Source organism: Natronosalvus rutilus (genome assembly GCF_024204665.1).
In the GTDB taxonomy this organism is placed as follows: domain Archaea; phylum Halobacteriota; class Halobacteria; order Halobacteriales; family Natrialbaceae; genus Natronosalvus; species Natronosalvus rutilus.
The window spans coordinates 1-56656 of the sequence record NZ_CP100357.1; the positions used below are offsets into that span (position 1 = coordinate 1).

Genomic DNA, 56656 nt, shown 5'->3' on the forward strand with positions numbered 1-56656 from the left:
GAACTCATCCACGACTTTTGACGTATTAAGCCTAGTCTTGAGTTGGTATGTTCATGAGTATCTGCGTGTGCATTGGGAACCACACTGGACAGTATGACCAATCAGCAACACTGGTCAGTATTACTGAACTGTCTGACTAGTATTTATATACTAATAGACCATCTGGATAGTCTGTATGATTCCGTACACGGTGTGGTCTGAGGCTGGTGGCGTCGGGAAGACGACGTTTACCGTCAACCTCGCTCGAGCACACGTCGAACAGGGAAACCGCGTTCTGGCGATCGACATGGACCCCCAGGATGGCGGGCTTACGCATCACTTCGGCGTCGACGACGACAAAGCCAACAGCGAGGTCGACAATCTCGTACTCCATATGATCGGTAGGCCGCGCGGCCCGTTCGAGGAGATCGTGCGCACCTCCGAAGGCGTCGATATCGTTCCGAGTCACAATATGCTCGGTACGCTCGACGAGCTCCTGACGAAAGCTGCCGATCTCGAGGAGGACACAAACCCAGATCCAAATTACGTCTTTGAGAAAGAGAAACAACTCCGACGCGTGCTCATCGACGCTGGCGTTCCGACCGAGTACGACGTAATTCTCATCGATCCGCCGGCATCGGAGGGGCAGCATCTCTACAACGCAGTTTATGCAACGTCGAACCTTCTCATCCCGTTCGAGCCGTCGCCGAAAGGCGAGAAAAGCGTCGATGGACTGCGTGACGTCATCAAGGGCCTCGAGGCGGAACTCGAGGATATCGACGTTGGCGTTCTCGGCGCCGTCCCGAACAAGGTGAAAGGGACGAACGTCAATCAGAAGTATATCGCTTTACTCGAAGAGGAGGATATCCCGATCGCCCCGGTCACGATCGGCGAGCGTGGCTCGATGCTCGGCGACGCGTGGGACAACCAAGTCAGTGTCTACGAACTCGACGCGAACGATGACTACCGTGACCTCCGTGACTACGAGCGACCGACGCTCGAGAAGTTCGATGAGCTCGCAGCATACCTCGAGAAACAGTTCGAGACCACCGAGGTGAAAGCATGAAAACTGGTGCTACTGATCCGTTTGCTGACGACGACCAGGACGACGAACCAGACGAACTGGCCAGTATGACTGAGCAGTCTGACCCGAAGCCGGAGACAGAAAACCCGGAGCCGTCTGCGAGTAATACCAGTCAGTTTGACCGGTCAGACCTACCACTCATACTGACCCGTGATTCTGTGAAGGATGACCGTGATGACGTCCACCAGCTATTCGTCTACGAGCAGACCTCCGAGAAAGAGAAGTCAGCCCGGCGGGCGCTCGAGGATCGGATCGGCGATGACCTCTACAAGCTCGACGTTCGCGAAGCCATCTACCTCGCCGGGATGCAGAATCTCGATGACGCCGAATCCATCCTTCGTGAGTGGGGCGCAGATATCTAGCCCGACTTATGGAAGCACATTGAACGGCCAATCTTGGTGATACATCATAGGACAACTTTCTCGCGGTTGAGACACTCAAGGTATCTCCTTGTGGTGGTCAAGGTCAAATCAGAAACAGCACGAAGAGTCTCTCTCGCGTACAACCTGGCCGTTAGAATAATATCGGACCAAGCGAGACTGTCGCTTGCACGGAGAGGGGGACATCGCTAGCCCAGGTGTTGCTGGGGATCCTCCAATCACTAACCATCATTTTCCCGCGTTTGACACACCGACTGGTGACACCAACGTCTCCAGCCATTGAGGCCGATTTTGAAAACACTACCTCAGTCCACTGTAGCACTGATTACTCGATACCGACATCAACGACATCGGCACACGCACTCACTAACTCACGAACATCGTCAGCAGCCCCCGCATCAATCGCAGCAGCAATTCCTTGGGTTTCGCCGACGACGAAATGTAGCTCTGTTGCATCTTCGAAAAATCGTGTGGTTGCGAGTAATCTCCCATGAGCATATAGCGATTCTTGGTGTGGCGTATCGAGCGCTTCTAATCGGTTATCGCGGAAGACTCGCTGGAGGTCGCCACAGTCATATGCTGACTCAACATCATCTCGAGTGAACAGGAACTCGCTCTCTTCGGGCGTATAGTATCCAACGCTCCGCAGATCGTCGTCGAACTCCTCCTCCAAGTAGCCATGGAGTTCGCCCGCCGCTTCTCGTACCATATCAAATAAATTGATAGCCTTTGATAATAAGAATGTAGGCTACCCCTGAGTGATGCCTCTACCCTTTTGAAGGCTGAACCTACAAGAAATCGCATATCACTACCTCATGAATTGGTCGACATATGCGATGGCAAATATTCCACTCAGCCAAAACATTTGGGAATGATCGGTATCCCCAGCGGGCACATTGCTGAAAGTAGGATTGTGACGAATAACGTTCTACAGCGAGATTTTCGTAAATATGATGTCCTTCTCATTGAGCCTGACCCTGGTAGCGTTTCACGGTTCATCGACTCGTTCGAGGCAACAGAGGTCACTAATAACGTAACTGTTGTCTCGACGGGCAACGAAGCGCTCGAGTTTCTGAATCGAAAGGGCGACTATTCGGACGCGCCCCGCCCCGATCTCGTACTCCTCGATCTCCAATTGTCTGGACCGAGCGGAACCGAGATTCTTGCCGAGCTCAAAAACAGACCTGTGTTACGTCAGATTCCTGTGCTCGTTCTAACCACGTCGGATGCAACAGAAGATATCGTTCAGTCGTACGATCTCTATGCGAACGCATACCTGCAAAAACCCGATTCATCAGATGAACTTGATCAACTTGCACAGGTGATTGAAGATTTCTGGCTAAGGACTGTCCGGTTGCCTCCGAAAGAAAACTAAGAGGTGTCTCTATGGATCGGTTGAATTGGTAGTTGCTATGGTTTCGGGAGTTAAGTTTGTGACAATATTGATTAAGGGTTCTACAATTGTGAGTGAGATGATGGCCTCTGTTTAGGTTTCGTCTGCCTCTTCTGGTTCTTCGATTATCATTGCAATAGTGAGAACGGCGTCAAACTCCTCGGGGGAACCCTGGGCCTGAATAACCCCTTGTTCTTTGTCGTACTGGATGAACTCCACTTCAGCAGATTTTGGAAGGTGTACATGTTTCAAATCGAGAGCAATTTTTTCGAACCGATCTATATCCTCATCTGTCCCCGGTGGGTCGTCTTCCCACGTCTCTATTTTTTCCACCAGTTCAGAAACGGCTACTGGTCCGTCCTTTTCGTAGAGACAATACAAAACATATCGCCGTCTCTGGTCCTTCAACAATTCAAAGACTTCGTCCAATGTGACCATATTCAATAGTTGCCGTATTAGCATTTAACGCTCTCTACCGCCACTCCCTTACGTAATTCTCGCACAATTACGGGAATGCAAGGAGAAATCCCCGCCCTTCAGGGCGGGGAGGATGTCAAATGCAATCAATCCACCCCTGCTAAACCGTCTATTTGTCAGGCGTCGAACGATCAAAGAGAAGCAATAGGGGGTTATTCATCACTGACTACTACCTCATTTCCTTCAATCTGGACTTCGTAATCGTCGACAGAGAAGGCGACCGAAACATGGTCAGAAGAGAAGACCAGTGTATCGAGAGCATCTGGATCGACTTGATCATACAATGTCATATCGAGAGTGTCCGAAACGTCAGTTATTTCAACGTCTTCAGCATGCGCAACAGCGTTGATTACGGCGATGCTCGGTCTCGTAGCCGACCAATCGTATTCATCTCGTATCGAACTGCTGTCGTCATTGTTACCCCCCATACACCTCCTTACAATTTGAGAGGGAAATATTTGCTGTAAAACGACAGATATCATGACTCTCAGCCAGTCTACTACGCATTTTCTCTACAGCACAACTACTACAGACAGTCAACTATCTGTGTTCCCGCTATTGGGAATCTGGTCTGTAGGTTCCCGGTAGTGTTCGAGGAATGTCTCAAAAGTGTTCAACCGCCCCAGTCAACCACCAGAGGTAGGTGATGTCGGCAGCTGCGTGAAATCACCAGGCCCGGGGAATATCGTTCAACCGGGATATAGCTAGTCGTCACCGGTCACCCCAAGCTAGCACCGTACCTCGAGAAACAGTTCGAGACCACAAAGGTGAAAGTATGGAAACCGGTGCTACCGATTCGTTTGCTGACAACGAACCAGACGAACCGGCCAGTGTGTCTAAGGATTCTGAGCAGCCAGTACCCGACGAAAATCCAGTGCAGTCTATGGGTAATACTGACCAGTTTGACCAGTCAGACTTACTGATCATACTGGCCCGTGATTCTGTCAAAGACGACCGCAACGATGTCCATCAGCTATTCGTCTACGAGGAACCCCCTGAGAAAGAGAAGGTGGCTCGGTGTGCGCTAGAGCGTCGAATCGGTGACAACCTCTATAAGCACGACGTTCGCGAAGCGATCTGCATTGTCGGATGCAGAACCTCGACGATGCAGAAGACGTCCTTCGCGAATGGGTGCGAACATCTAATCCGACCCTTTTTAACCGAATACGCGGCCAACGCCGGCGATGCACTCACAGGACGACCTGCTCATCGTCGAGGCGCTGATCAAATGCGCACGCGAATGCGACCTCCATGACCCCGACCGAAGCGGTCGGGCGCTGACACTCGCCGAAAGCGTGGCTGGCGAGCACGGGCCGGGGCTCGAGGACGCACTGTTCCAGATTGAATGACGTGCTAGGCATATACTGTCAGAAATATAATCAAAACCAAGGTATATAAACAAACGACAAAGAGTCAAGTTACTCAAAAACGGGTTTCTCGCCACAGCGGTCGGAATCACATACATATTGCTTGTTTTTCTATTGAAAGACCCACAATACGAGATTCTTGCTAGCCGATCCGGAAGAATTGGTATGATAGTTTTGGCAGCCGTGGCGGCCGTGGCTGTGGCCATGACGATAATAGATTGAACAACCGTATACCCCTCCCTTTCCTATCCGAGTGCTAACAGGCGTCAGACGTTGATATCTGGACGATTCGTATATAGGACTGGGGGTCGGAATTTCCATACATCGATAATTGGTTTACAACGGTTCTTAATGAATTGGTGGCCTGTGTTACTTATCTCGGTTGTCTCATCCAGACAAAGATCTTAGCGGTAGTTTTACGTGATTGTCAGTTGTGGCGAAACGTACGAGAATGAGAGATTTAGAATTCACCAGGGCCACAGGAAACGGCATTCTCGAGCGGGTGAGGCGATGAGCCAGAGCGATACCATCAACTGGTCGCGGATGTCTCTCGAGGAACTCCAGCACTACTGGAACGCCTACATCGAGCCCGACCTCGCACGGGACGGCCTCGACCTCTCGACGCGGCCGACCTACGAGGAGATCAGCGAGTCTGGCTACTCCGGAATCGCATACGCGCTTCGCGAACATCACGAGCTCACGTTGAGCCAGTTCCTCGCGACGGTCGGCTATCCAGAGCCCAATTCTGAGAACTCCTACACCTGGGGTATTGACGACGAAACCACCACGCAGGAACTCGAGTTGTACCTGACGACTTACCTCCGCCGGAAAGGAACGTCAGAACAGACGGTCGCCTCCAAGCGTTCACGGCTCGCTCGCTACGTCCGTACCTACGCGGATCACTACGACAGCGCCGATATTGTCGTACGGGTCCGGGAGGACACCGTCGTTCGTCGAGACGAACGCCAGCGCGTACGTGGGGTCTTCGACTCGTTCGACGTCGACCTCTCGAGCGCGGAATCGAAACATAAGCACTTGACTGACGTGGTGTCGTTTTACGCGTGGCTCGAGGGCGATCGGGACGCCAAATACAACCCGGCACTCGGTGCCCCGCACGACTACCGCTGGAAGAACGAGACGCCCGACGCTGAAGAGCGCAACCCGTCAGCGCTCGAGGCACACCATGTCCGGGCGCTCGCAGATGCGTGTGAATCGCTCTCCGATCGACTCCTGGTCGTCGCGACCTGTGGATGGGGGCTTCGACGCGGTGAGGTGGCAGCCCTCTCGACGAGCCAGACGGAAATCGACGACGGCGACCCCCGAATCGTCTTCGGAAACGAACGCAAGAACGGCCCGGGGACGGTGACAATACACTACGGCCTCGAGACGCTCGAGGATCGCTGGCTCCAGCTCGACGAGCGCGACAGCTGGAACGGCCACCTCTTCCCATCGACGAGAGCCGCAAGCGGCCACGTCGCTCCGGATACGATCACGTCTCGATTCAAGCGCCTCGCTGAGCGCGCAGACGTGACCGTACGCGGCGAGGTACCGACGCCCCAGTATGGGCGACGATTCTGGTACCGAGCGTATCTCGAGGCGGTCCAGCGCCTCTCGAAGGAGGTCTCAGCGATTGCGAGCGAGCAGGGGAGCAAGGACGCGTCGGTCGTCGTCTCGAATTACCTCGGCGAAGAGGAAGCCCGTCGACGTCGACGAGAGTTCATGAAAGAGCAGCTAGCGGATGCGTTCGAACGGTGATTCAAAATGGCAACGATAGAATCTGAGAGGGACTTTCAAGAGCAGTTTGTAGAACGCCTGGAGCGATACCACTGGGACGTACGGACAGAAGTGCGGTCGGACAGTGGGGACTGTAGGGCCGACGTGATCGCAGAGCATCGGTCCATTGGAAAATCGGTTTTGAGCTAAAACTAATGCATGGAAGCACCGGGAGCCCGGCGGCCGAGGCCGTAAAACAGCTGTCGAAATATCAAACCTCCAAATTTAACGGCGAGGCAATTGGTCTGTGGGCATTAGCAGTACATACGTCAAACTCAGTAACCGAATGGGAGAAACGGCTACTCCAATCGTTATTCAACGACCTCGGGTTTGGATTCGCTCGGGCCCGGGGAATCTCGAAGATAAGCTTTGCAGTGTGAAAGAGCTTACCGATGTTGGAGCCCCATTCTATCGGGGAGAGGGAACTGGAACGGATACGGCGGCGAGTTGAGAAGAAATCGCCGCACTGGATTAAAGAATAACGCCCCACCGCATCAATTGTTCTATTCGACCTGCTCGCGAAGTAACTCCAACTCACTCTCGAGCCGTTCGACTTTGCTCTCGAAGCGCTCCTCGCGCTCAAATCGGTCGTAGAACTCCCAGAATAGATCATCCTCACCAACGTCGCGAAGAATCTCGACCGCGTGCTCGAGAAGTGGATCGGCTGGTGTGACGATCGTGGCGTCGACACACTCGAGGGCGTGAGCAAGCGAACGATGGGGAACTACGCCGCCCACCTCTAACGGCGCGTCAAGGCCGGCCAGTCCGAGGACGTCGACGGCGTGGACCTACTACAATCAGGTCTCGGTGTTCCTCTCATGGGAGGTCAAATACGACTACCTCGCGGAGAACCCTGCCGAGAAACAGGCCGCGAAAGACGACATGCCGCCGCGTCCGTCCTCGAACAGCGGCGATCAACAGTTCTGGATCGTCGAACAGCGCCGGGCGACCGTGGACTACATCGACGAACGAGTTCGGGAAGCGATCGACGAGAAAGGATTGGACGCTATCGAAGAAGCCCGTGGCCGGGCACTCATCACTGTCCTCGCGTACTCGGGCGTGCGCGGCGCTGAGATCCTCGCCGATCAGAACGACCCCCGGCGTAACGGCCTCAGATGCCACAGCGTCGACCTCGAGGCCGGTACGATCACCGGTCCTGGGGAAGAACCAGCAACGCGAAGAGACGCCGCTCACGTCGAAGGCGGTCCCACCCCTCGAGCGGCTGTACCAGATCGTCGACCCGCCGGCCGACGGGTGGCCGATCTTCCCTTCTCAGCACCCACCGTCGCTGTATGGGGCGATCGACGGCGCCGGATACGACCGGCCCGACGGAAACCCGTGGGATTACGTCCTCGAAAATGACATCGAACCACCGTCGCTCTTGACATCGGGCGTACGCACGCTGTTGAAGCGCTTCTCAGATACGACAGAAATTCCCGATCTTGAAGATGGTGATTATCTGACGTTGCATGGCACCCGCCGGGGGGTCGGGGAGACACTCTTTCGCGAGCGTGGCGCCGCGACGGCTCAACGGATGCTCCGACACGCCGATCCGAAGACGACCTCGCAAATGTACTCCCATATCGAGGCGAGCGAGCTGAGCGAAGACGTGAGTGAGGTGTTTGAAAACGAATAGCGCCACGTTGAGCAGACGGGCGCACTCATGGACCGGACCTAATCCACGTACCGAACCCGTCGAGCCAGCGGCATTCAGGACCCTTTTCCCTCGGAACTCAAGCGAGTGCTCCCTGAATACGACGGGCAAATCATCTTGCCATTCGGTAGCATACGCTGAAGTGGCCTGATCCCTGTAGCCCCAGGGTACGCAGGCCAGTTTGCATAGCGGCGCGAACGCGCTGCAACCCCATGGGCGGCCATCTTCACCCGGGTGGCCGTCTTCCCTACTGATTCACGAACCTGGACCTGATTTTGAGGAGTGACTACTCGTACAGATAGGTAAGGAGATATGCGAGCGCCAGCGGGAAGATGGCCACCGCAACGAACAGGGGTGGGCGACCGCCCATTGCGAGGAAGACAAAAGCGAGTCCCATGACTCCGACCCCAGCGAGGGCGACCTGAAGGGCTAAGATCGCGGTGACGATGTGGTCTTCATAGTGACCTCCCGAGAACCGTAACTGTAGATCGGGAGAACCGTCTTGATCGGCTACCATAGGCGAGACTGTGAGCGGGGTTCCAATAGTTGTTGGGAATTTTACTGATCTACGTACCGGAACCCTCGAGACACGGTCTTACTCGTACAACTTCCCGAGGAGATACACAGTAGCCCCCATCACGAAAATAGCTGGAAGCCATCCGAAAAGGTAGGTGACCGGCCGGGACCCAAACACGGAGTTAGCGGTGATGAGCGTCCAGATCAAAAGGGTCAAAATGAGCGCTATAGCGGTGAGTCCTCGGACGAGGAGAATCAATGACAACACGGTCTCTTCGTACTCTCCCAAATCGAACCGGAGCTCGGCATCAGGGAGTTCGATCCCATCTGGTTCTGGCTCATTCATTCCCGTACTGGCAATCGACCTGTAAACAATTTAAGTGTTATCGGTGGTTCGGCGTAAACTACGTATCCACGTACCGGAACCCTCGAGTCACCGGTTTACACGGCATCTCTTCTTCGCAGGGCTCGAGTGGCTCGAACCAGAGACGCCCGTGCTCGACCATCTCACTGAGCGCCCCTAGTCCTGGATTGACGTTGCCTGTGCTACGAGTAGGGCTATTAAAGTGGCTAACGAACAAGCTGCATGACGTACCCAACCCATCTTCACGTCTGTGACAACTGCCAAGTCGCTTATGGCACGAGCTCAGTTTCTTCACCAGATATGTGTGCTGTGTGCGGAGAAGAGACGTTTACGGAGTTCGATTCGGACGATTTACTCGGGCGGTGAATCGAAGTCGATGATCAGCAGTCCGGGAGTAAATAGAATATCAATACTGAAGGTACATCGCTCGTTTAATCACAGTTATTCTCGTCAGCACGCTCAGCAATCGCGTCAATATCGAGTTGGTGGATAGGGATATCTTCTCCAATCGTATACTCCGACATTTGCCCGCACTCGTAGCATTCTAGAACAATATCGGTCCGATAGGCCATCATCTTCACATCATCCCGTTCGTCACAGACCGGACACGATAGCCACTTCCAGAATGAGCACGCCATGCCACTCAATGGTACCCGCTTGTTATAGTGATTGGGACTAAGTGAGAATCGTCCCCCTCGAAGAACTCTCGAACAGCGGCAACTCGAGTTCGAATCCAGAGTTCAAGGCCTATCGTCGACGGAGAGATGAGCTGATAGTCTCACAGTAGGCGGCCTCACAGTACTATAAGCGGGGCGTTATCTGTCGTTGCCGACAGATCTGAGCAATCCTTTTCATCGCCCCGATTTTAATTGCGCCGGTTGCGCTTGGTAATGTATTGCGAAAAGTCGTAATGAGGACTTCTCACGCGCGTTTTGGCCGATAGAATAACGTAGATCTGCACAAGAGGGTTAACTGCGCGGGGCGGGGGAGATCGCCTACCCAGGTGTTAGCTTATCCTCCAGTCACCAACCATCATCATTCCCCGCGTTTTGACACACCCGCTGACACCACCAACGTCTCGGTCTTACGGCCGATTCGACTATTGGATGGTGTTGTACCATACTTTGACTTACGCGCTACCAGATTTGACGACATTTGCACACTCACACACTAGCTCGCGAACATCGTCGGCAGTACCCGCATCGATCGAGGCGACGATCCCTTCGGTTTCGTCGATGACGAAATGGAGTTATGTCGCGTGTTCAAAAAATCGAGCGGTCGCGATCAAATTACCGTGATTATACAGCGACTCCTGGTGTGGGGTATCGAGCGCTTCTAATCGGTAATCGCGAAACACGCGCTGGAGTTGGCTACAGTCGTAGGCTGACTCGACATCTTCACGGGCGTAGAGAAACTCGATGTCTTCCGGAGTATAGTAGCCGACACTGCGGACATCATCACCGAACTGCTCATCCAGAAAATCGGTCAATTGAGCTGCAGTCTCTTGAACCATCACAAATAGCTTGACAGTCGCTAAAGATAATATTATAGACTGTCTTAACCATCCCTTGTCTCGCATTTTCGCCTACTAAATCCTTCAGGAAGGTACATTTTCCACCTGTAATCTTCTTTGTAGAATACTGCTGCAAATACCGGCGAATTTGACCCCGGATCAAAATAGTTGGGAACAAACAGTATCCTCGTTGGATACTTTGCTAAGAGCAAATCGTGAGGGAAGATTTCAAATCGCGAGAAAGTCGGGCATATGATGTGCTTCTCATCGAATCAGATCCAAATAGTATCTCAAGTTTTATCGAGTCGTTCGAGTCGACAGAGGCTACCAATAATGTGGACGTTGTCTCCACCGGAGACCAGGCACTCGAGTACCTGAATCGATCTGGCGACTATACAGAAGCTCCCCGTCCAGATCTCGTCCTCCTTGACCTCCATCTGCCTGGACTGACCGGTACTGAGATTCTTTCCGAACTCAAAGGCGACCTCCAGCTACAACAGATACCCGTGCTCGTTCTGACAGCGTCAAATACAAGAGAAGACGTGATCCAGTCGTACGAACCCCACGCAAACGCATACCTACTAAAGCCGGACTCGCCGGATGAACTCGACGAGCTCGCACAAGCGGTCGAAGACTTCTGGCTCAAACTTGTCCACTTACCTCCAAAGTAGAACTGGGGGTTATCTGAAGCGGACGAAGCTGGCGATGGCGTAGAGACAATCACATTTTGTGGATCTCGAGTTTGGAGACCAAACTGATGGAAAGTCCTGAAATCATAACCAGAACAAGGGCAGGAATCATGATCGAGAGTGACGTCCCCTATAGCCAGCAGAGGCAGACAGATCCGGATTGTCTTAACCAACAAAATTATGGTTTGTTGTTCCTTGTTGGTTAACACAAGAATTGCCGATGTCCTACGAACCACCGCCCCCACCGGCACACCTCTCGACGGAGATAGTCAACAGCCTCAACGAGTCTACACCGGACCACCTCTGAGACATCGCCCGCTACGCCGAGGAGCTGGCCGAACACAAGGAGCGTGAGGGGCCCTCGCTCACGAAGGGTCGAGACCTACGATGCCTCGTACTACGAGACGCAGTTCGTCCGAGCTGTCGAAAGCATACTTTCTTCTCTTGGTTGGGATCGCAAGGACATTCGACGAAAGCTCAATGGAACACGTGTAGTCGGTATCACGGACTGGACCTGACAAACCCCCTCCCCCCTTTTTCGAGTTGTAAGTCGCTGGGGCACAGACCACTCAAGACGGAAGGAATGAAAGTCGAGAAATTGAAAACGGGCAGAGAGGCTCTAAAACATCAAGATACACCGGAAAAGACCCCAAACGAGATTGGAGAGTCCGTGTTCCCTCTACGATCTTGATCATATAGCTTGGCTAGATGATCCGGTTTCCTATGACCTATTACGGTTATGGTTAGTGAATATGTGATATAAACTTTCGCATTGCAAGATTTATATTACAGAATCTGGTTTTCAGACCTTCTATTTCGTGTATCCAGTACAATTGGCTGTTTGATTACTTCTTTTGCTGTTCACCCCTCCCACCGTCACGAGTTTACAACTCGAAAAAGGGGGGAGGGGGTAGAACATTCAAGATCAACAAACCGGCTCTATGATTATCGTGCTTGTAAGTCAATATTACTGTCACTCGTGAACTGGTGCCGCAAGCATCGTCCCTTCACAACAATCCTGGTTCTTACAACTCGAAAACGGGGGGTGTGAAACGAATCTTATCACTCAGAGCATCATTCACAAAATCCAAATCATGTAGGTTTTGTCTTCATACTCGATTCGATCCACTTGCACTTACAACTCGAAAATGGGGAGGGTGGGAGAATCGTGCCAGATATGTTACCGTTTCTCAAAGACTTACAACTCGAAAACGGGGCGGGGGGGGGGGGGGGCTAGTCACGATAGGATTCCGATGGCGAATATCCTTGAGGATTCGTTACAACTCGACAACGGAGGGTGATAGATTCCGAAGACGGTATCTAGTTCACTTCGAGAATGTACGACTGTAGTTGTTAGATCGTCTGATTTCGCCCGGTTACAACTCCACAAAGGTCCATATTTTTATACCCGGAGTTCGAGGGGATTCATAATGGGACGAGAGGGACGTAGAACAGAATCGGATCATCCGGAAGATGAGAAGGGTCATGAATCCTCCTCTGTTGATCCAGAAAATCTTGAATCGACGGGCCAGGATGCAGATTCCCCCGATACGTCACAAATGACGTTCGAGAATGAATCGGATTCTATCGATTACTCTCAAGAGGCAACAAACGGCGACGATGGCGGCATCTCAATTCGGGATCGACTACAAACCGAATCATCCGGTGGAGTCTTCGCGAACAAAGACCTCGTCCGGTCAGATACCATCATCGACGAGGATCGTATTGTCGGTCGTGATGACCAGCTAGGTCGAGTCGTCGACAATCTAAAACCGGTGCTCCAGAACGAAGGCATCCCGGATATGCTCCTGAGCGGCCCATCTGGAACTGGAAAGTCACTCATTATTCATGCGGTCTGTAAACAGATTGTCGAGCTGTGTGAATCACAAGGCAAGACCTTCGGGGTCCTCTCTATCAACTGTGAGGGGCCGAAGACTGCAGATCGGGCTGTCTATCGGTTAGTTCGAGCTGCTGCTGACGACCTCGGTGTTGATCCTGGTGTCCCCCAAACTGGCGTCTCAACGGACCAGAAACTCGAGCGACTGTACGAACTGATGCGCGAGTACTACGACGGTGTCATCTTCATCCTTGATGAGATCGATATGCTTGAAGGGCCGTATCAGGAGGCAGAGTTCAATTCTCTCATCTACCAGCTTTCACGAGCTAGAAAACTCGCCGACTTTGATGGTCCGATATCACTCACGACTATCACGAACTATGCCGATTTCATGAAGGATCTCAACAGCCGTGCACAGAGTTCCTACAATCCTGACGATATCTTCTTCGACGATTACGATGCGACGCAGCTTCGTAGTATTCTTCAAAACCGGCGAGACGCCTTCAAACCGGAATCTCTTGCAGATGATGTCATCCCGCTTGTTGCCGCGTTCGGATCTCAAACGCACGGGGATGCGCGGAAAGCGATTGATCTCCTCAGGTGGGCTGGCGAATTAGCCGAACGACGTGGTGCTGACTCGGTTACTGAGACTGATGTCCGTGAAGCCCAGGAGAAATACACTGAAAATCGCAAACTTCGACACATTAGCGGGATCTCGACTCAAAAGAAACTCTCCATCTACGCTGTGGCGGCTACTGCCCACTACGCAAGAGAACATCCTGAGTGGATACCCGCTGGACCCGCGTTCAAGACGTACCAGTTCATTGCTGATGCGATGGATGCGGATCAGTACAGCCGCGAGACTTTCGTAAACCATGTGACTGAGCAGAGCACGTACGGAGTGTTGGACTTCGAGCGCCGAGGAAAGGGTCGTGGGAGAGGAGTGCATATGTACTTCTCCCTCTCTGAGGATGCGGAAACGATCATGGAGACGATCCGCGAAGATTCGCGGTTCGAAGATCTGTCTCGCGAAGAGGCGACCATTAGTGCAGTTGTCCGGGAACGACTGAAGCAGTTCCGGAGCAAGAATTAATCTCGACTTGTTCACGCCCGATTTACTACTCGAAAACGGGGTGTGTTCTCGATCTGAGGGAGGCGTTACAACTCGAAAACGGGGGGGGGGGGGGGGTCATTCGCCGATTTTTCTCGTTACTACTCGAAAATGGGGGGTGTCATTCACCAGTTTTCTCGTTACTACTCGAAAACGGGGGGTGGGTGATCTGAGAGATGCGACGTTCCACTACATTTGACATCCACCCACGACTGAAGTCGTGGGATTCCTCTCGTGGGAGTCTCAGTCGTCTGAGTCCCCGAGAGCGACATTCCCGCGTGGTGCGGTACTCTGGTTTGTGTACGCCTCGTTGGCCATTGTCTCCGCAATGGAGGGCGGGCTGTGGTGTTCCCGCCAGTCGTGATTGTTCCACTTGAGGTACACGGGTCGTGCCATCGACCCGACTGCTGTTTGCCGTCTCAGGAACGATTCCGACGCGCCGAGGTCGGCGTGTCCTTCGAACCCACACGGACACGTCAGCGAGTCCTCGTGGCGAAGTGTATTGTCGCGTTCACCGCATACAGGACATTCCTGACTCGTCCACGCTTCGGATTCTTCCTTGACTGTGATGCCGTATTCTTCGCACACGTCTTCGAGGCGGTTGATGAACCGCCGGTACGCCCAGAAGGTGTGCGTCTTCTCGTTCACACGCGCCGACCAGTGCGTTGAGAGAACGCCCTTGATGTCCCCGACGTACAGCATCGAAACGCCCTCGCCATACAGGCGTTCAACGAGGTCTCGGACAAGGCTGTCTTGTGCGTGGTTACGGCGGTTCGTGCGCTTTCGATACAAGCGGTCGATGCGCTTGCTGGACTTGCGTTGGTCTTCGAGGAGCGACTGATAGTGCGCGATTCGTTCGGTGGTTTCGCGGAACTCCTTGAACAAATTGCGTCCGTCGTACAGGTATTGGGAGCCGGTTGTCGTCGTGCAGGCGACGAGGTTGTTCGCGCCAACGTCCAGAGCGGCTTCTTCCGAAGCCAGTGGTGAATCCAGTCGAGAACTGTCGATGGTGACTGGTTGGAAAGCCCTGAACGTATCTTCGAGTTCGTCGTACACGAGTTCGAGTCGGCCCTGCTCACCGTTCCACTTCGGGTCGCCCGCAACCTCAACACGAAGGCGCTGATTCCGATTCAGCCCGAGTTCGTCTTTGAGGTCAGAGCCAATCGGTATTTCGAGGCGAGATCGGTCACCGAACTCAAGGGTGTACTGGTCGTTGCGGACGTACGTGCGAAGCACGCGTCCGTCCTCCTTGTTGCCCCAGTACCCCGGTGGCGACGGGCGTGCATCGAGTTTCCCGGCGTGGTACGTCTCGTTACTGGAAAAAAACGACCGCCACGCCTTCGAGTTCTTCCGAATGAGTTGTTGGGCAACCGAACTACTGAGAACGCCCTTGTATTTGCCTTCGAGCCTGCCGGTGTCGACGTCCCAGACACTTTCGTCTGTGAGGAAGGCTTCACGGCGAGCGTAGTTCGTCCCGTTCCAGAGACTCGCAGAAGCGTCCAACCAGCGAACGAACACCTCGCGCTCCTTCTTGGAACGAGGGCGAACGTCGAACTGGTTGGTTCGCTTCATCACTACGTGCTACGTAATATTGGTTCGTAAGCGTATGGATTAGCGTGGGAGACTCGGGCCTGCTATTGAGAGGGGTTAGTGGAGTGGAGTGTCGGATTCATCCCACGACTAAAGTCGTGGGCTTTCTCCTTGACTTCGTGTAATATGTCTTCTCCTCGCCCTCTCCCATTTACAACTCGAAAACGGGGAGTGTGTCTTACGATTTTCTCGTCGTCGGTGCTATTGATGATGAGGACGTCGTGGAGAAACGACGGAAACGTGGGGGTATGAGTTACCGATTCGTCTCTATCTACGGTTATTCTTGGCTACTCAGGAGAGCCTCGGCACACTCGACGAGGTCGTCTTCAGTCGCCCACCGACAGAGACGCCCACCATCATCAAGCATCTCGAAGATTGCCGTCTGCATTCCGCTATACGGGTTGTTGGTATCGATGCCCGTGTCGATTGCGTCCGCATCCAACGAGTCATACTCGCGCTTGAACACGTGGGTCTTTGCGAAGTACTCCTCGAGGGCAGTGAAGTAGCCCTGTTCGACGAGGAAGCCGCCCTGAGCGTGTTCGGCGACGCCCACGATGACGTCCGTGTAATCGGCGAGCAGTCGGAACTTGAGGTAGGTATTCGTCCACTCGCTTCGGATATCGACCATCAGGAATGCGTATGCTCCAGGCTGCCTGTTGAGGCGATCTTTCACTAATTGGAGACGGCGGATTTCCGGTCGCCCGTAGCTCCCGAGAACGAAGTACGAACGCTCTGCCGAAAAAATCGGCGTGAGTTCGGCGACGCTCTGTTTGAGCGATTCGTACTCCTTCGGAGTAAGTGAGGCTTCGTGGAGATACCTGTCAGCCTTCTTGGCGAGTTCATCAACAGTAACTGAGTCCTCACTCATCTGGTCGGGCGTTCTCGTGTGCGCTGCTTTAATGTTGCGACCACATCAGCAACTGTATCGCCTTAGAACGATTCGCATTTGAGCGAAACGCTTTTGCACGCACCACTCGAACAACGAGGTAATGAGTACGTCCGATCACCCGCCAAGTGACCTGGAGTCCGTACGGAAGCGGCTCAACGTCGTCACCCAGGAGACGCGGTTCGCGCTCCTCCAGGACATTCTCGGGCATCCGTCGGAACTGCCGACGCTGAAGGAACTCGACTACGTCAACCCGAGCAAGAGCCAGACGACGATTCGTCAGCACCTCCAGCAGCTCGTCGATACTGGGATCGTCGAGGAAGTCCTCTTGTCGGAGGACCGTCGACAGAACGACCTCCCGTACAAGTTCTACGGGATCAGTGAGAGCGGTCGGCAGTTCCTCGAGGAGCACAAACTCCTCCGAGCGCAGGAGACACTCCGAGAGATCTACGATCGAGTGGAGAAGACCGACGACATCAAACGATATGAGACTGCTCCACGACCCGAGCGCTAACTGCTTCTGTCTTTCACTTCGCAGACGGGGCCCCTCCGAACACCTGGTCATCCGACTGGGGGTGCTAGTTCGTCTACTCGTCTGAATTCACTGGGGACTTGTACTTTGACTTGATGCGATCTCCATCCCGCCACTGCCAGTAGTAGTATCGGTTGTCGTTGATCTCTTTGATCGTGAGTGTCGCTTTCGAAGGGACGTCATCGGGAAGATTGTCGGGGTGCTCGTTGAGTTCGTCTTCCTCGTCTGCTTCGGCAAGGCGGGCCTCGCGCTCGCGATACTCGGCGAGTTCCTCGGCATAGCGGGCAACGCGCCGGAGTTGCTCGAGCGAGTAGTCGTCGAGTGTGTCGATGACGTCGGTGGAGAGGTCCGCTGGGGGCGTCGGTGGCTCGTAGGACATAGCCGATCTGTGTTAACCAACACAGACACAAGGGGCATAGTTTTGTTGGTTAATTCCGGGGACGGTGTCTTCAGTCCTCGGCGATCGTCTCGATAATCTCCTGAGCGGTCGAACTAATCCGCCCGAGTCGATCCTGGATCGCCTCAGGATCGTGGCCGTGCCACGCAGCGAGGTAGAACGCCGACCCGCTCGTATCCAGTCCGAAAAACCGACCAACGATGTACGCGACGGCTTCCGCTTCGAATTCGCGCTTTGACCGTTCGGCCTCGTCGTCGACATCGAAATGGAGCAACGCGTGAGCGAACTCGTGAACCAGCGTAACCGCGAGGTCGGCTTGTTTCGTCCGTGCTTTCGCCTCCACGATCGGCGTGAAATCGTGGATATCCCGCTGTTTGCAGACGCCCTTCGCGTCGCCGTGCGCCCACTCATCAGCGCCGACGATGCGAACTGTCACGCCGAGTTCGTCTGCTGCCCCTCTGAGTACACTGACGAGGTCCTCGGCGTCGCCCATTGCTTCTGTCTCTAACTCGGGAAGCGGTTCTCCCTCGGTCTGCGAGACGTCGAAGACAGCGGCCGGCTTGAATCCCACGAGCCCTTTCGACCACTCCTCGGGTGGCGTTTCGTCGTATTCACAGTCGCTGTCCACGTGGTAGCTGGGTGAGTTCTCGCACTCCGGGCATTGCTTCGTAATAATTGGCGCCCAGATCCAGATGGCCTGTTCGCCCTCCTGAACGTGCCGGTCGAACTCGTTCCGCCAGGTGTTGAAGCCGGCGACCTTCGTCGCCTCGGGACACTGGAGGTTGATGAGCAACGTGTTGCGATGCGAGTAGTCGTGGAACCGACTTTGGACGTCGAGCCACTCTTGGAACTCATCACTGGCGTGTGCCGCATCAACGTCGTCGACGAGTTCGTCGATCCACTGTTCGATCGTACTGTGCATCTCATCTTTTCGCGTGTCGGTCTCCTCGAAGGAGGCCGACGAATCACTGGTCGTAGCCATAATTGTCGAGAATTCATGTTACTGCGATCGCTTCAATTCAGCCCGCGCTGCACCCCTCACGGCGCACAAAAACAACTCGCGTCAGCGTTCACCGGAGTTCGTATTTCTCATCAGTGAAGCCGACTGTAACGAGATACTCGAGGAACTCGTCGAACCGCTCGACGTCACTGGGCCTGTCGGTTGCGAGGTGGCGTACCCACTCGATGGCCCACCGGAACGCGGGGTCGGTTCCACCCTTTCCATGGATATACCACCAGCGGGCTGCCTTCAGGACGACGAGCGGGTTCGTCGGTGGCTGTTCACTCGCGAGTGCCCGGGTGAGCGATGTGATCTTCTCGGGCACTTCGGCGGGATCCACCTCTCCTGATTGGGTGTTCGCTACGTCGACTGGAATCGCATCAATCGAGCTGTCGGTCGGACGCTGTTGTTGACTCACGGAAAATCACCTTCTCGGAGGTCTCTCTGGATCGAGCCCTCGCCCTCTCTAGGGCGCGAAAAACACTCGTAGCGTCACGCGGGCGGGAAGTAGACACTCTGATCGCCGGCGATTTCCTCGAGGTGGTTTCGATGGCGGTGCAAGAAGTAGCACTCGTAGCTGCAGTAGCCACAGAGATCGCCAGTATCGTATTCGGCGACGAAGGGACCGCGGCGAGTCGTCCAGACGTTCGCTCCACATTCGGTACAGGCAGCATCGTCGAGATCGGTCGGTGACGGGCCCTTATACTCGATTTCGAAGGTGTTGGCATGTGGTGGCGAGTCGGGCCAGACGCCCTGAGACTGCCAGAACATTTTGAGACGAGCGAGCCCATGCCGGACTGTCTCCCGGACCGTAACGTGGTCCGCGTCGCGACCGCTGTCGTCCCAGCCGTCGGCTGTCCAGAACTCACCGAACTGCGCGCCGCGATGCAGCCCATTCCAGTCGAGGCCGACGATGTCGGCCGGCGGCTCCCCTGTCAGCGTTGGCTGAGTGAGCTGCTCCACGACCTCGAGTTGCTTGGGTGGGCTCCCACCGAGGATGTGGACGCGACGGCCTCGCCAGTCAACGGGATCAGAGAACTCGTGGGCAAGTGTGTCCGCATAGCCTCGCGAGTAGCCGAGTACAATATCGTCGGGAATTGCCTCAATGGCGGCTTGGCATTTCGGGACAATGATGAACTCCGTCTCGGGCAGACTCTCCTGGAGCTCTCGAATCGTGTCGACGTACACCTGTGCTTCCGTAGCGTCGTAGGCGTCACCGATGACACCCACGTCGGGCTCGTACTCGAGTGCCCGATCGACGTATCGGTCGAGGTCGGGATTCCGAAAATCGTTATCGAGCATTCCGACTGGACACTCGAGAGTATCGAATTGCGACTGCTGGTACGTACAATCCTCCCGAAACCCAGGCAGGAAGCCAAGCGTCAAAGCATCGATTGCAAACGGAACCCGATGGAGGAACGCCACGTACGCCGCCTGTCGGGCGTCAGTGTGTGTTTCAGTGGGGCTATTGCTAACTGGATTTGTGCTGTCGTGAATGGCCATGAGGTGTCTCCTGCGGGACTCAGTCGCCCCGCAGTGCTCCACAGGGCACGACAGACCCACCATTAACCAACAATAGTGGGGAAGGAGGGCGGTTGTTGGTTAACCGTCGAACAGGCACTGCATCGCTGCCTCGTCACCTGTAAGCGTCTGCTGGTCGGCGTCCGTATCCGCAAAGAGCGTGGACTGATCTCCCTCGGATGCTTGCTCTACTTCCGGCCGGTCATCGACGCCGAACTCACTGGCTTCGGGGCGATCGAGTCGTGAATCCCAATCGCGGTGATCGACGTCTGCGCCGAAGTCCTCGAGCGAGGTTTCGACGCTCGTCTCGGTTACTTCGAGTTGGCCATCGTCTCCGAACGCGGTCTATCGCTGAATTTTGACCTCGGGTCGGTCGCTCATCTATTTCGAGCCTCCACCCATGACGGCGCCGACAAACAGCCCGCGAGCATCCCTTCAGGTATCTTCTGAGCGGATCTGGTTAGCTCGATTTTCGAGTTGACGGAGAATCTGGACGCGCTGCTGGTTTGCGTTCTCGTAGGCGACGCATGCCCGCAGCGTCTTCATGTCGTGAATCGTCGCGATACAAGCGTTGATAAGTCGGGTGTTTGTCGGTTCGAGACGCTGCTCTGGTGTGAGACCACTTGAGTCGGTAGGTAAATCTGACGAGTTAGCCACTTGTGTTCGCCTCCGCTCTCTGGAGGCGTCGATAAACAGCGGCCAGGTTACTTCCTGTGCGGTTTGATTTCAGTGACGGCTACTATAGACAGCGTCGAGGCTTCACCTGTTTTCACTCGATTCTAACAACCGGCTCTTCCTTAAACTCTACAATAATCGTGTAATCTGCGTATGGGAATTCTACTCGACCAACTCGGGTAGTCCCACCATGGGTTGGAGAAAATATCGACTCCAGTGCGTCAGGTTCGACGGCGTCATAGAGTGGAGGAAGCTCTAGCGGGTCCCTATCCTCAAGAGCTGCTACTTCGTCTATGATCTGTTCGTGTATCTCATTGCTCTCGTTCGTAAGAGACTGAGTCATTGATATTCTATGACACACTCTCTTGGTAATACTTTTCGATCATATTGTTACCAGTGGTAATTGGCCTTGGAGTAAATCCACTTTGGGTGGTATTGGAACGAGATCTGTTGGAAGTGATGCGCTATCTCGATTTGTTCAGCTGTTGCTATTTCCCCCGATGGACGATAGTCTCATAATATGCTGACGGTTCTGTCGATCGTTCAGTCACAATGGACTCCAGGGCTGTGACTTCGTGAAGTACACGAACTACTACGAGGTCTCCGTCAGCTAATCGACGTACTGCGATTCCCACGCTCGTCTCTCCTCAATTGCTTGCTCTCCGGATTCCGTGATCGCGTAGTAATTCGTCCTTCGGTCTAGCTGCCCCTTTTCGACTAACTCTTTGTTGACTATCGTATCGAGGTTGGGATACAGCCGCCCATGGTTGATGTCGGCGCTGTAGTACTGCTCCACCTCTTCTTTGACAGTTCGGCCAGACGGTTGATCGGCACTGGCAATGACGTATAGGAGGTCTCGTTGGAATCCTGTGAGGTCGTCCATCTCATAGGACAGTCCAATACAGGATATGTTTGTTATACCCGTCGTATGGGTTGTTAGGGAAACTGGGCGCTCTTCTCAATAAGTGTTGGATGGGCTTAATCGTACATCTTACCGAGAGACATACCGAAACCCCCGAGTCACCGACCTACACGCCACGGCCTCCTCTAAGGGCTCAAGTATGGCTACTCTGGGAACGAGAAAGCAGCGTCAATCGACATTCAGAACGAACATGCGCTAACATATCTGTCGATAATACGGCGATTCGGCAAAGTCATCGCTGAGTTGCGATGCGACAGCCGGATGCAGAGCTTCATTCTTCGGGAGATCCCGTTCATGTTCGACTATTCCGAGCCATCCCTGCTTCGAGTGCTTCGGGTCATTCGGTGCATGTGAACCGTTAATTGGGCCGACAACGTTGTGAAGCAGTTCGTGTGTAATCGTTCGTACTCGGGAGCCGTATTCGGTAGACGAGTAGCGTGTGTTCTCATGATCGACATACGTCGCTAGTCCCGGCCCATCGCCCCACCCTCCGACATTGACCGACTCGCGGTTTTCAATCTCACCTAAGATGACGAGGTGATAGACGCTACAGCCGTTGTCGATATACTCATCATAGGTGTCGGCTAACTCACTCGAGTGGGACACGTTCTCGGGATATTGTCTCGAGAACTCATGTTGGGCGCGGCGTTCCTCGACGATGTGGAGATTGATTCCCGATTCGCCGTTAGGGTTCGAGACGTTCATCGATCCCCAAATACTCCGCAGTTGGCGTTTCTCGGTGTCTGTGAGTCTTTCTGAATCGTTACTATAGAAGAAAACGACGTAGAGGTCCTTCTGAGTAGGGTCGGCGTTTGAGAGTATTGCGCCGTCGAACACTTTCTCATTCTCCGCATCGTCCGGAATTCGGTCGCCGTCCGAATCAATACTAGGGCCAGACACGCCCGTTTTATCGTTGCCAGTCATCGTCTCGAGGTCACCATTCTCATCGAGGGTGACCGTCCCCCCGTTCGGTGTGGGTATGCCTGGCCCCACTACCGTCATGAGTGCGAAAAAAGCGATCATGCATATCGCGAGATTCTCCAGCGTAGCGGTCCGCCGCAACTGCCGCGCCGGGACTGATTGTGTGAGCCATCGAATACCGAGCCATCCGGGACGCCAACCACAGCGCCGACAGCGCGGTATCCATTCGTCGCGAGAGCGCCGCACAGTATGCCCGCAGTTCACGCAGGGCATCTCCTTTCGCCCTGGTCGGCCGATTGAGTACCACGTCAGGTCTACCGTCGTTATTGTCCATCTGACGATAAAATATGTAGGGACCCCCATGAGCCCTGCTCCCATCCACCCACGTCGGGTAAAATTCAAATAGCCGACTCCAGCGGCAACAACGAGCGCTGGGAGTATGTGTCGCCAGTTCATTGTGTCTGTCGTAACGTACCACTTACAAGAGATTACTGGATGTCAGGAAGCGTGAATCCCCTCCTCAATGAGCCAGCGCTGGTTTCCGAGGACGTCTATCTAACAGCTTTACCACTCAGTATAGTATCTAAATAATGGCCCCCACTTTTGTTATATCACTCTGTCAATCCGAATGCTATGAGAATGCTCCTGCGTACCAAATCCTGGCGACAATGGTCAGTGGCCGGACTTGGTGCGCTTCTATGTGGGGTCGTTATCGGCGTGGTAATTATCAGTCACCCTGAATGGAACACATTACATCTCCTCCAGATCGGCATTCCAATCCTTCTCGCGCTCGGTCTTGCTACATATGGAGGATGGCTCGCCAGGTCCGACCTGGCCCCTACACGGATATTCCGGATTGCATTTTGGAGTCTTGCCGGCGCCATCATTCTCGGTACGTTTGCAGCCTGGGAGATGTCTACCCACATCCTCGAAGGCGAGCCCTTCGTCGAGACGCTCCACGAACTTCTACTTGGTGTGTCAGAAGGTGCTACCGTCGGCGGAGTGGTCGGGTACTACGACGCCCGCCGACGGGATCAGTATTTGGAGGCCGAACAAGCTCGACAGGCCATCTCTACGTCGATGGATGGAATCGCCATCCTCGACGAGGATGGGACGTACGAAGCGGTCAATCAGGCCTACGTGGACATCTACGACTACGATGATTCGGATGCCTTCATTGGAGAGACATGGCAGTTTTGCTATACTGAGGAAGAAGCCACACGCATTGAGGAGGAGCTTATGCCTCCACTCTACGAGGAGGGAGAATGGCGGGGAGAACTCACCGGCCAGCGTCGTGACGGGAGTCACTTCCCACAGGAAATCACACTTTCCGTACGTCCGAATGGTGGCCTGGCTTGCATCGTCCGCGACATTACCGAGCGAAAGCGACATGAGGGCCGACTCGAAGCACTGCACAGTGTTACCCGCGGGTTTCTGGCCGCGGAGACGTCTGAAGAGATTGTTACCGAGCTGGTATCGGTTGCAGGCGGCATGCTTGGCTACCCACTGACGGCCGTCTGGGAGTACGACGCCGACGCCGACCGACTCGTCCCGTTGACGGCGACCGAGTCCGCACAGCAGTTTGCCGCACAGGCAGGGTTAGAGACGCTCCCCGTGCTCGAATCTGGGGCTGCTGAAATGGGAATCTTTCAGGGGAACGAAGCCGTCCTCGTTGAGGACTATCAAACGCTCGAAGATCGCCAGGTATCGGAGATTCCGCTCGGTGCAGTACTCTTCATCCCACTCGGGGAGCATGGGCTGGTCAGTATCGGCTCTCCTGAACCGGGAGCGATCGACGCAACTGATCGGTTCCTGGGAGAAGTGCTCGTCTCGAACGCTCGCGCAGCGATCGACCGCCTTGAGCGCGAACAGGAACTCGCCACCCGCGAGCACCGGCTCCGCACGATCGTCGAGAACGTGCCAGTCATCCTGTTCGCAGTCAACCCGGATCGTGAAATCACGCTTCAGGTGGGCCAAGGTCTCGAGGAAGTCGGCATCGAGCAGAATCAGATGGTCGGTGCGACTGTTGATGAAATGTTCAAAGGGGCACCCACCGTTATCGATGCAGTCGGCCAGGCTCTCGATGGTGAATCCGTGACTGTCACGACCGATCTCTGGGGCCGGGCCTACCAGGTCTGGTATCAACCAATCGAAACCGATGATGAGGTGACGGGCGTGATCGGCGTCGCGATGGACGTCACCGAGCGTCATAGGCGCGAGCGCGGCATTCGAGCGCTACACGACGCGACCCGCGAGATGATGCAGGAGATTGACCAGGAGACGATCTGCCGGATCGCAGTTGAGACCGCACAGCAATCGCTGAATCTCCCGATGTCAGCCATCTGGCTTCGAGCGGGCGATCAACAACGGCTAGAACCGATCGTTTGGTCGGACCGCGCCGAGGAGTTGTTCGGTGAACTGCCGGTATTCGAACCGGGCAACAGCATTTCCTGGCAGGTCTTCCAGAACAATGAGCTCCGCATCTTCGAAGACGTCAGTACGATTGATGATCGTCTCACTCCGAAGACAGAGATGCGGAGTGAACTGATCGTTCCGATCGGTGAGTACGGCGTGTTGAACAGTGGCTCGACCACTGCCGGCCAGTTCGACGAGACAGATGTCGCCCTAGCGCAATTGCTGGCAGCCAACACCCGAGCTGCACTTGAACGAGCCGAACGTGAGGAGGCACTCCAGCGTCAGACTGACCAGATGGAGTTTTTCCACTCGATTCTCCGCCACGACGTCCTCAACGGAATTACAGTCATTCGCTCGCGGGCAGAGTTCCTGGCTGACGAACTCGATGGCGAGCAGCTGCGAGACTCGGAAACGATTGTAACGTGGAGTAACAATATCGTGGAGATCGTCCAGCGGGTGCGAACCGTTCTCGAGACGCTCACTGGAGAGAGTGACACCCAGCTCGAACCCATGGATCTGGCGCCATCGCTACGCAACGAAATCGAGCGGGCTCGGGCGACGTATCACACGGTCACTTTCGAGACAGCGATTCCAAACACAGTGCCGGTGCTGGCTAACGAACTGCTCGGTGACGTGCTGGGCAACATCATATCCAACGCCGTCGATCACAACGATACCGACGGACTCCAAGTATCGATTACCGTCGAAGCTGACGACGAGACCGTAACTGTTCGCATTCATGACAATGGACAGGGTGTATCTGACGACCGCAAGGAGGTTGTGTTCCGCCGTGGTGAGACCGGACACGCAAAATCGACGGGCTCGGGCTTCGGCCTCTTTTTCGTTGATTCGATGATGGCCGAATATGGTGGCGATGTGTGGGTAACGGATAACGACGCTGGCGGCGCGACGTTCGTGCTCCAATTCCATGCCCCAACAGTGTAACCACAAGGTAACCGACACTACCCTACTTCGCTCGCCCAGATGGGCTCGCTCGTGGAGGGAGGGGCATTGATGTGGTTCTCGTCCTCAATTGATGCGGCGGGGCGTTGTTTGCACCGTGCCTACCGAACACCCTTTGAAGTCCCCGAACCCACCATTTGGGACCGGGCTACTGTGGCCCGTTCTGTGCGAAACTTGTGCCAGCACAGCACTACGTGACAGTACGGATCATGCTACGGTAATGGTTTTGCTCAGCTCCGCAGCACTCTTCCCATCCCTACTCGCGGCTTCGCCGCTCATTGAGGAAGGGGGCTCCGCGCTTCCCGCTTTAGCTGAACCACTCCGCAGACAGATCCTTGCGCATGCTCTCATCGAATTAAGGGGAACTATCAATATGATGGGGAGTCACAATTCGAATCATGAATTCAGACAACTCCCCTGTGGTTCTCATCGTTGAGGATGAACCGGACGTCGCGGAGACTTACAAACGATGGCTCCGTTCCGAGTACGATGTTCGTGTTGCCGCAAGCGGAAGTGAAGCGCTCGATCAACTCGACGGCACGGTCGACGTCGTCTTGCTCGATCGAATGATGCCGGAGATGTCCGGGAGTGAGGTCCTTGAGGAGATCCGGAATCAAGGGATCGACTGTCGTGTAGCGATGGTCACCGCTGTCGACCCCGATTTCGATATTATCGAGATGGGGTTCGACGAGTATGTTACCAAGCCTCCCGATCGAGATGAGTTAGAAGCGACTGTCGAGCGACTGCTTGAGCGAGCGTCGCTGGATGATGCACTCCAAGAGTATTACTCGCTAGTCGCCCGACGGAGTGCACTCCAAGCCGAAAAATCGACCGGTGAGTTAGCGTCGAATGACGAATACGACGAGTTAATCAATAAAATAGACACTATGCGTGAGACAGTTGATGCTAGCCTCGGGGATATGGCCTCAAATACCGACTTCGTCGGTGCGGTACGTGAGATTATGGGCGACGAAGAACTGTCCACGGGTGATACTGAAACAAAGGAGAATCAAGAATGAGTACACCGTACAATATTACGGGTATTCTACCGGATGAAACACTCGGTGAACTCCCACCAGGGACGAGTGGGCTGATTAGCGGGCCTGCGATGATCGGGAAACGAGAGATGGCTATTCAGTTGCTGGCGGCCGGCCACGAGGAAGACGACGGCATCCTCCGTGTGACAACGAATGTTAATATCCTCCCCGCGCTGAAGCGCGAGGGTTCCCGAGCATTGGGATATTAGGATTTACAGTCTACCACTTGTTCCCTCGATGAGAATCCGTGGGACAAGTCGTGAAGGTAGACTCCGGGCTGTGCCAACCAGCCGGTACTCCTATCTTCGTCCAAGCAGGCCGAAGACTCGGAGTTACTTATGTCGTTTTAGTTCACCCTGAATAGTATCGTTTGCCAGGTTCTCCTTCAGGTCCCAGTGGCGATCGTCTATCTGCAGGTTTCGTTCTATCGCGGACCCCGACTATAATCCGGTTCTTTCTCACTGCAATAGTATTGGGTGCTACTACCGTAGTTGCCAGAACGATTTGTCGCCGTTAATCCACATATTGAACTCGAATACCCAGTACAGCGGGCTCAGGTCTTCTTCAACCTGGTATACGACCTTCCCACGACGGGTTTCACCATCTTCTATCGGACTCGATTCATCGAATTCTTGGTCCAGTTCTGTAGTAGCAGCCCAATCCTCTTGATAACTATAGCCCTTTTTGTCCTTTACCAACATCTGTAGTAGTGTCGAGACACGCTGCTCTTCGCCTGTTTCGTTTGTGATTGAAATATCAATCACAGCGTATTCATTGCCCGGGTCAGGCTTGGCGAATCGACCAAGGTTGTCCTCGAATTCGACGCTGTTGATCGCGACCTCAGTCCCTCCATATTCGATTTCCTGGCCGGCGCTGTAGATCTCTACCTGGAGGTCTTGCTCAAGGGTGTGAACATTGGTCTCCAATTCGAGATCGATGTGGGCTTGGTTGACATCGCCAAAGGCTGAGACATCAAAATCAAATTGGAGTTCAAGTCCGCTTGCGTCTTCCGGTACCTCGAAGACAATTATGCCACGGCCGACTTCTCCAGGGACGAACTGGCCATCGTTGAATGTCGGCTCTTTACCTCCAACGAACGTTCTGTTGTATGAAGAATCCTTACTGTCACGGAGGCTGGCCTGTAGCAGGTTCGATACCTCGAGGAACCCATCGGAGACGTTCTTCATTGCCAGTGAAATGACAACGAATTCGTTTCCCTCGTCAGCCTCGAAAAAACCGCCCAGTTCTGTTCGATGGGCTACGTCTTCAACGACTAGGTGCATCTGATCGCCATCGACCAGTGCACCAATCACTTTCTCCGTATCCTCCGCTTCGGTTTCTTCGGCTGTATTGTCGCCGCCATCGCTCTTCTCGTTTCCATTACTATTTTCGGTATCATCGCCATCAACCGGACTCGGTTCCTCATCGTCTTCGCTTGAACTACAGCCCGCAAGAATCGTCCCACACGCTGTTGCGCCAACTACCAGTAGTTTTCGTCGTTGCATGTATTTTTCAAAACAGTCCTTTATAAACCAGGTCAGAAAGCGCGACAATCGGTCGCTTTATCAGTATATTCTATATGAGAGATTACGCGGTCGTGTTGTTCGACAGCTCGAGGCTCGAGGAGCCGAGGTCGCGCACGCCCTTGATCATCCGACTGTTGCGGATAGAGATATTGCTACTCTGATCGTACAGGCAGGCTGCCTGTTTGCCGCCGGTCGACTCGGCGTCGACTTCCAGGTAGAGCGACTCAGAACCGAGTTCGACGATGGGGTACTGGTTCGCGCGAAGGGTACTCTTCCAGACCGTCAGGTCGTCGGCAGTCGACGTGATCGCGTTTCGGGTGGCGCCACTGCGCGCGGACTGGTTGACCTCGGTCACGTTGAACCGGCAGTTGTCTCGCTCGACGCGGATGCCGTCGCGGAATCCGGAGGCATCGCCTGCCTCGCCGGTGATCGTGAGGTATTCGGCGAGCACACGATCGGTCGCGTTCGTGTTGCGGATCCACAGCGGGTAGCCGCCGGCCGTCTCGTGGTTGATCTGCGTCTCGACGATGGTGACCTCCCCGCAGTTGGGCGAGATGACGATGCCGTGATTGACGTCGTTGCCCTGCAGATCGAGGCGGACGCGCTCGATTCGAGTGCTGTCACAGGTGGGCATCACCGAGATCGCGTGGCTGGTCGGCATCGGCGAGGTGATTTCGACGGCTGCCCCTTTGATATGCAGGTTTTTGCCGTTCTCGATTCGGATCCCGCGCTGGGTCACGTCCTCCGGGCGGGTGTCGTCGATTTTGACGCTTGGCCAGTTGATCTCGCTGCCGTTACCGCCGACGCGGATGTTCGCGCCGTTGCTGTTCCGGTAGGTGCCGCCGCTGACGATGATCTTTCCGGTGCCGCCGGCGGCGTAGAGGCCGTTGTCGGGGAACGCGCCGAGCGTACAGTGTTTAAACTCGAGGGTGCCGGCGTTCTGGTTGGCCAGGATGCCGGTCGGACCGCGCCATCGCTCGCCGGCGGTCGGGGTGTTGTCGATCCACTCGCCACCCTGAGGGGCGCGGAAGCGCTCGACGATGCCGTAACCGCTCGAATCAGTGACGTTGAACAGGCCTGGCCCCCACGTTCCGCTGTCGTGTTGCCCGCGGACGTTGATGTCGCGCACTTCGAGGTGATCGGAGACGTGGGCTTCGATGACGCGAATCCCCGTGTCGGGGGCCGTCTGGTCGACGTCGAAGCCCTCGAACCGCAGGCGGCGTCCTGGTCTGTAGCCGACGCCGAGACGGAAGAGCCGGTACTGCGGGCCGTCGAAGTTGTAGTAGTTCGCGGGCACGAGCGTCGCGTCGTCGCCGATGAAGGCGACATTGTCGAAGCCAGTAAACCGGAGCTGGCTGTCCATCGCATAGCGCCCAGGTGGGAAGTAAAACAGCGTGTTGTCGTTCCGAATGTTCCTGAGCACGGGAGTGATCGATCGCTCCCCGGTGTTGTCGGCGCCGGCTTCGACGACGTTGACGACGTGTCGGTACTCGCCGTCGTACTTCGTGTACGAGCCCGAGGCCGCGGCGGTCGAAGAGAGACCGAGCGCAGAGATACCCGCAATGGCCGCACCCTTCACGAATGTCCGTCTCGAGGACTGGCAGGAAGCACAGCTGCTCAGTTTCTCGTTGGCGTGTTCAGTGCTAGTAGAAGAGTTAGAATCGTTTTCAGTACCGTTCATTAGTTCATTCATGAATTATACAAATACCTACACACGGTATCGAAAAAGCCAGAATAGCTAGCCTTGGAGCAGTGTGATACGTTGCCAATGGCTAGAATAGCAAAATTAATCTGATGAGACTGATTCTGCTGTAAGACAAGTTCGAAGAAGATTCGCTATACGGCATGGAGTTAGTCTTCGTTAAAAGTTAGATCATTCCATGGCAGTTGCAGTACTCCTCAGGCTCGAGTACGCGGAAAGACCGATATCATAGGAAAATGGTGATTTTAGGCTCAGCCCTTTACTCCGACTATGTTGTATAGTGTCCTATGACCTTGATACTCGTCCAAACTACTCCAACCCAGCGGATGGATGAACTTGTACGACTTCCGGGTAGCACCTGGCTCCTTGCAATAGGTGTACTTGTGGTCGCTTGGTACGGTTCCAAACTCCTTACACGATTCATCCGACCAAATGTCGCTCGACACTTCCGACGACGAAGTGTCACAGATATCGTTCTTCGGCTTCTTCGTGTGGAAACCATGGTTGCCGCCGTTCTTTTCGCTTTGAGAATGCTCGGCGTCGAGGTTACTGGTCTCTTCCTCTCTGTTACCGTCCTCTCTGCCATTCTAGCAGTCATTTTAGCTGTGGTTGAGGGCGCTGTATCCCCTCCCTGCTCGCTTCGCTCGCTGAGGAAGGGGGCTTAGCGCCCTCAACCACAGCTAAGTCAAAGAACTCTCTCGCAGGAGTTCATCGGCATTGTCTGCCCCTTCTCGAACGCTCTGCGATTCCTCTCGAATCGTATCATATACCCGTTCCAGAACGCGTCGAGCGGCGTACGAATCAGACTCCGGCCAGCGTATCCGGCCCACTCGGCGGGTTCGTCGAATGGATTCTGTGTTGGCAGTTCCACGACGTAGACTTGCACGATCCGATCACGGACGTTCGACTTGTCTGTTCTGGGATTCGGTTCGACTCGTTGGACGAATCGAGTTGACTCCGTGTTGACATCGATACTCTCCGGCGCGCGTGCGCCGGTGCCCCTTACTGGCGCAACAACAACGATCTCACAATCGCTGAGGAATCGAATTCCGCTACGCCAGATGCGACACCTCTTCTGGCTCATTGGCATCGTCGAGCTCACCACGTTCGACCGCCTCCCATTCGTCACCCGGCTCCGGACTCCGCCAATCGACCTCGTAGGCGCACGGCGCGCCGAGAATCTTCACCCGGGCGGATCCATCGGGAAGGTCGCGACGCAACTTCTCGTCGATCTGGAGATTCCAGGTCGTATCGGTATCGAAGCAGGCGAGAACGGCATCTTCGTAGCTGCGATCCTCCATAGCCTCCTGGAATTCGACCAGCGTGTTGCAGTTCTTGCAGAACACTCCTTCGAAGGGAATGTGACTGAACACGTCGTGTCCGCAGACTGGACACCAGAGGAATTCGAACAGTGCTCTGCTGTGGCGGTCAATGATTTCAAGACTCATCTGTGAACCTGGCCCATGTGACTCGGGCCACCCCTTCCTACCCCAGAAAAAATACTATCTTGGATGTTCTGGGACCTCACCGTTCAGCGCCGTAGACGATCCTTGAGCGGGCTTCGTAGCCACAGTCGGTGCAGTCGAACCATCGCTGTACGTTCGCTCCGTCAGCTGACTTCTCGCCGACGAGAACGTCGTCGTTTGGACATTCAGGGCAGCTCAACTCAGGGGTGGGTTTATCTCGAAGAGCATCCTGAAAGACTGTCGCTTGCTTCGTTTCGAAGCCACGCGACTCGACCGGATAGCCGTCGACGAGGAGTGCACCACGCCACTTATACCGGTATGAGTCGGGAGCACGATGGAGAACGGTTCGGGCTCCAGTCTCGGTGTTTCGATACACGAGCGACGGTGTGCGACGTTCTCGCGTCCAGTTGGTGATTCGGGGCATCGTTTAGAAGTGGACGTCGGCGGGGACGATTCAGAGATCCTCGCTCTCTTCGAGGAGTCGATTCAGTTACTCGCGATGGTGGATATCCAACGTATACTGGGTCTCTACAGGAACACCGAAGGACCGTCGTACGCGCCGACCTGATGGAACGCGTGCCGAGCGAGATCCTTTATCGTAATCTCGAGGGTTCGAGGATGGTAGCGACGAGTCTCAGTTCCAACGTTTTAACCTACACAGGGGTTCATCTGAATCGATTAACTTTCGAGTGAGGATTCAGTTATCGCTTCTGCGATATTAATCCCATTTTCGGCAGTTCGGTGTACCAGCTGTAATACCTTTCCATATTGGTACGCTTTCGGCTCTTTCCGGTCATACAGTTCTTGATCGATCTGGTTGACCGTCTCATGAACGGAGGAGAGTGTTTCGTGAGCCTGTTCAAGTTCGCCTGCCAGCGCCAGTTCGATGACAGACCGTGTATCGGCTCCGATTGTTTCGAGCTGATCAGCAAATACCTGATCTGGCGAATCCGACTGTCGTGTCGTTTCCCTTGCGATCCCCTCAGCATGATCAGCGATCCGTTCGAGCTGCTGGGCGATACGATAATTACGAAACATGGACGGGCGATCCGTTCCGAGCCGGTCAATCTCGTGGACATCCTCGAGCCCACGATTGATTCCGTGTTTGACAAACGAGAACAGCCGATCGACATCGTCGTCTCGATCGATTACCCGTCGCGCAAGGTCAGCATCATTCGTCACGAAGGCATCAATCGCATCCTCGTGCAATTCTAGCGCGAGTTGCTGTGCCTGGGAAACTGTCTGTGGAAGCGATATCTCGCTACTGTCAAGCAGATTTACGATGGTTAATCGGTCATCAGTATCTGTCCGGATCGCAGCCCCAGTGAGCTGATTGACCGTTTGCTGGATCGACCGCCGGAGTTGTAGGTTGGTTTCATCGAGTCCGATCACGGTAATTCGATCACAGCCACCTGTGTACGCCGCCTCGATACGCCGTGTTACTGCCTCTTCACTGAAAGCATCAGCGTCAACGGCCACCGTTCGATCTTGCGTTGACACTGGTTCGGTCGCGGCGACCAGTCGATCCTCGTGTGGATAGAGTGACATGGACATCCCGGGCTCGAGGCCCTGTTCGAGTGCCCACTCTTTCGGAAGGGAAATGACGAACGTCGAGTTCCCGGCGAACTGTACCTTTCGTTCGATCGGATCGAACGAGCTAGTCGACAGCTGATTCCAACTCATGTGTGGGTCAGTCTGTTTGTTTTAATCATGTGCACTGCTCGAGCCACAGCAGGCGACGCCGATCAGTGTGAAGATACCATTGCGCAGATGCACCATCGAAAGGGATTGTGGTCCCCCAATATCACTACCCGAATTTTCCGGTGATGTAGTCTTCAACGCGATCGTGTTCGGGGTTTTCGAAGATCTTGGAAGTGTCGTCGTACTCGACGAGCTTTCCCCCGGTGAGGAAGACAGCAGTTTTATCCGAAATTCTCGCAGCCTGTTGCATATTATGGGTGACGATCACGACCGTATACTCCTCGGCGAGGTCGTCGATGAGATCCTCAATTTTCGAAGTTGCGACCGGATCCAGCGCCGAGGCCGGTTCGTCCATCAGGAGGACTTCTGGGTCAGTGGCGATTGCGCGGGCGATACAGAGGCGCTGTTGCTGGCCGCCTGAGAGTTCGAGTGCCGACTTGTCGAGCTGATCTGCTACTTCGTCCCACAACGCCGCGTTCTTCAATGCACGCTCGACGGCAGCATCGAGGTCAACCTCATCAGCAAGACCCTGGACACGAAGACCGTAGGCAACGTTATCGTAGATCGATTTTGGGAACGGGTTTGGCTTCTGAAATACCATCCCAATCTTGCGGCGCAGGGCAACAGGATCCACATTCTCGTCATAGACGTTTTTGCCCTGGAATTCGACCTCGCCCTCAACCCGAGCAAGGTCAATGAGATCGTTCATTCGATTGATCGACCGCAAGAACGTCGATTTACCACACCCCGAGGGACCGATCAGCGCTGTGACCCGTTTTTCCTGAATGGTCATTTCGACGCTCTGGAGTGCCTGCTCGTCGCCATAATAGACATCAAGGTCGTGAGTCTCGATAATTGGCACAGTATCATTTGTAGATTGACCATGATCAGCTGTCCCAATCGATGACTTGAGTAGTGAGTCGCTTTCGACGGTCGTGTAGGTTGACTCAGCCGTATCCTGCTTGGCATTCTCGTTGCTCTCAGGCTGCGATTCGGTACTGGTATCGGTGTTGGATGTGGTATTGTGGCTCATTATCTTACTCTTGGCGCTGGTACTTGTTTCGCAGGACGATGGCGGTTCCGTTCAGCATCAACAGCACGACGAGAAGCGTGACGACTCCTGCCGCGAGGACGCCGTATCGGAAGTCGGCGTCGATCAGTCGCGACCAGGAGTAGATCTGTCGCGGCATCGCGCTGAACAGGCTGAAGAACGTGTCCGGCGGAACGCGAACGACCGCTGCGGCTCCGATCATCAGCAGCGGAGCAGTCTCGCCGATCGCACGGCCGAGCGCGAGGATCGTTCCCGTCAGGATACCGGGCATCGCCCTGGGGAGTACGACATTGCGAACGGTCTGCCACTTCGTGGCACCCATGCCGTACGAGGCCTGGCGCATTGAGTCCGGCACGCCGCGGATCGCCTCCTGTGCAGAGACGATGACGATCGGCAGGATCAGCAACGCAATCGTCAATCCACCAACGACGACGATCCCAGCCTGCATTCCGATTCCACGGACGAACAATGCGAGCCCGAGCACACCATAGACGACTGACGGAACGCCAGCGAGGTTCGCAATGTTGATCTCGATGAGTTCCACGACCGAACTAAGGTGTCCCTGACTCGGGGCGTACTCCTCGAGATAGACTGCGGCGCCGACGCCAATTGGGAACGCCGCCACGGAGACGACGATTAGCATCATCACTGAACCAACAAGTGCAGGGTAGATCCCCGCCTCCCGCGGCGTCGTGTTGTGACCGCTCATCAGGAAACTCCAGTCGAGCCAGAGGTTCGGTCCGGCAAAGCCGAGCGTCTCGACGACGGCGAACGCGAGCGCCGCCCCGAAGGCAATGACGACCGGGAACGCCAGTCCAGTAACACCCTCGCGCCGCCGGAAGACGGATTCAACATACAGTCCAACCGGAATGCCGACGACGGTTGTCATGACGACCCATGCGGTGGTCGGGAGGCCAACTAGCGGCGCGGCAATGAGGCCGAGGCCGGCAACGGCGACGGTCGCCCCGCCGGCGATGGCCGCGTCGCGGTCACATTCCCGGACGCGTCGGATATGCCAGGCGGCTGCCGCGGCGATCGGAATCGTGAACGCCAGCAGGAGAGACAATGGCGGGATCGGCAGGGCAGGTTGTGCGAGGATTAATCCTCGAAGGCTCGGAACGAGGGAGGGTACCGAAACCGAGAGGGTAAACAATTCCTGTCCGAGCAGCGGTGTCTGGATCGAACGGTCCACGCTGAATCCTGGCACGCCAATAATTGCAAGGACCGGTACAAGCACGGCAATTGCGGCTCGTTCGAGGGCGGTAGCCGAGTTGCTCCGTACTCGACGGTGGAGCGCAACAACCGCGTACGCAATGGCGGCAGCTACAACAAATGCGAGCCACTCGTGGGCGGTGATGATGTCTCTGAAGACGATGAGGACACCGCCGGCGAGGAGCGTCGTCACGATGGGCAACCCGAACGCAGTGTACGCGACCTCGCCTGCTCTGGTATCGCGCCGATAATAGTATACCGCGAGAGCAGCCGCAGGAAGAACGGTTGCTCCACCAACCGTGAGGAGCCAGCCTGTATCAGCCGAGGCCGGTCGGATGGCGTCGTTGAACACGTACAACAGGAACACGAACACGAGCCCAAGGGCCAGCAGCGTTGCACCGAGACAGGATAGCTTGAACAGGGTCCCTCGGAGCTGGCTAACTTGGCCGTCAGCCCCGAACCAGTGTCCGGTTCCGTCGTCAGTAGTTGCCATCAGTTGTTCACCTCTATGGCGGTCATTGATCCTGTGGCGGTCAATTGAGCGAACTTCATTGGTACTCCTCCCGGTAGCGTGCGGCGATTCGGTTACTCAACAGGTTCATAGCGAACGTGATGAAAAACAGCGTCAATCCGATCGCGAACATCGAGTAGAACTCCGGCGTTCCACCGGTCGCGTCGCTCGTGACGGCGTGGACCATCGCGGCGGTCATCGTCTGACCAGAGCTGAAGAGGTTCGCGAAGGGGTTCGTTACGTCCAGCATTCGCGCCTGCATTCCGCCGGCCATCACGACGATCATCGTCTCGCCGATCGCTCGCGAGAGCGCGAGGATGTACGAGGAGAGGATACCAGAGACTGCAGCCGGAATGACGACACCAGTCGAGACTTCAAACTTCGTTGCACCAAGCCCATATCCGGCTTCTCGCAGGGAGTCAGGGACTGCACTCATAGCGTCCTCGCTGATCGAAGAGACCATTGGAATAATCATGATCCCGACCATGATCGACGCGCTCAGCAGATTGAACAGGCTCAACTCGAGCCCAGCTGTGCGTAGCCACGGCGTCAGGTACACTAATGCAAGATAACCGTAGACAACTGTCGGGATCCCTGCGAGGATCTCAAGGGCCGGCTTTAGCACCGATCGCGCCCGGTCACTAGCGTACTCACTCAGATAGACTGCAGCCGCGGTTCCGATCGGGATAGCGACCAGCGCCGAGATAACCGTGACGATCAGCGTTGCAGTCACCAGCGGCAGGACGCCGAACGTGTCTCGGCTCGATTCCCACTCTGTTCCGGTGAGAAAGGCGACAACGTTGACCTGACGGAAAAACGTGATCGCGTCCACCGCCAGCGTTACGACGATACTGCCGGTGACGATAACCGTCAGTGCAGCACAACCGAACAGCAGCCAGTGGTACAGCCGTTCTTTGGCTATTCGTCCATCAACTGACCCGGTAAGGTCAGCAGCTATTGAATCAGTACTCATTGAAATTTGACACCGAGGTTACCAATTGTATTCGCGACTAACGCTGCTAGTTCCCTGCCGCGTCCTCGAGTGTGCCCATGTTCTCGTCGACGATATCCTGGTTTGCTGGCACGTATCCGATTTCGTCGGCGATCCAGTCGGCCGACGAGTTCTCGATGTAAAACTCCATGAATGCGTAGACCTCTTCTTTTTCAAGTGCCTCCTCGGACGGATAGACGAACAGGGGACGAGCCAGCGGATACGTTCCCTCTTTCGCCGCATCTAGGCTCGGTTCAGCGCACTCGTCGTCGTTGGACTCTTTGACCTCGAGTGCCTTTACGCGGTCCTCGTTCTCGGCGTAGTAAGCGTAGCCAAAGTAGCCGATTGCGTATTGGTCGTCCTCAATCCCTTCGACGATGATGTTGTCGTCTTCCGTCGGCTCGTAGTCGGTCCGGTGGCTCTCACCATCGAGGACGTTCTCGGAGAACCAGTCGAACGTTCCTGAAGTTGTATCAGGGCCATAGAGTACGAACTCCTCGTCGGGCCAGTCCTCGTTGATGTCTTGCCAGGTTTCGGCACCGCCTTCCTGCCAGATTTGTGCCATCTCATCGAAGGATAGACAGTCGACCCAATCGTTTTCCGGGCTAACTGCCATCGTTACCGCGTCACCGGCGATCTGCATCTCGACTGGCGTGACATCGTTCTCTGCACAGTGGTCTTCTTCTTCAGGCTTGATCAGCCTTGATGCACCGTTGATGTCCGCATCGCCGGGGCAGAAGTGGTTCTCGAAGCCGCCGCCGCTTCCCGTCGAGTCGACGGTGACATTGACGCCTTGATTCTCCTCCATGAATCGCTGGGCCATCACGTCCGAAATTGGGAATACCGTACTCGATCCTTTGACAATGACTTCACCAGAGAGACCATTACCGCCTTCGCCGTTTCCACTGTTCGTTTCGGAACAACCCGCTATCACAGCCGCCCCTACGGAACCGGCTGCGCCGAGGAACTTCCGTCGGGAAACTGTACTCCCTAAACGCCCAGACTGGCTGTCTACCATCACGTGGACGAGAGAGTTGACTACCTAAATACGGTGCTAATTGCTATATATGCCATATATGAGTGTCCCATATCGGGGCATACTACTATATAGGTCTCTATACCCCTGTTGGGTAGCTGTCTCATCTTACAACATGCTAATGTGGTGCTATTGAAATCCCCAGAGAAATACAAATTCGCCCGATAATTTGGCTGAATGCAGCCCTTCCCAAAGTCGCGGCTACTCCGGTTTTTTGAGTAAGTGGTGCACTTGGTTCGGCGAGTGACAGCTCGCTCCTCCTCAAAATTCTCGAAACGATGGTACACCAGTACATCGTCTTACTTTGTCTCAAGATACGGAAGAGTACGACGTACCGGATGCTTCTTGACGAACGAAGAGCGTGTCATAGAACTCTTCTCGTACCCTTCGAAGTGACCGAATAGATACAGACGAAGGCGTTACCAGAGCAGTTACCCACCTCTCGAATAGACGTCAGAAACGGCCTGCTGAATATAGAGGATAAGTGCAGCACGACAACATCGTTTATTACACAGCTATTCAAGTAAATTATCCTATCTACACATACGAACTGATTTCCGAGAGTCTCTCAGAGAGATACTGTTCGATCGCTCAGGTAGGATACATGCTATGGATTCGGACCGCCCGAAGGCTGGTTAGTCGAGGATACTGATTGATCCGTAGAGTCAGTCGGCGACGAGCTCAGTGTACGATTGACTCCACAGTTCAAGTCGATCATCCGGAGATTGCCGTCTTAATAATCCTTGGAACTCGGTTATAGATTGTGGAGACTGTGTGCGTTTTCGTTGATGCCCAACGGATGTGGAATAGCGATCTCGGTTTCGGATTGAACTTCATCTTGTATTCGTAGACACCATCTGCCATCGCACCGAGGAAATCGAATCGTTCGAGACCTTGTTTGATTCCGTTCTGCATCGCCACCCAGTCAAGCGCATCGTTTATCGGTAACTCAATACCACCAGCAGTGCCACCGATCCACGTGTACATTGTATCTCCTTCTACAATGTTGAGCGTACCCCCCACGAAATTGTTGTTCACGTAGCATACGTAGGGTTGGACAACTGACGATCCGAGCGAGTCGTATAGATTGAGAATAATCTCTGCCGGAACCTTCTGAAGAAGCCCTTTCTCCTGATATCGGGAGTTTGACTGCGTGATGAGACGTTTTACGTCTTCTCTGTTACCGATGTGAATATCTAATTCCGAATTCTGGTAAGCCCTGATGTTTCGACGTGCATCGTTGGTGAACGAACGAAGTAATTCCTCCTCGCTACGTCCAAGGTTGATTATGTATGTGAAATTGGGTGAGATCGTAAAGTCGTAATCGTGCCAACGGAACGGTCGAACGTCGCCATATCGATCGCCGCAAAGAACACTGATCAAGTCTGGTTTTATCTCGGCATCTATCCAACTGAGACACTGTTCAATAAATCGCCGGTTATCTTTTTGCTTTCGCTGCTGGCTACACCGTTCGAAGTTGAGTCGAAGCGGACCGAGGTGAATTGGAGTGGACCCAAATACGTTCGGTGGCGATCGGACAGCCGTTATCGGGCCGACAACTGACTTGAATACTGGAAAGAGACCGATCGGTTCTTCACCCTTGTATCCGACGAGTGTGTGGAGTTTCGCGTCACTCTGTGCTGCCAGCACGTCAAGCGCTGCGTATCTGTGAAAGGGTGACCGATACGGAGATCGTTCCACGTATGTATCCCATTGCTCGCACTCATCTTCCGCTATTTCAACGACCTCGACACCCATACATTGGTGACCACCAACACGACTTATAGTCCTATCTCACCTGTTGAATACTATCTTTCTTAAGAGCGTATGGTTTGCCGTGTGTAATCGCATCATCTATCCCTGTGTGCCGTCGCAATTGGTTGCTTTTTCTTTAGGTTCTCGCTGGCTTTGTTCACTCGAGTTGCTCGCTTCGCTCACGGCTACTGATGACGCTCAACGCTTTACCCTTATTGAGCGACACAGACTCTCGTAAGATTCCTCTCACCTCGTACGACATCCGGCTCTCTATTCAGCAGACGAGATCAGTCCTGGCGAATTGTTGGTAAGAACTGCCTGCTGAAAATAGAGGTTGACTTCGTCAAACTGGCTCTGTCAGTACGTGTTCGGCCCACGACTGACTGATCGACAGAATTTCCACCGTTCAGATATTTGTGCCCTCGTGATGTCCTATATGTTTAATTTTACGGGCAACATAGTACTGTACTTCTTCAAAAAACCGAAGCATTGACTCCCGTTTCCCACTAATGTGTTCGGTTTTGAATCCGTACCGGTGAAGGTCCAAAAGATTACGTGGTTGTGTCCCGAAATATGTTCTCAAATTCCATTCGTCTGGATCTTTTTTGTATACTCTGAATATTCGCTTGTAATTCTCATTTCTCACATAAAATCGGAACAGATGGCTGGGTTTTCTACGGAGCAGCGCTGGGATCACATGCAGACTATTTCCAGTGCCAAAAATAAGACGCCCACCTTTTTTCAGAACTCGGTTTAGTTCTCGAAGTGATTGAAGCCGCTGCTCTCTCGGATAGAGATAGTCGATATTCATGTATGAAAAAAGAATGAAATCGAACGATTCGTCCGGGAACGGGAGATCGGCAGCGTCACCGACACGGAAGTCGAGTTCAGGGAATAATAAATTCGCTTTCGAAATCATCTCCTCACTAATATCAATGCCGACGACATCGTAACCCATCTTCGCGAGGGGCTTCGTTGTCCGACCGGCACCACAGGCGACATCAAGAACTCGCGCAGAACGAGGTTGAAAGTATCGCTTCACAAGCCTTTCTTCCACATCGTAGAAACCGAGTTCGTTTAGGTCCTCATATTTATTCAGAGCCTCATCGGACGAGTATGCACGTTTGACTTCGGTCGGCTCATTTCTCTTTGTCATCATAGACTTCGCCTCCCATTCCAGGCCATATAAATAGCTTCCCGATGCTGCTGATGATGTTAATTAATTCCAGTTGCTGCCCGCTGTTTGTCATAGCCGGACTGCCGTACAGATTGAGTAAAGCCTTGTACGACATTCGCGCTCTGTATCTTGCACGGGTGTTCGAACCACTCATTTTCTGTCAGGAGTGGCGTGACCGTTCAATGGATGGGTTCAGCACGTCAGACTGGTTCTGGAAAGTGGCTTTGGCTGAGTTCGCTACTCAATACTCGAAATTCCCTGCCCGTTCATGATGTCGTGAATGTTGGCTAACACTAATTAGGGGGTCTGTAGTACTTTCAGTTATATTGATGGGAAAAACCAGAAATGTAGTCATCGCTATGTGTACTCGGTGCGGAAAAGTGCATTCAGGCAAACGGCTGGTTGATGGACCCATTAAACTCTCTGGAAGAAGTGGCTGTACCTGTGGAGGATCGGGTTTCAAGGCGATTGAAAGCCTAGAGTGACCAGTCCCGCCACTGTATTGAACAATCACTACTTCCCAACTGGGCCGGTCTTGTACTACATTCGCGCTGTGTATCTTGCACGGCAGCGGGAACATATATTGGAACTGATAGAATATTCAGCGGAAAGCACGCACGCTCTATCTAACAGCTGGTTCGTTGACGGCCAGGGTGAAAACAATCCTGTGGGGACAATTCTATGACATGCTCGCTATATAGGTGGTCGAGCTGAGTGGCTATTTCGCGCACCTACATAACGGCTATTTCAGCGGGAAAGTCATCGAGGCAATAGGATTTCAACAGAGATAACTATTCCATCTATACAGATGAGCAACGAGAAGACGCACTCTAAGTCCAGGATCTGAGTCGGTTCGATTGGTGCCGAAAGAAAGGTACGTCTCGACTTGATTCTCGAATGCCGTGACGGAATCGGTATGTTGGAAATCGTTTCGGAGAGCGATCCTAAGCTGATACGCTTTGCATAGATAGCGCATTCGGCAGGACTCAACCCTGTTGGCGTAGTCTGAGCCGGCTGTCATCCTCCAGTTGAGACGTGAGACTCCTGAGTCGGGTCGTGCCTGTCTGTGGTCTCTTGCGATGGTTCTATCCGTTTACCGTGACGAATACCGTGTCGGAGCCCGAACTCTGCAATGTTTCCCCCGTGTTCAGCTGTCCGTCGCAACCTATCGAGAATTGGTCTGAGCTGAGCACCTACGTTCGACGACTCTGCCAACCGACACTCGAATGTGGTAATATCCTCGCGGAGCTGATCACGGGCAGTCAACGCCTGTTGCGCGGTTTCGACATCCGCATCACCGATTATCACACTCACTGCGTCCGTTATAATCTCACGTGCCCTCTGGGAAATTTCACGGAGTTCGTCCGTGGTTGGTTCGCCTATAGAGTTATCGATCTCGGTGGCGACAGTTGCTATGCCTTCGGCGTGGTCAGCAACGCGCTCTAGCTCCCGGGTCGTCCCCCACAGTTCAAATAACTCCGAGCGGGTCAATTCCAACGCATCAACCACGTCGAGACGTGCGAGTCCTTGAGCAAAGGACCGGTCGATCATCGCGTAGAGACGATCGGCCTGATCATCACGATCGGCTAGATTTCCGGGAGGGGTATCTCCAGTCACTACATCTGTTGCATCGCGGTGCATCGATAGTGCGACGAACTTGAGCTGACGTACCGACTGTCGAACCGACACTTCCTCAGTATCGAGGAGCGTTCGAACCGTGATCTTCGATTCGGACTCCTCAGTAACGGACACCCCCGGTAGGTTTCTGGCGACCAGGTCAATGACTCGCCGTTGGCCGGTTGTAAAACCGTCCGCTGCATCGAGTCTTACTTCCTTCGCACCCACTGCGTAGGCCGCCCGCAGCGTTCGTTCGAGTGGCTCAGCGTCGGCGTGAGCAACTTCGACGGCGATCTGTCTCGTAGCGTCATCTTCGCATTCTCGTGCCTGGAGGACGAGCGTTCCGTCGATATGTGTATGCAAATTTACGCTATCGCCTGCGGTAATGTCCTCTGATTCGGCCCACTCTTTGGGCAGTGATACGGTGTAGGTCCCGCCGCCGACCATCTGAATTTTGCGTGTCTCCATTTGTCAATAGATAAGTGAAGGATCGTTCTCGGCCATGTACAGGGTCCGGGCTGCGATGTTCACGGCATGGTCGGCAATCCGTTCGAGATCGCGAATCGTCAACAGCACGCGCGAGACGTCGTCGAGTAATTGCTCAATCGCCCATGAATCGTCGCTGTCTGCCTTGCGCTCGATCAAGTCCCGCACAACGGTTTCGCTCGCCCGCTGACAGAGAGCGTCGATGTCGTCATCGCTGCCTGCGATCTCCCAACATACGTCGACGTCTTCGATTGCGTACGCTTCGAGACTTCGCGTGAGGAGGGCCTTTGCGTCGCGACCGATGTCGTCGATAGCGACTTCAGGTGTGAGATCGCGCTTCGCTGTCAATGCGTACTGCGCGAGATTGGCTGCTAAATCTCCAACGCGTTCGAGGTCCGTGATGATTTTGAACGAGGCCGCAATGAAGCGGAGATCACCCGCCACGGGCTGCTGGAGCGCAAATAGGTCGACACACTGGTTTTCCAGTGTGAGGTACGTCTCGTTTATGTCTGAATCTCCCTCAATGACTTCCAGAGGCAGTGATTCATCCGTGTTGACTAAACTCTCCAGCCCCATCTCGAACCGTTTGACGACGAGGTGTCCCATCTCGAGTACATCGTCCCGGAGGTCATCCAGCGATTGTTGGTATGTCTCTCGCGTCACGCCAGTCACCCGAACTTGCCGGTGATGTAGTCCTCGACGCGCTGACTCTCGGGGTTCTCGAAGATTTTGGTGGTGTCGTCGAACTCGACGAGCTCCCCGCCGGTGAGGAAGACGGCCGTCTTGTCCGAGATGCGGGCGGCCTGTTGCATATTGTGGGTGACGATGACAACCGTGTAGTCCTCCGCGAGCTGCTCGATCAGGTCCTCGATCTTCGAGGTCGCCACTGGGTCGAGCGCGCTCGCAGGTTCGTCCATGAGGATCACCTCGGGATCGACTGCAATCGCGCGAGCGATGCAGAGCCGCTGCTGCTGGCCACCGGATAGATCCAGCCCCGACGACTCGAGTTTGTCGGCGACCTCTTCCCAAAGGGCGGCTTCTCGGAGCGCACACTCAACAGCCTGGTCGAGATCTATGTTGTCGGCCTTCCCCTGAACGCGGAGGCCGTAGGCAACGTTGTCGTAGATCGACTTCGGGAACGGGTTCGGCGACTGGAACACCATGCCGATGCGTCGGCGGAGCGCCACTGGATCGACGTTGCCGTCGTAGACGTTCTTGCCCCCCAGCTTGACCCGTCCCTCGACGCGAGCAGCGTCAATGAGATCGTTCATTCGGTTCAACGACCGGAGGAACGTCGACTTCCCACACCCCGATGGACCGATGAGCGCGGTCACGCGCTTTTCTAGAACCGCCATGTCCACGGAGCGTAACGCCTGCTCGTCGTCATAGTACACGCTCAGATCGTCGACTTCGATGACGTTCGACTCGGGTGTACGCCGCGGATCCGAGCGCTCTGCCTCAACTGCCGTCTCGATCAACAACTCGTCGGTGTAGTTCGTACTTCCGGTCAGTTCTTCCTCATTCGAATCTGGCTGTGACATGATTAGTTACTCCGTTGGTACCGGTTCCGCAGGACGATCGCCGTCCCGTTCATAATAAGCAGGACGGCTACGAGGACGATCACCCCGGCTGCGAGCACACCGAAGCGGAACTCCGGCTGGATCTCCGAGGACCACGAGAAAATCTGCCGCGGCATCGCCCCCGTCTTCGAAAAGAATCCGGAGGGTGGCGACCGGACGCTCGAGGCTATCCCGATCATGAGCAGCGGCGCCGTCTCGCCGATGGCGCGGCCGAGCGCGAGAATCGTCCCGGTGAGGATTCCCGGCAGCGCCTCGGGGAGTACGACGTTCCGGGTCGTCTGCCACCGCGTCGCGCCCATCCCGTAGGAGGCCTGTCGCCGCGAATCGGGGACTGCGCGCACGGCCTCCTGAGCCGAGATGATGACGATGGGTAAGATCAGCAAGCCCACGGTGAGGCCGCCGACGATCACGATACCGCTCCGGAGGCCGATCCCCTGGACGAACAGCGCCAGACCGAGCAGGCCGTAAACGATGGAGGGAACGCCAGCGAGGTTCCCAATGTTGATCTCGACGAGCTCGACAAGCCGGGCGAGCCGACCCGAACTCGGCGCGTACTCCTCCAAATAGATCGCGGCGCCGACGCCCACTGGAAACGCCGTCAGCGCGATGACGAGGACGATCAGGACCGAGCCCACGAGTGCGGGGTAGATGCCTGCATCGGCCGGGTTCCGCGAGGTAGCGCTGGTAAGGAAGCCCCAGTCGAGCCACGGATCCGGGCCGGCGAACCCCAACGTGCCTGTGATCGCCACGCCGGCGACCCCTCCGAGAACGACGGCGACCGGGAACAGCAGACCGAGCAGTCCCTCATCTCGACGGACGACGCCCTCGAGGTACGCTGCAGATGGCACGAGGACTGCGGTCGCGAGCAGCACACCGTTCTCGGGGGTGACTCCCACCAGCGGGGCCACGAGCGCGACGACAGTCGCGACGACGACTGTGCCGCCGACCAGTTCGTATCGACCCCGGCCGTCGTCGCGGCGGGAGACGACGAACCGGCCGTACGCGAACGAGACGGGGACCGTCACGGTACCGACGAGGAGCATCCAGTCGACCGGCAGGACGGGGATTAGGAACACTAGGTCGCGGACGCTCGGGAGGAGTCGTGGCGTTGCGAACGTCACCGCGAACAACTTGGTCCCTGAAAGCGGCAATGCGACCGTGTGTTCGACCGATATCGCCGGAACACCGAGGACGGCGAGGAGGGGTGCGAGGATTGACACGACCAGGCGTTCGAGTGCGGCCGCCGGGCGGAGACGGGCGTGAATGATGATCGCACCGGCTCCGACGCCGAGCGCTACGACCAGCGCGAGCCACTTGACGGGCGTGGCGAGTTCTCGAAACAGGATGACGAATCCCCCGGCGGTGATCAGTCCCACCGCCAGAACGCCGGTCGTCTCATAGGCCACCCGCCCTGCGGCCCGATCCCGCGTAAGGTAGTAGGCTGCCAGGGCCACCATCGGGAGGCCGAGGGTCGCGGCGAAAGTGAGGCCCCATCCAAGATCGGCCGAAGACGGCCGGAGAGCGTCGTTGGCGACGTAGAGGAGCAATCCGGCGACCACCGTGATACCGAAGACGGTCGCGGCAGCGGAGACCCACTTGAACACCCGCCCCCGGAGCCGGCTGACGTCCGCCGTAGTCTCTCGTTCCTCTACGACGTCCGCACCCGCGGGTTCACTGGCCATCGGTAATCCACCTCCGAACGACCGATATGCCTCTTTGACGCTCCGGTGCGTTATTCGGTCTCATTGGTATTCCTCCCGGTAGCGCTTCGAGAGTCGGTTGCTTGCGTAATTCATCGCAAAGGTAATGGCAAAGAGGGTCAGCCCGAGAGCGAACATGCTCTTGTAGGTGGGTGACGCCGCGCTGACGTCGGTCGTGACCGCCTGGACCATCGCCGAGGTCATCGTCTGACCCGAGCTGCCGACCGTCTCGATCGGGGCGAGGTAGGGGATGCCGAAGAGCCCCTCCTTGACGGCTGGCATCCGCGGCCGGAGCCCCATAGCCATCGCCACGACCATCGTCTCGCCGATGGCTCGCGAAAGTGCGAGGATGAACGAGGCGAAGATGCCCGAGGCCGCCGCCGGGATGACCACGCCGGTCGTGACATCGAACTTCGTCGCGCCGAGGCCGTAGCCGGCCTGGCGAAGCTCGTCCGGGACCGCCGACATGGCGTCTTCCGACAGCGAGGAGACTATCGGGATGATGAGAATACCTACCATCAGCGACGCGCTCAGGATGTTGAACGTCCCCAGACCGAGCCCCGTAACCTGCCGGAGGAAGGGAGTAAGGTAGACGAGCGCGAGGTAGCCGTAGACTACTGTCGGAATGCCTGCGAGGATCTCCAGTCCCGGTTTGAGGTACGCCCTGGTGCGGGTGCTCGCGTACTCGCTCAGGTACGCGGCCGCCAGTACGCCGGTTGGGATGGCGACAAGGGCGGAGATTGCGGTCACCGCGAGCGTCCCGAAGATGATCGGGACCGCCCCAAACTCATCTCGAGGTGGGACCCACGACGTCGTTGTGAAGAACTCTCGTGGCGACACGAGTTCGAAGAACAGTACAGCATCGAACGCGAGTGCGAAGACAATACTGACCGTTACGACGATCGACACGGCCGCACACAGAAGCAATAGCCAGCGGTACAGTCGCTCGCGGACCCGCTTGCTCTGTTGTGCTCCGGTGAGCTGGAGCGCGTTTGTTTCGGGGCTCATAAAAGAATATGGCTAAATGTCCGCTCTCGCTTACGCGTACTCTTCCAGCTTCGAGAGGTTCTCCTCCACTAGATCGCTCCCGGAGGGGACGTAGCCGATCTCGTCCGCGATGACGTCGGTTCCCGCCTCTTCGAGGTAGAACTCCATAAACGCGTAAACTTCCTCGCGGCCCAGCGCCTCCTCGTTGGGATAGACGAACAGCGGGCGAGCCATCGGATAGGTACCTTCCGCGGCCGCCTTGAGGCCGGGGGCGCCACACTCGTCGTCTTCAGACTCCCGCACCGACACCGCCTTCACCGCGTCCTGGTTTTCGCTGTAGTAGGCGTACCCGAAGTAGCCGATCCCACCAACGTTGTCCTGGATGCCCTGCACGATGAGGTTGTCTTCTTCGGTCGGTTCGTGCTCGGCGGTGTGGTTGCGGTCAGCACCATCGTAGTTGATGACGTTCGCGAGGAACCAGTCGTATGTTCCCGACGTTGAGGCCGGGCCGAACATCTCGATGGGTTCGTCCGGGAATCCGTCGCGCACCTCCGACCAATTGTCGACGCCGTCCTCGCGCCAGATCATTGACATCTCTTCGAAAGTCAGGCAGTCGACCCAGTCGTTGTCGTTGTTGACCGCCATCGTCAGCGCGTCGCCGGCGACCTGGAACTCGACGGGTTCGACACCGTTGGACTGGCAATTTTCGACCTCTTCATCTTTGACCGGCCTTGAGGCGCCGTTGATGTCGGAGTTGCCCGGACAGAAGTGGTTCTCGAACCCGCCGCCGCTCCCCGTGGAGTCAACGGTGACGTTCACGTCGGGGTGTTCCTCCATGAATTGCTCGGCCATATAGTCCGTGATCGGAAACACCGTACTGCTACCGGTGTTGACAATCTCGCCCGAGAGGCTATCGCCACCATCAGAATTACCGCCACTACCGCTGTTAGAGTTACCGTCACTACCTCCGTTGGAATTGTCGTTGCTACCTCCGTTGGAATTTCCGTCACTCCCCTCGTTTTCCTGGATACAGCCTGCTAGAGCTATCGCGCCCACAGCCCCCGACGTGTACAGAAATTTACGTCGCGATACTAGGTCAGACAGACGCTCTGAGTCTTGCGTCATCACCTGAAGACGGACAGTTCACTACTAAAGCGGTTTATAATAGGGGTACAATCGAGTACCGACGAGTACAAATTGGCCTGGTCGGGTCAGAGGAGTACAGGCAAGAACAGAGGGCTACGTATCACTAAATGTTCCTCTTTTCAGAGCACGAACCCAGGTAGGCCAGGTTACATCTTGATTTGAACATTTCTTCAGCATAGCGTTACAAGAGACAATTAGCAGCGGCTTTGTCGGTGATGCAGGACTGAATACGTGAGTCATGACAATGAGTGAATCCTCTCATACTTCCAGTAATCGAGACCGGTCCCAGGAAGACCAGACCAACACGAGTCGGGAGATGTCGTCACAAGCGGAGAGAGAAAGAAGACCAGCCCTACAGTTGGCCATTGTTTCATACGACGATAGTCCCGATCGCGGGACGATTCACCCACCGGATATGACCGGGATCGAACGGATGGAAACGTGGATATCAGTAGATCTGTCCGTGGTTGTTGATCTCTCGATGTGGCGGTAGCGACATAGATACTACGAGCATCGCTAATCAATTTAGAAGTCTAATGGCCAATTCCACTGTTTAGCTACGTATCACTATATATCCGTCAGTACCGATCATACAAATCATAGTAGCAATTAACTCAGGAGGCTAGCGTTCTCCGTATGTATTCCAAATCTACACCATATAGAGGAAAGCCAAGAAATGAGTGCACACATCCCATCCTGTCAATAACCCATGGAAACACGAAAAGCACAGCTCACGGGCGGATCCACGTTCACAGTTTCGCTCCCGAAAGAGTGGGCGAACGAAATTGATCTAGAAACGGGCGATACGCTTCGCCTCTATCCGCGCAAGCGAACGATTATTATTGAATCGGCGGAGGACGACGACTACTGGGAGACGAACGTCGATATTGACCATTTTTCGGAAACCCAAGTTCGACGAACGATCCAAGCACTGTATACGACCGGCTTCAACCGGCTCACGCTCTCTGCCTCCACGGATTTGAGCCAGAACCGGAGAGTGATCTCTGCGACAGCTCGAGAATTCATCGGGCTCGAAACGCTCGAATCCACGGATACACAGGTCAAGCTGCAGAGTCTCCTTGACTCAGCGACGGTTTCCGTCGAACAATCGACGGTCCAAATTCAGCAGGTGGCTCTCTCCATGCACGAGGATGCAGTCACTACTCTTATTGAACAAGACGATGCTCTTGCGGAGCATGTCATCGAACAGGATGATCAAGTTGATCGATTATATGCAATGATTTCACGACACTTCCAGCGATCCCTGGTTCGTCTACGAGAAACCGAAGAACTCGATTTAGACCAATCCGATCTCTATGATTATCAGACTACAGCCCGGCAACTTGAACGGGTCGCCGACCACGCCGAAAAAATCGCGAATCTCGCGGCCCGATTTAAAAACCCACTGCCCGATGACTTTGTTGACGAAATCGAGACGAACGCTGAAGCATCCAGGCGTATTGTCGAACAGGCCACAAGTACGATTATTGGAGATGCGGATATCGAAACAGCTCACAGGGCACTGGACAATCGAGACGAGCTCGCCGCGGAGCTCGAAGATCTCGAACGCGAACTTCACGAACGAGATATCCCTGAAAGCCACCTGATCGCACTGACACTGGATAGTCTCACGAGGACGGCAGAATACGGTGGCAATATCGCCGAAACCGCACTCCAAACTGCTGCGCGAGAGAAACAACTGTGAAGATAAAAATGCGCCATCCGCTGAGAGACGACTGGGTGCTGTCAGTCAACGTCCTCCCATTTATCGCGCCTTTCCAATCGTCGTGGTCGCAGCATTCGGCGTCGGCACCGATTCGACGAACACGAGGTCCTGTCTGTCGCTGACCCCGAATACCGAGTGGTGAGGAACGACCGGCTTCTTCGGCGCGTTCGTCGTCTCCACCCTCGTCGCTCTGCTCATCTTCGCCTGTTTCCATCGCGGTACCTTGCGAGACGCCGATCTTACCGATTCGACGGTGGCCGGGACCGAGTGATCGTCGTGGAACACACTGACGCGGAGGGCTGAAAAAAGCTGTTCAGAGACGCGGCCCGATTAACGCGTCGACCGCTTACCGATCCGACAGTGACCGACCCTTGCTAGACCATCACAGTAACGACTCTATCGACCGCTGTCACGGCCCGGCGGGTCGTTGCGTCCCGGCGGATCGCCGCCTGGCGGTCCGCGCCGCTCGGTTTCCTCGGGTTCATATACGTAGAGCGCGTCGTTGGGGTAGCTGCGATTCCCACCCCGCCAGCCGTCCTCGCAAAGGAGGACGCGACCGTCGCGCATCGCATAGACGTTATCGACGTTGCGCAGTGAATCGTCGACGTCCTTCATCGCCTCCTCGCTTGTGAAGTCGGGCCCGACGACGACCGGCTCGAGCGTCGAGACGTCGTATCGGGGGCCGAGTTCTGCCCGGTATACCACACCGCCGTCGACGCGGTCAAGCGCAATGTCGCCGCCGTCGTCGGGCGCCTGGTTGTCCATGTCGTCGTTGAACTCGGAAATGCCGAAATAGATGTAGTCACCAGGTCTAGCGTCGTCCTTGCTGTCGACGCCCTCGGCTTTGTTGAACTCGATGGAGGCGCCGATCTCCTTGGCCGCGGCGCGCGTCTCGAGGAAGGGGACCCGCCGGAGTTCCTCGTCGACGCAGTTCGGACCCTGTTTTTCGTACTGCTCGGCCCACTCGACGATCGCCTCGTCGGAGATGTAGTCGCTGTTGCCGTTTTCGATGACCTCGAGATCGGCCTCCTTGAGGACCTCTTCAGTGACCTTGTCGCCCTCGCTCCAGTTGGTGTGGCTCTCAAGGTAGTCGACCTGGGTGACGTCGTCATACTCGGTGATCCAGGATTCGATCTCGACGTTGCTCGCGTGGCCTAATTCCCACCACTCGATTTCGAGGGGAACTTCAGCCGGCGATTTCCCGGAGGCGGCCTCGTCGTTGGTAATCTTCGGAGCGTAGAGCGTCCCGGCGACATCCATCGGATCCTGGTAACTCGAGATCGGCCGATCCGCGACGAACTTATAGATACCCTTGCTGTCACCGTCGGAACAGCCGTAGACGGTGCGCTCGTCGGGCAGGATGTCCGGCGCCTCCCAGGCGGCTCGGCCCATGACGTAGTACTTGACTGGTTGTGGCTCGTCTGCCGTCGGCTCGCGGATGTCGACGTGATAGCCGTAGCGGTAGGGGTTGGGGTAGACGTCGCCGATGGGATCGATCGGGTTCCCATCCCCGGACTCCACGGGATCCGCGCCGAGGTAGTAGGCGAGGTGCTCCACGCCGGTCATGTTCCAGTAGCCCTGGACGGACCAGCCGTCGACCTCGTCGTATTCATTGATGGCGGTCTGGATCTCGGAGGGGTTCGGCCGGTTCCAGAAGTAAGCCGCCCCCCGCAGGCCTTCGCCGTCGCCGGCCTCGATAATATCGCTGATCGTCCCCGTGAGGTTCGCTCGTGGGTGGGCATAGTTCTCCTCGGAGGAGATCATTGTCTCCCACGGACTCAGGTCGCCGTAGCAGTTGATGCGCGTGCCGCCGATCTCGCGGAAAGCGTTCGTGTTGACTGTGTTGATCGCATTCTCGGGATCAGCCTCCCACTCGTCGTCCTCGGTTTTCCTGAGCGGCGTCCGCATGACGTTGCCGGGGCTGTTCTCGTCGTTGGTGAATAGGTAGCCCTCAGTTCCATCGTCGTTTGTGGCGACGAACTGGTTACAGTCCATGTTGTACCCGGGGTCGCCGTAGGTCGTCCCCGCGAAGTTCTCCGGTGTGACCTCCCGTCCGTCCGGCGTTTCGACGATCCCCCAGCGTTCGGTACCGCCGTTGATCGGGTCACCCTCCTGGATCAGGTATTCGAACTTGGCGTCGGCCGCCCAGACGGTGTCCTGTTGCTCTTCGACTGGTGCCGGTGACTCCGTGAAGTCATCGTTCGTCCCTTCGAACTCGAACTGGAAGCCCCGGTAGTACCCCACACCGCCCTTGTCATAGGGTGCGGGATTGTTCCGGCTCGGATGCTGGACGCTGATCAGCAGCGTCCCATCCTCGAAGACGAACGGCCCGGTCATCTCCGCGCCGAAGGCGGTCGTCGAGAATCGCTTCAGGTCACCGACGACGCTCGGTGCTCCCTCGGTCAGTGTGTCGTCATCGTCCGTCGAGTCGTCGGGGCTATATCCGCGGTAGCTATCCCCGGCACCGCTGGCGACGCCCGCGACGCCTGCGCCGACCAGGGTGGCGATGGAGGCTTTCATCAGGTTGCGTTTTGGTTGATCAACCATGCAAGTACGAAATTCAGGTCGTGCATGAAGTTGGTTTATAATAGGTCAACAGCCCTGTTCAGAACGATTATTGTCGCTATATATGCGACGGAACTGATGTGACCCAGAATAGATCCCTCGGGTAGGGTGTGAGGTCGTCCATATTCCTATTATGTAGGCCGGCCAAAAACCGGCCCGCCATGGTGAAATTTTGCGGTGCTGGCCGTCTACCTTGGAAGAATCAACACATACTGCCGAAAACTGATCGCGCCGTCCGTCTCAGGGTTCGGTCTCCCCGTCGTCGATCGCAGCGGCCTTCCGGCGGATGTTGGTCGCTCGCTTTTGGACACGCGAGACGTACCGTTCAATCTTCCCGGGCTGGACGCCCATGAACGAACCGACCCACTGACGGTCATTGTATGGCTGGGTGAGGAGGTACGCCGCGAGCGTATCCCGACCGGCCTGGATGATGATTGGAGGGATGCCCCGCTCGCCGGTACCGGCCTCCTCGAAGCCGTTGACGTCGAAGTAGATATCGGCGTACAACTCGGCGGTCTCGGCGTCGTCAAATTCAATCCCCTCGTGATGCGGCGCTTCGAACCGGTAACGGCCGTCGTCTAGTTCGACGATGCGAACGTCCATGATGTACTCCTGGTGGATCCCGATCGATTCCCTATCGATCCGCTCTGTCACGACCATGTGCGCGACTCCGTCACGACTAGCAATGAATCTAAGTAATAGACGTTTATAGCTGTCAAGAGGTCTTTATCCGAATACGTAGCTATCCGAAGCACGATTGAGGCGGTGCAAAGTGGGTGTTCTCGGAAACGGTTTTCGAATAGATGTGGCGTCGAAACCGAACCATGTACAACGGTCGAAGGTTGTGCGGTGGTGCGGAACGAGATCAGTGACAGTTCGGATAATTCTCGCTCTCGATCGCCGGTCATCGATTCTCTATACCGCTCGCAATCCCTGCCCAGTTCCCTGGCCAATAATCAGAATAGAAGTATCTGTGCGGCTCTGTTGAAGTCCTCAGTGGGTGATAGGTTCGAATTGCTGTGCTGCATACAGAGGATATATTCAGCACGATTGCTGTGTTTGTTTCACGTTGAGAAAGTTGGACCACCCGCTCACTTCGCTTGCGAATCAACCACCGGTATTCATACAGCTACCTTTGTAGGAGTCAAACATGAGTACATACTTGTTCTTGGTACCGTCCCTTATCGCAGTCGTAATTCTATTGTCATTGAGTGCATTCTTTTCCAGCAGTGAGTCAGCGATCTTTTCGCTCCCGGATGAATGGGTGGAGACTACTCCCGAGGACAGTACACGAGATAGTCGCACGCTCCAACAACTCCGTGCGAACCCGCATCGACTCCTCGTCACACTGCTAGTTGGGAACAACCTCGTTAACATCGCCATCACCAGCATCATCACACTTCTTGTTGCACGGTTCGTTCCCCCTGGGTTCGCCGTCGTAATAGCAACACTCAGCGTCAGCGTTCTAATCCTCGTCTTCGGAGAAATCGTGCCGAAATCCTACGGGCTCGGCCATGCAGAGTCCTGGAGTCTCCGCGTCGCCCGCCCGATTTCGTACGTCGAAAGCGCACTGGGTCCACTCGTTGCGTTGTTCGATACCGTCACTCGGTGGCTGACGACGCTTATTGGGGGCGACCCACATGTTGAGAAACCATATCTTGACGACTGAGCGGCCAAACTCTCCACAGGTTGTATCGCCGCTTCTCACTGAACGAGGAGTGACCGATTCGCGCCCTGTACTCAGCACGCAGTTCTTGCCAGGCCCGGAGGATTTCAACAGAGCCATATGTGCTATTTTCGGTCCGATACTGTTATATGAAGAGTTGCTCAATTACTCAATCATGGCTCAACAGCCGGAGCGGTTGGAGCGACTCCTCGAACGAGAGGTAGGCGAGTGTTGTGATGCGGATGTCCAAAACCGAATCGAGACGCTTAGCCAGCATGTGATGAATCTCCCTTCGAATTCCGACTCTGACCTAACCGCGTTGAAAACATTGGGGAACGAGACTCGATACACAATCGTTCACCTGCTTGCGGCTGCTGATCAAGAACTGTGTGTCTGTGAAATCACACCGGTAGTCGACGTCAGCGAGAGTGCGATCAGTCACGCTCTCTCCGACCTCTACGAGACGGGGCTCGTTACCCGCCGCAAGGATGGTACCTGGCGGTACTACGAAGCAACCGAACGGGCAAGAGCAGTGCTCGATGCACTCGACACGACACGAGGGCAGACCAATGAGTGACGAACAGATCCGTGTCGCGTTCATGTGCGTTCAGAACGCCGGGCGCAGTCAGATGGCCACTGCGTACGCCGAACGGGAACGTGACCGGCGAGGTCTCGGTGATGCAGTAGAGATTCTCACCGGCGGTACGCACCCCGCCGATCAGGTTCACGACGAAGTTGTCGACATAATGCAGGAGGACGGCTTCGATCTCTCGACTCGCGTCCCCCGAGAAATCACGACCACGGACCTCGAGTCGTGCGACTACATCGCGACTATGGGGTGTTCCACGCTCGACCTCGACACAGAGGCCACCGGAGTAGACGTTCGAGACTGGGCACTCACTGATCCGGCTGGAAAACCGCTCGACCGAGTCAGTGAAATCCGCGATGAAATCAACCAGCTTGTCCACTCTCTGTTCGACGACATCGAGAACGCGCTCGAAGGACAGCCCGAGCAATAACTACTCTCACGTACTCTCATGAGCGACACTGGCAGCACACACCATCTGAGATGGTCTCCGCGTGGGTTGTCAGCGCTCGGAGCAGCGAGATGGAGATTCCGATCACTATTGGAGGAGGGGTCTATCGGTGCCGTTCTCTGACCCGTAGGCACTCGAGATGGTGCTGGCGGTGTTCGTTGGCGGTGCGTTCGGTGCCGCTATCGGTGCGCTGCCATTGTTCTCCCTGGCCGGCTTGATGATCACTCATCGGCGAGCTCTACAAACTCGCTGGCCGAACCATGAGTGTCGAAACCCTACCAATCGACCTCACGGACTCATTCGGATTCGGCGTCGCACTGGATCCACACTCGCAATTGAAGGCGGGTGCCGCTACACTTCTGTACGGAGACGTGTTGAGTGTTGCTGAGCGTGCGATGCAGTCGGTGGCCAGGTGTGTCTCGTGGGTCCATTTCCGTGCCCTCGCCGACTCCTAGCGCAGAGAAATGAGGCGGGTGCGCTGATGTCCTTCGCCAAGCCCTGCCCACACTTAACCAACAGTTCGGGTATCTGCATTGTTTGTTGGTTAAGGTGGTATTCTACTGAGTATTTCAGCGGGGATTTGGTCCGTGACGGGGCGACTGACACACCTGACACTCCCACATCGGCTGGCCAGACCACGTCTCATCTTGGAAAGACTCGAACTCCTGAAACTGATGCTCAGTCTTTCGACCGCACGTGCGACATTCAAGCCGCGTCTTCGACGGAACTCTAGGTTGACAATTCTTGGAGTGCTCGTCGTCGGCGGCACGCTGGAGCGCAATTGCTGGTACCAACCAGACATCGTTCTCGGGGCTCTCGAGTAGGCATGTAAGTCGAGCTTCGCCACGAACGCCGTGTCCTTTCTCGTCGTACAGATACGTCGCGTGTGCTTCCCCACTTGACGACGGCGTCGTCTCGGTCCAGATAGTCCGCTTCCGAGCTACCGAAAGCAGCTGTTCACCACGTTCGGAGGTCGCCCGTACGGCGTCGGGAAGGGAGGGCCACTGGTCGGTCAACTGCGC

At 55.4% G+C, this 56656-nt stretch carries 58 protein-coding genes and 5 pseudogenes (1 of these 63 cut by a window edge); 23 read left to right on the top strand and 40 right to left on the bottom strand.

The features are described from left to right. Positions 1-175: 175 nt before the first annotated feature. Together NGM29_RS19975 and NGM29_RS21625 are read left to right on the top strand one after the other, a co-directional pair. Positions 176-1045, top strand: coding sequence for a ParA family protein (locus NGM29_RS19975; RefSeq protein WP_254161356.1), 870 nt, complete (start codon positions 176-178; stop codon positions 1043-1045). Between the two features lie 65 nt (positions 1046-1110). Then, the gene (locus NGM29_RS21625; protein ID WP_484549583.1) at positions 1111-1425 is read left to right on the top strand and encodes a DUF7970 domain-containing protein; all 315 of its coding nucleotides are present in this window, start codon (positions 1111-1113) and stop codon (positions 1423-1425) included. 343 nt (positions 1426-1768) lie between these two features. On the opposite strand, the gene NGM29_RS19985 is transcribed toward NGM29_RS21625, so the two are convergent. Then, positions 1769-2152 carry a DUF7522 family protein gene (locus tag NGM29_RS19985; protein ID WP_254161360.1) on the bottom strand — a complete coding sequence of 128 codons (384 nt, stop codon included), beginning with the start codon at positions 2150-2152 and terminating at the stop codon, positions 1769-1771. 162 nt (positions 2153-2314) lie between these two features. On the opposite strand from NGM29_RS19985, the gene NGM29_RS19990 reads away from it, so the two are divergent. Further along, positions 2315-2818 (top strand): response regulator, encoded by a 504-nt coding sequence (locus tag NGM29_RS19990; protein WP_254161362.1) that lies wholly within the window; start codon positions 2315-2317, stop codon positions 2816-2818. Positions 2819-2929: 111 nt separating this feature from the next. Here the strand turns inward: NGM29_RS19990 and NGM29_RS19995 are convergent, their stop codons facing one another. Together NGM29_RS19995 and NGM29_RS20000 are read right to left on the bottom strand one after the other, a co-directional pair. Next, positions 2930-3274: a DUF7344 domain-containing protein gene (locus NGM29_RS19995; protein ID WP_254161364.1), complete on the bottom strand. Its 345-nt coding sequence runs from the start codon at positions 3272-3274 to the stop codon at positions 2930-2932. A gap of 191 nt (positions 3275-3465) precedes the next feature. After that, positions 3466-3741: a HalOD1 output domain-containing protein gene (locus NGM29_RS20000; protein WP_254161366.1), complete on the bottom strand. Its 276-nt coding sequence runs from the start codon at positions 3739-3741 to the stop codon at positions 3466-3468. 455 nt (positions 3742-4196) lie between these two features. Between NGM29_RS20000 and NGM29_RS21630 the strand changes: the two genes are divergently transcribed. From NGM29_RS21630 to NGM29_RS20020, 5 genes are all read left to right on the top strand, one after another. Then, entirely contained in the window at positions 4197-4568 is a 372-nt protein-coding gene (locus tag NGM29_RS21630) for a DUF7970 domain-containing protein (RefSeq protein ID WP_484549585.1), read from the top strand. After that, a complete protein-coding gene (locus NGM29_RS20005; protein ID WP_254161368.1) occupies positions 4498-4662 on the top strand; it encodes a hypothetical protein in 165 nt (54 codons plus the stop codon). The genes NGM29_RS21630 and NGM29_RS20005 overlap by 71 nt, the downstream gene beginning before the upstream one ends. A gap of 528 nt (positions 4663-5190) precedes the next feature. Continuing rightward, positions 5191-6435 (top strand): tyrosine-type recombinase/integrase, encoded by a 1245-nt coding sequence (locus NGM29_RS20010; RefSeq protein WP_254161370.1) that lies wholly within the window; start codon positions 5191-5193, stop codon positions 6433-6435. Between the two features lie 825 nt (positions 6436-7260). Further along, a complete protein-coding gene (locus NGM29_RS20015; RefSeq protein ID WP_254161372.1) occupies positions 7261-7815 on the top strand; it encodes a hypothetical protein in 555 nt (184 codons plus the stop codon). A 19-nt stretch (positions 7816-7834) separates the two neighbouring features. Further along, complete coding sequence (locus NGM29_RS20020) at positions 7835-8089, top strand: hypothetical protein (RefSeq protein ID WP_254161374.1); 255 nt, start codon at positions 7835-7837, stop codon at positions 8087-8089. Positions 8090-8393: 304 nt separating this feature from the next. On the opposite strand, the gene NGM29_RS20025 is transcribed toward NGM29_RS20020, so the two are convergent. The 3 genes from NGM29_RS20025 to NGM29_RS20035 all read right to left on the bottom strand — a co-directional run bounded on the left by NGM29_RS20025 (position 8394) and on the right by NGM29_RS20035 (position 10500). Continuing rightward, entirely contained in the window at positions 8394-8624 is a 231-nt protein-coding gene (locus NGM29_RS20025; RefSeq protein ID WP_254161376.1) for a hypothetical protein, read from the bottom strand. Between the two features lie 78 nt (positions 8625-8702). Next, the gene (locus NGM29_RS20030; protein WP_254161378.1) at positions 8703-8969 is read right to left on the bottom strand and encodes a hypothetical protein; all 267 of its coding nucleotides are present in this window, start codon (positions 8967-8969) and stop codon (positions 8703-8705) included. 1267 nt (positions 8970-10236) lie between these two features. Then, complete coding sequence (locus tag NGM29_RS20035; RefSeq protein ID WP_254161380.1) at positions 10237-10500, bottom strand: DUF7522 family protein; 264 nt, start codon at positions 10498-10500, stop codon at positions 10237-10239. Positions 10501-10757: 257 nt separating this feature from the next. Between NGM29_RS20035 and NGM29_RS20040 the strand changes: the two genes are divergently transcribed. The 3 genes and pseudogenes from NGM29_RS20040 to NGM29_RS20045 all read left to right on the top strand — a co-directional run bounded on the left by NGM29_RS20040 (position 10758) and on the right by NGM29_RS20045 (position 14119). Further along, positions 10758-11171 carry a response regulator gene (locus tag NGM29_RS20040; protein WP_254161382.1) on the top strand — a complete coding sequence of 138 codons (414 nt, stop codon included), beginning with the start codon at positions 10758-10760 and terminating at the stop codon, positions 11169-11171. A gap of 375 nt (positions 11172-11546) precedes the next feature. Further along, positions 11547-11707 (top strand): annotated as a pseudogene (locus tag NGM29_RS21550) (DNA polymerase domain-containing protein); the annotation flags it as partial. A gap of 912 nt (positions 11708-12619) precedes the next feature. Continuing rightward, positions 12620-14119, top strand: a complete 1500-nt coding sequence (locus NGM29_RS20045) for a Cdc6/Cdc18 family protein (protein ID WP_254161384.1) — start codon at positions 12620-12622, stop codon at positions 14117-14119. Positions 14120-14380: 261 nt separating this feature from the next. On the opposite strand, the gene NGM29_RS20050 is transcribed toward NGM29_RS20045, so the two are convergent. Together NGM29_RS20050 and NGM29_RS20055 are read right to left on the bottom strand one after the other, a co-directional pair. Next, positions 14381-15709, bottom strand: coding sequence for an RNA-guided endonuclease InsQ/TnpB family protein (locus NGM29_RS20050; RefSeq protein WP_254161386.1), 1329 nt, complete (start codon positions 15707-15709; stop codon positions 14381-14383). Positions 15710-16004: 295 nt separating this feature from the next. Continuing rightward, positions 16005-16595: a DUF8170 family protein gene (locus tag NGM29_RS20055; RefSeq protein WP_254161388.1), complete on the bottom strand. Its 591-nt coding sequence runs from the start codon at positions 16593-16595 to the stop codon at positions 16005-16007. 121 nt (positions 16596-16716) lie between these two features. Here NGM29_RS20055 and NGM29_RS20060 point away from each other — a divergent pair, with 121 nt between their 5' ends. Beyond that, positions 16717-17127 (top strand): helix-turn-helix domain-containing protein, encoded by a 411-nt coding sequence (locus tag NGM29_RS20060; RefSeq protein ID WP_254161390.1) that lies wholly within the window; start codon positions 16717-16719, stop codon positions 17125-17127. A gap of 73 nt (positions 17128-17200) precedes the next feature. Here NGM29_RS20060 and NGM29_RS20065 read toward each other — a convergent pair whose 3' ends face one another. The 9 genes and pseudogenes from NGM29_RS20065 to NGM29_RS20105 all read right to left on the bottom strand — a co-directional run bounded on the left by NGM29_RS20065 (position 17201) and on the right by NGM29_RS20105 (position 22662). Then, complete coding sequence (locus NGM29_RS20065) at positions 17201-17524, bottom strand: DUF6788 family protein (protein ID WP_254161392.1); 324 nt, start codon at positions 17522-17524, stop codon at positions 17201-17203. A gap of 70 nt (positions 17525-17594) precedes the next feature. Further along, complete coding sequence (locus tag NGM29_RS20070; RefSeq protein ID WP_254161394.1) at positions 17595-18524, bottom strand: ImmA/IrrE family metallo-endopeptidase; 930 nt, start codon at positions 18522-18524, stop codon at positions 17595-17597. Between the two features lie 88 nt (positions 18525-18612). After that, positions 18613-18960, bottom strand: coding sequence for a DUF8013 domain-containing protein (locus tag NGM29_RS20075; protein WP_254161396.1), 348 nt, complete (start codon positions 18958-18960; stop codon positions 18613-18615). 74 nt (positions 18961-19034) lie between these two features. Next, positions 19035-20045, bottom strand: a complete 1011-nt coding sequence (locus NGM29_RS20080; protein WP_254161398.1) for a DUF6610 family protein — start codon at positions 20043-20045, stop codon at positions 19035-19037. A gap of 99 nt (positions 20046-20144) precedes the next feature. Continuing rightward, positions 20145-20444 (bottom strand): annotated as a pseudogene (locus tag NGM29_RS21355) (hypothetical protein). A gap of 54 nt (positions 20445-20498) precedes the next feature. Continuing rightward, on the bottom strand, positions 20499-20720 hold the full coding sequence (locus NGM29_RS20090; protein WP_254161402.1) for a DUF8129 domain-containing protein: 222 nt from the start codon (positions 20718-20720) through the stop codon (positions 20499-20501). Positions 20721-20832: 112 nt separating this feature from the next. Then, positions 20833-21081 carry a DdfA family disk-determining factor gene (gene ddfA / locus NGM29_RS20095; protein ID WP_254161404.1) on the bottom strand — a complete coding sequence of 83 codons (249 nt, stop codon included), beginning with the start codon at positions 21079-21081 and terminating at the stop codon, positions 20833-20835. 267 nt (positions 21082-21348) lie between these two features. Continuing rightward, positions 21349-21621, bottom strand: a complete 273-nt coding sequence (locus tag NGM29_RS20100) for a PadR family transcriptional regulator (protein WP_254161406.1) — start codon at positions 21619-21621, stop codon at positions 21349-21351. A 234-nt stretch (positions 21622-21855) separates the two neighbouring features. Further along, positions 21856-22662 (bottom strand): hypothetical protein, encoded by an 807-nt coding sequence (locus tag NGM29_RS20105; protein ID WP_254161408.1) that lies wholly within the window; start codon positions 22660-22662, stop codon positions 21856-21858. 522 nt (positions 22663-23184) lie between these two features. On the opposite strand from NGM29_RS20105, the gene NGM29_RS20110 reads away from it, so the two are divergent. From NGM29_RS20110 to NGM29_RS20120, 3 genes are all read left to right on the top strand, one after another. Beyond that, on the top strand, positions 23185-25941 hold the full coding sequence (locus NGM29_RS20110) for a GAF domain-containing protein (RefSeq protein ID WP_254161411.1): 2757 nt from the start codon (positions 23185-23187) through the stop codon (positions 25939-25941). A 416-nt stretch (positions 25942-26357) separates the two neighbouring features. Beyond that, positions 26358-26978 (top strand): response regulator, encoded by a 621-nt coding sequence (locus NGM29_RS20115; protein ID WP_254161413.1) that lies wholly within the window; start codon positions 26358-26360, stop codon positions 26976-26978. After that, entirely contained in the window at positions 26975-27205 is a 231-nt protein-coding gene (locus tag NGM29_RS20120; protein ID WP_254161415.1) for a hypothetical protein, read from the top strand. The genes NGM29_RS20115 and NGM29_RS20120 overlap by 4 nt, the downstream gene beginning before the upstream one ends. Before the next feature lie 273 nt (positions 27206-27478). On the opposite strand, the gene NGM29_RS20125 is transcribed toward NGM29_RS20120, so the two are convergent. Then, complete coding sequence (locus NGM29_RS20125) at positions 27479-28501, bottom strand: DUF4352 domain-containing protein (RefSeq protein WP_254161417.1); 1023 nt, start codon at positions 28499-28501, stop codon at positions 27479-27481. Positions 28502-28583: 82 nt separating this feature from the next. Further along, positions 28584-30215: a right-handed parallel beta-helix repeat-containing protein gene (locus NGM29_RS20130; RefSeq protein ID WP_254161419.1), complete on the bottom strand. Its 1632-nt coding sequence runs from the start codon at positions 30213-30215 to the stop codon at positions 28584-28586. A 509-nt stretch (positions 30216-30724) separates the two neighbouring features. Between NGM29_RS20130 and NGM29_RS20135 the strand changes: the two genes are divergently transcribed. Then, a complete protein-coding gene (locus NGM29_RS20135; protein WP_254161421.1) occupies positions 30725-30889 on the top strand; it encodes a hypothetical protein in 165 nt (54 codons plus the stop codon). A 20-nt stretch (positions 30890-30909) separates the two neighbouring features. On the opposite strand, the gene NGM29_RS20140 is transcribed toward NGM29_RS20135, so the two are convergent. From NGM29_RS20140 to NGM29_RS20175, 9 genes and pseudogenes are all read right to left on the bottom strand, one after another. Then, the gene (locus NGM29_RS20140; protein ID WP_254161491.1) at positions 30910-31110 is read right to left on the bottom strand and encodes a hypothetical protein; all 201 of its coding nucleotides are present in this window, start codon (positions 31108-31110) and stop codon (positions 30910-30912) included. A gap of 166 nt (positions 31111-31276) precedes the next feature. Beyond that, positions 31277-31672, bottom strand: a complete 396-nt coding sequence (locus tag NGM29_RS20145) for a DUF7567 family protein (protein ID WP_254161423.1) — start codon at positions 31670-31672, stop codon at positions 31277-31279. A gap of 76 nt (positions 31673-31748) precedes the next feature. Further along, a complete protein-coding gene (locus tag NGM29_RS20150; protein ID WP_254161425.1) occupies positions 31749-32114 on the bottom strand; it encodes a DUF7568 family protein in 366 nt (121 codons plus the stop codon). 30 nt (positions 32115-32144) lie between these two features. Next, positions 32145-32284: pseudogene (locus NGM29_RS21635) on the bottom strand (DUF7995 family protein); the annotation flags it as partial. A gap of 84 nt (positions 32285-32368) precedes the next feature. Further along, positions 32369-33373, bottom strand: a complete 1005-nt coding sequence (locus NGM29_RS20155; RefSeq protein ID WP_254161427.1) for a PhoU domain-containing protein — start codon at positions 33371-33373, stop codon at positions 32369-32371. Between the two features lie 124 nt (positions 33374-33497). Next, positions 33498-34424 carry a phosphate ABC transporter ATP-binding protein PstB gene (gene pstB / locus NGM29_RS20160; RefSeq protein WP_254161428.1) on the bottom strand — a complete coding sequence of 309 codons (927 nt, stop codon included), beginning with the start codon at positions 34422-34424 and terminating at the stop codon, positions 33498-33500. A 4-nt stretch (positions 34425-34428) separates the two neighbouring features. After that, a complete protein-coding gene (gene pstA, locus NGM29_RS20165) occupies positions 34429-36147 on the bottom strand; it encodes a phosphate ABC transporter permease PstA (RefSeq protein ID WP_254161429.1) in 1719 nt (572 codons plus the stop codon). Between the two features lie 55 nt (positions 36148-36202). Beyond that, complete coding sequence (gene pstC / locus NGM29_RS20170; RefSeq protein ID WP_254161430.1) at positions 36203-37138, bottom strand: phosphate ABC transporter permease subunit PstC; 936 nt, start codon at positions 37136-37138, stop codon at positions 36203-36205. Between the two features lie 46 nt (positions 37139-37184). After that, complete coding sequence (locus tag NGM29_RS20175; protein ID WP_254161431.1) at positions 37185-38174, bottom strand: PstS family phosphate ABC transporter substrate-binding protein; 990 nt, start codon at positions 38172-38174, stop codon at positions 37185-37187. Positions 38175-38414: 240 nt separating this feature from the next. On the opposite strand from NGM29_RS20175, the pseudogene NGM29_RS20180 reads away from it, so the two are divergent. Continuing rightward, positions 38415-38545 (top strand): annotated as a pseudogene (locus tag NGM29_RS20180) (IS5/IS1182 family transposase); the annotation flags it as partial. A 361-nt stretch (positions 38546-38906) separates the two neighbouring features. Here the strand turns inward: NGM29_RS20180 and NGM29_RS20185 are convergent. The 8 genes from NGM29_RS20185 to NGM29_RS20220 form a co-directional block, all read right to left on the bottom strand. Next, positions 38907-39950 carry a GNAT family N-acetyltransferase gene (locus NGM29_RS20185; RefSeq protein WP_254161432.1) on the bottom strand — a complete coding sequence of 348 codons (1044 nt, stop codon included), beginning with the start codon at positions 39948-39950 and terminating at the stop codon, positions 38907-38909. Positions 39951-40353: 403 nt separating this feature from the next. Continuing rightward, positions 40354-41106 (bottom strand): class I SAM-dependent methyltransferase, encoded by a 753-nt coding sequence (locus NGM29_RS20190; RefSeq protein WP_254161433.1) that lies wholly within the window; start codon positions 41104-41106, stop codon positions 40354-40356. Positions 41107-42141: 1035 nt separating this feature from the next. After that, complete coding sequence (locus NGM29_RS20195; RefSeq protein ID WP_254161435.1) at positions 42142-43209, bottom strand: phosphate signaling complex PhoU family protein; 1068 nt, start codon at positions 43207-43209, stop codon at positions 42142-42144. Between the two features lie 3 nt (positions 43210-43212). Beyond that, positions 43213-43890, bottom strand: a complete 678-nt coding sequence (phoU, locus tag NGM29_RS20200; protein ID WP_254161437.1) for a phosphate signaling complex protein PhoU — start codon at positions 43888-43890, stop codon at positions 43213-43215. Positions 43891-43895: 5 nt separating this feature from the next. Then, positions 43896-44768, bottom strand: coding sequence for a phosphate ABC transporter ATP-binding protein PstB (gene pstB / locus NGM29_RS20205; RefSeq protein ID WP_254161439.1), 873 nt, complete (start codon positions 44766-44768; stop codon positions 43896-43898). A gap of 2 nt (positions 44769-44770) precedes the next feature. After that, a complete protein-coding gene (gene pstA / locus NGM29_RS20210) occupies positions 44771-46489 on the bottom strand; it encodes a phosphate ABC transporter permease PstA (RefSeq protein ID WP_254161441.1) in 1719 nt (572 codons plus the stop codon). A 60-nt stretch (positions 46490-46549) separates the two neighbouring features. Then, entirely contained in the window at positions 46550-47515 is a 966-nt protein-coding gene (gene pstC / locus NGM29_RS20215; RefSeq protein WP_254161443.1) for a phosphate ABC transporter permease subunit PstC, read from the bottom strand. Positions 47516-47545: 30 nt separating this feature from the next. Next, positions 47546-48619 (bottom strand): PstS family phosphate ABC transporter substrate-binding protein, encoded by a 1074-nt coding sequence (locus tag NGM29_RS20220; protein ID WP_254161445.1) that lies wholly within the window; start codon positions 48617-48619, stop codon positions 47546-47548. A gap of 337 nt (positions 48620-48956) precedes the next feature. Between NGM29_RS20220 and NGM29_RS21555 the strand changes: the two genes are divergently transcribed. Beyond that, positions 48957-49133, top strand: a complete 177-nt coding sequence (locus NGM29_RS21555; protein WP_425499280.1) for a DUF7511 domain-containing protein — start codon at positions 48957-48959, stop codon at positions 49131-49133. A gap of 216 nt (positions 49134-49349) precedes the next feature. Then, on the top strand, positions 49350-50345 hold the full coding sequence (locus NGM29_RS20225) for a phosphate uptake regulator PhoU (protein WP_254161447.1): 996 nt from the start codon (positions 49350-49352) through the stop codon (positions 50343-50345). Between the two features lie 417 nt (positions 50346-50762). On the opposite strand, the gene NGM29_RS20230 is transcribed toward NGM29_RS20225, so the two are convergent. Together NGM29_RS20230 and NGM29_RS20235 are read right to left on the bottom strand one after the other, a co-directional pair. Beyond that, positions 50763-52913, bottom strand: coding sequence for an alkaline phosphatase PhoX (locus NGM29_RS20230; RefSeq protein ID WP_254161449.1), 2151 nt, complete (start codon positions 52911-52913; stop codon positions 50763-50765). A 258-nt stretch (positions 52914-53171) separates the two neighbouring features. Continuing rightward, entirely contained in the window at positions 53172-53591 is a 420-nt protein-coding gene (locus tag NGM29_RS20235) for a hypothetical protein (RefSeq protein ID WP_254161450.1), read from the bottom strand. A gap of 490 nt (positions 53592-54081) precedes the next feature. Here NGM29_RS20235 and NGM29_RS20240 point away from each other — a divergent pair, with 490 nt between their 5' ends. The 4 genes from NGM29_RS20240 to NGM29_RS21640 all read left to right on the top strand — a co-directional run bounded on the left by NGM29_RS20240 (position 54082) and on the right by NGM29_RS21640 (position 56022). Beyond that, positions 54082-54600, top strand: coding sequence for a DUF21 domain-containing protein (locus tag NGM29_RS20240; RefSeq protein ID WP_254161452.1), 519 nt, complete (start codon positions 54082-54084; stop codon positions 54598-54600). 172 nt (positions 54601-54772) lie between these two features. After that, positions 54773-55174, top strand: coding sequence for an ArsR/SmtB family transcription factor (locus NGM29_RS20245; protein ID WP_254161454.1), 402 nt, complete (start codon positions 54773-54775; stop codon positions 55172-55174). Then, entirely contained in the window at positions 55167-55616 is a 450-nt protein-coding gene (locus NGM29_RS20250) for a low molecular weight phosphatase family protein (protein ID WP_254161456.1), read from the top strand. Before NGM29_RS20245 ends, NGM29_RS20250 begins: the two co-directional genes overlap by 8 nt. Positions 55617-55773: 157 nt before the next feature. Continuing rightward, positions 55774-56022: a DUF7973 family transport facilitator gene (locus tag NGM29_RS21640; RefSeq protein ID WP_484549584.1), complete on the top strand. Its 249-nt coding sequence runs from the start codon at positions 55774-55776 to the stop codon at positions 56020-56022. On the opposite strand, the pseudogene NGM29_RS21645 reads toward NGM29_RS21640, so the two are convergent. Next, positions 56003-56065: pseudogene (locus NGM29_RS21645) on the bottom strand (DUF8012 family protein); the annotation flags it as partial. The gene NGM29_RS21640 and the pseudogene NGM29_RS21645 sit on opposite strands and share 20 nt — an antisense overlap. A 138-nt stretch (positions 56066-56203) precedes the next feature. Then, positions 56204-56656 carry the 3' portion of a biosurfactant protein 1 gene (locus NGM29_RS20255; protein WP_254161458.1) on the bottom strand. 429 nt of this gene lie beyond the right edge of the window, so the window shows 453 of its 882 coding nt (coding positions 430-882); its start codon lies off the right edge, out of view; its stop codon occupies positions 56204-56206.

Bases quoted from the DNA above. Each gene is read 5' to 3' on its own strand.
- NGM29_RS19975 (WP_254161356.1), top strand. From the start codon at position 176: ATGATTCCGTACACGGTGTGGTCTGAGGCTGGTGGCGTCGGGAAGACG.
- NGM29_RS21625 (WP_484549583.1), top strand. From the start codon at position 1,111: ATGACTGAGCAGTCTGACCCGAAGCCGGAGACAGAAAACCCGGAGCCG.
- NGM29_RS19985 (WP_254161360.1), bottom strand. From the start codon at position 2,152: ATGGTACGAGAAGCGGCGGGCGAACTCCATGGCTACTTGGAGGAGGAG.
- NGM29_RS19990 (WP_254161362.1), top strand. From the start codon at position 2,315: ATGATCGGTATCCCCAGCGGGCACATTGCTGAAAGTAGGATTGTGACG.
- NGM29_RS19995 (WP_254161364.1), bottom strand. From the start codon at position 3,274: ATGGTCACATTGGACGAAGTCTTTGAATTGTTGAAGGACCAGAGACGG.
- NGM29_RS20000 (WP_254161366.1), bottom strand. From the start codon at position 3,741: ATGGGGGGTAACAATGACGACAGCAGTTCGATACGAGATGAATACGAT.
- NGM29_RS21630 (WP_484549585.1), top strand. From the start codon at position 4,197: ATGGGTAATACTGACCAGTTTGACCAGTCAGACTTACTGATCATACTG.
- NGM29_RS20005 (WP_254161368.1), top strand. From the start codon at position 4,498: ATGCACTCACAGGACGACCTGCTCATCGTCGAGGCGCTGATCAAATGC.
- NGM29_RS20010 (WP_254161370.1), top strand. From the start codon at position 5,191: ATGAGCCAGAGCGATACCATCAACTGGTCGCGGATGTCTCTCGAGGAA.
- NGM29_RS20025 (WP_254161376.1), bottom strand. From the start codon at position 8,624: ATGGTAGCCGATCAAGACGGTTCTCCCGATCTACAGTTACGGTTCTCG.
- NGM29_RS20030 (WP_254161378.1), bottom strand. From the start codon at position 8,969: ATGAATGAGCCAGAACCAGATGGGATCGAACTCCCTGATGCCGAGCTC.
- NGM29_RS20035 (WP_254161380.1), bottom strand. From the start codon at position 10,500: ATGGTTCAAGAGACTGCAGCTCAATTGACCGATTTTCTGGATGAGCAG.
- NGM29_RS20045 (WP_254161384.1), top strand. From the start codon at position 12,620: ATGGGACGAGAGGGACGTAGAACAGAATCGGATCATCCGGAAGATGAG.
- NGM29_RS20050 (WP_254161386.1), bottom strand. From the start codon at position 15,709: ATGAAGCGAACCAACCAGTTCGACGTTCGCCCTCGTTCCAAGAAGGAG.
- NGM29_RS20055 (WP_254161388.1), bottom strand. From the start codon at position 16,595: ATGAGTGAGGACTCAGTTACTGTTGATGAACTCGCCAAGAAGGCTGAC.
- NGM29_RS20060 (WP_254161390.1), top strand. From the start codon at position 16,717: ATGAGTACGTCCGATCACCCGCCAAGTGACCTGGAGTCCGTACGGAAG.
- NGM29_RS20065 (WP_254161392.1), bottom strand. From the start codon at position 17,524: ATGTCCTACGAGCCACCGACGCCCCCAGCGGACCTCTCCACCGACGTC.
- NGM29_RS20070 (WP_254161394.1), bottom strand. From the start codon at position 18,524: ATGGCTACGACCAGTGATTCGTCGGCCTCCTTCGAGGAGACCGACACG.
- NGM29_RS20080 (WP_254161398.1), bottom strand. From the start codon at position 20,045: ATGGCCATTCACGACAGCACAAATCCAGTTAGCAATAGCCCCACTGAA.
- ddfA (WP_254161404.1), bottom strand. From the start codon at position 21,081: ATGACTCAGTCTCTTACGAACGAGAGCAATGAGATACACGAACAGATC.
- NGM29_RS20100 (WP_254161406.1), bottom strand. From the start codon at position 21,621: ATGGACGACCTCACAGGATTCCAACGAGACCTCCTATACGTCATTGCC.
- NGM29_RS20105 (WP_254161408.1), bottom strand. From the start codon at position 22,662: ATGACGGTAGTGGGGCCAGGCATACCCACACCGAACGGGGGGACGGTC.
- NGM29_RS20115 (WP_254161413.1), top strand. From the start codon at position 26,358: ATGAATTCAGACAACTCCCCTGTGGTTCTCATCGTTGAGGATGAACCG.
- NGM29_RS20120 (WP_254161415.1), top strand. From the start codon at position 26,975: ATGAGTACACCGTACAATATTACGGGTATTCTACCGGATGAAACACTC.
- NGM29_RS20125 (WP_254161417.1), bottom strand. From the start codon at position 28,501: ATGCAACGACGAAAACTACTGGTAGTTGGCGCAACAGCGTGTGGGACG.
- NGM29_RS20130 (WP_254161419.1), bottom strand. From the start codon at position 30,215: ATGAATGAACTAATGAACGGTACTGAAAACGATTCTAACTCTTCTACT.
- NGM29_RS20135 (WP_254161421.1), top strand. From the start codon at position 30,725: ATGGTTGCCGCCGTTCTTTTCGCTTTGAGAATGCTCGGCGTCGAGGTT.
- NGM29_RS20145 (WP_254161423.1), bottom strand. From the start codon at position 31,672: ATGAGTCTTGAAATCATTGACCGCCACAGCAGAGCACTGTTCGAATTC.
- NGM29_RS20150 (WP_254161425.1), bottom strand. From the start codon at position 32,114: ATGCCCCGAATCACCAACTGGACGCGAGAACGTCGCACACCGTCGCTC.
- NGM29_RS20155 (WP_254161427.1), bottom strand. From the start codon at position 33,373: ATGAGTTGGAATCAGCTGTCGACTAGCTCGTTCGATCCGATCGAACGA.
- pstB (WP_254161428.1), bottom strand. From the start codon at position 34,424: ATGAGCCACAATACCACATCCAACACCGATACCAGTACCGAATCGCAG.
- pstA (WP_254161429.1), bottom strand. From the start codon at position 36,147: ATGGCAACTACTGACGACGGAACCGGACACTGGTTCGGGGCTGACGGC.
- pstC (WP_254161430.1), bottom strand. From the start codon at position 37,138: ATGAGTACTGATTCAATAGCTGCTGACCTTACCGGGTCAGTTGATGGA.
- NGM29_RS20175 (WP_254161431.1), bottom strand. From the start codon at position 38,174: ATGGTAGACAGCCAGTCTGGGCGTTTAGGGAGTACAGTTTCCCGACGG.
- NGM29_RS20185 (WP_254161432.1), bottom strand. From the start codon at position 39,950: ATGGGTGTCGAGGTCGTTGAAATAGCGGAAGATGAGTGCGAGCAATGG.
- NGM29_RS20190 (WP_254161433.1), bottom strand. From the start codon at position 41,106: ATGATGACAAAGAGAAATGAGCCGACCGAAGTCAAACGTGCATACTCG.
- NGM29_RS20195 (WP_254161435.1), bottom strand. From the start codon at position 43,209: ATGGAGACACGCAAAATTCAGATGGTCGGCGGCGGGACCTACACCGTA.
- pstB (WP_254161439.1), bottom strand. From the start codon at position 44,768: ATGTCACAGCCAGATTCGAATGAGGAAGAACTGACCGGAAGTACGAAC.
- pstA (WP_254161441.1), bottom strand. From the start codon at position 46,489: ATGGCCAGTGAACCCGCGGGTGCGGACGTCGTAGAGGAACGAGAGACT.
- pstC (WP_254161443.1), bottom strand. From the start codon at position 47,515: ATGAGCCCCGAAACAAACGCGCTCCAGCTCACCGGAGCACAACAGAGC.
- NGM29_RS20220 (WP_254161445.1), bottom strand. From the start codon at position 48,619: ATGACGCAAGACTCAGAGCGTCTGTCTGACCTAGTATCGCGACGTAAA.
- NGM29_RS21555 (WP_425499280.1), top strand. From the start codon at position 48,957: ATGTCGTCACAAGCGGAGAGAGAAAGAAGACCAGCCCTACAGTTGGCC.
- NGM29_RS20225 (WP_254161447.1), top strand. From the start codon at position 49,350: ATGGAAACACGAAAAGCACAGCTCACGGGCGGATCCACGTTCACAGTT.
- NGM29_RS20230 (WP_254161449.1), bottom strand. From the start codon at position 52,913: ATGGTTGATCAACCAAAACGCAACCTGATGAAAGCCTCCATCGCCACC.
- NGM29_RS20235 (WP_254161450.1), bottom strand. From the start codon at position 53,591: ATGGTCGTGACAGAGCGGATCGATAGGGAATCGATCGGGATCCACCAG.
- NGM29_RS20240 (WP_254161452.1), top strand. From the start codon at position 54,082: ATGAGTACATACTTGTTCTTGGTACCGTCCCTTATCGCAGTCGTAATT.
- NGM29_RS20245 (WP_254161454.1), top strand. From the start codon at position 54,773: ATGGCTCAACAGCCGGAGCGGTTGGAGCGACTCCTCGAACGAGAGGTA.
- NGM29_RS20250 (WP_254161456.1), top strand. From the start codon at position 55,167: ATGAGTGACGAACAGATCCGTGTCGCGTTCATGTGCGTTCAGAACGCC.
- NGM29_RS21640 (WP_484549584.1), top strand. From the start codon at position 55,774: ATGGTGCTGGCGGTGTTCGTTGGCGGTGCGTTCGGTGCCGCTATCGGT.